Origin of the sequence: Haloarcula quadrata, from assembly GCF_003634715.1 — an archaeon.
GTDB classification, from domain to species: domain Archaea; phylum Halobacteriota; class Halobacteria; order Halobacteriales; family Haloarculaceae; genus Haloarcula; species Haloarcula marismortui.
The window spans coordinates 2,733,401-2,790,316 of sequence record NZ_RBWW01000001.1 but is presented as its reverse complement, the minus strand read 5'-3'; the positions used below and the strand labels follow the sequence as shown (position 1 = coordinate 2,790,316).

At 61.6% G+C, this 56,916-nt stretch carries 55 protein-coding genes and 1 tRNA gene (1 of these 56 running past the window's edge); 24 read left to right on the top strand and 32 right to left on the bottom strand.

Features of this window, described 5'->3' with window-relative positions; genetic code table 11:
- Nucleotides 1-406: 406 nt before the first annotated feature.
- From BDK61_RS14370 to BDK61_RS14355, 4 genes are all read right to left on the bottom strand, one after another.
- Nucleotides 407-1,372 carry a transcription initiation factor IIB gene (locus BDK61_RS14370; RefSeq protein WP_004591241.1) on the bottom strand — a complete coding sequence of 322 codons (966 nt, stop codon included), beginning with the start codon at nt 1,370-1,372 and terminating at the stop codon, nt 407-409.
- Nucleotides 1,373-1,640: 268 nt separating this feature from the next.
- Nucleotides 1,641-2,459 (bottom strand): DUF726 domain-containing protein, encoded by an 819-nt coding sequence (locus BDK61_RS14365; protein ID WP_121303575.1) that lies wholly within the window; start codon nt 2,457-2,459, stop codon nt 1,641-1,643.
- Between the two features lie 317 nt (nt 2,460-2,776).
- Nucleotides 2,777-4,594: a flippase-like domain-containing protein gene (locus BDK61_RS14360; protein WP_121303574.1), complete on the bottom strand. Its 1,818-nt coding sequence runs from the start codon at nt 4,592-4,594 to the stop codon at nt 2,777-2,779.
- A 68-nt stretch (nt 4,595-4,662) separates the two neighbouring features.
- Complete coding sequence (locus BDK61_RS14355; protein ID WP_121303573.1) at nt 4,663-6,381, bottom strand: radical SAM protein; 1,719 nt, start codon at nt 6,379-6,381, stop codon at nt 4,663-4,665.
- A 148-nt stretch (nt 6,382-6,529) separates the two neighbouring features.
- Here BDK61_RS14355 and BDK61_RS14350 point away from each other — a divergent pair, with 148 nt between their 5' ends.
- On the top strand, nt 6,530-6,868 hold the full coding sequence (locus BDK61_RS14350; RefSeq protein WP_049938935.1) for a hypothetical protein: 339 nt from the start codon (nt 6,530-6,532) through the stop codon (nt 6,866-6,868).
- A gap of 59 nt (nt 6,869-6,927) precedes the next feature.
- On the opposite strand, the gene arcD is transcribed toward BDK61_RS14350, so the two are convergent.
- From arcD to BDK61_RS14335, 3 genes are all read right to left on the bottom strand, one after another.
- A complete protein-coding gene (arcD, locus tag BDK61_RS14345; protein WP_004957998.1) occupies nt 6,928-8,382 on the bottom strand; it encodes an arginine/ornithine antiporter ArcD in 1,455 nt (484 codons plus the stop codon).
- A 279-nt stretch (nt 8,383-8,661) separates the two neighbouring features.
- Nucleotides 8,662-10,584, bottom strand: a complete 1,923-nt coding sequence (locus BDK61_RS14340) for an ABC transporter ATP-binding protein (protein WP_121303572.1) — start codon at nt 10,582-10,584, stop codon at nt 8,662-8,664.
- 69 nt (nt 10,585-10,653) lie between these two features.
- Nucleotides 10,654-11,451: a DUF429 domain-containing protein gene (locus BDK61_RS14335; RefSeq protein ID WP_007188785.1), complete on the bottom strand. Its 798-nt coding sequence runs from the start codon at nt 11,449-11,451 to the stop codon at nt 10,654-10,656.
- 104 nt (nt 11,452-11,555) lie between these two features.
- Here BDK61_RS14335 and BDK61_RS23485 point away from each other — a divergent pair, with 104 nt between their 5' ends.
- Both BDK61_RS23485 and BDK61_RS14330 read left to right on the top strand, forming a co-directional pair.
- Nucleotides 11,556-11,714, top strand: coding sequence for a DUF7559 family protein (locus BDK61_RS23485; protein WP_004517194.1), 159 nt, complete (start codon nt 11,556-11,558; stop codon nt 11,712-11,714).
- On the top strand, nt 11,711-12,235 hold the full coding sequence (locus BDK61_RS14330) for an Hsp20/alpha crystallin family protein (RefSeq protein WP_004957992.1): 525 nt from the start codon (nt 11,711-11,713) through the stop codon (nt 12,233-12,235). The genes BDK61_RS23485 and BDK61_RS14330 overlap by 4 nt, the downstream gene beginning before the upstream one ends.
- Before the next feature lie 30 nt (nt 12,236-12,265).
- Here BDK61_RS14330 and BDK61_RS14325 read toward each other — a convergent pair whose 3' ends face one another.
- From BDK61_RS14325 to BDK61_RS14305, 5 genes are all read right to left on the bottom strand, one after another.
- Complete coding sequence (locus tag BDK61_RS14325; RefSeq protein WP_121303571.1) at nt 12,266-13,369, bottom strand: NAD(P)/FAD-dependent oxidoreductase; 1,104 nt, start codon at nt 13,367-13,369, stop codon at nt 12,266-12,268.
- Nucleotides 13,370-14,155 carry a DUF7388 family protein gene (locus tag BDK61_RS14320; RefSeq protein ID WP_121303570.1) on the bottom strand — a complete coding sequence of 262 codons (786 nt, stop codon included), beginning with the start codon at nt 14,153-14,155 and terminating at the stop codon, nt 13,370-13,372. It lies immediately after the preceding gene.
- A 70-nt stretch (nt 14,156-14,225) separates the two neighbouring features.
- Entirely contained in the window at nt 14,226-14,846 is a 621-nt protein-coding gene (locus tag BDK61_RS14315) for an NUDIX hydrolase (protein ID WP_004957985.1), read from the bottom strand.
- Nucleotides 14,847-14,937: 91 nt separating this feature from the next.
- Nucleotides 14,938-15,408, bottom strand: coding sequence for a DUF7109 family protein (locus tag BDK61_RS14310; RefSeq protein WP_121303569.1), 471 nt, complete (start codon nt 15,406-15,408; stop codon nt 14,938-14,940).
- Nucleotides 15,409-15,440: 32 nt separating this feature from the next.
- Nucleotides 15,441-16,577: an MFS transporter gene (locus BDK61_RS14305; RefSeq protein WP_004957982.1), complete on the bottom strand. Its 1,137-nt coding sequence runs from the start codon at nt 16,575-16,577 to the stop codon at nt 15,441-15,443.
- Between the two features lie 119 nt (nt 16,578-16,696).
- Here BDK61_RS14305 and BDK61_RS23480 point away from each other — a divergent pair, with 119 nt between their 5' ends.
- Nucleotides 16,697-16,867 carry an HVO_0758 family zinc finger protein gene (locus tag BDK61_RS23480; RefSeq protein ID WP_004517187.1) on the top strand — a complete coding sequence of 57 codons (171 nt, stop codon included), beginning with the start codon at nt 16,697-16,699 and terminating at the stop codon, nt 16,865-16,867.
- Here BDK61_RS23480 and BDK61_RS14300 read toward each other — a convergent pair whose 3' ends face one another.
- The 13 genes from BDK61_RS14300 to BDK61_RS24225 all read right to left on the bottom strand — a co-directional run bounded on the left by BDK61_RS14300 (nt 16,868) and on the right by BDK61_RS24225 (nt 30,163).
- Entirely contained in the window at nt 16,868-17,953 is a 1,086-nt protein-coding gene (locus BDK61_RS14300; protein WP_121303568.1) for an aldo/keto reductase, read from the bottom strand.
- A 72-nt stretch (nt 17,954-18,025) separates the two neighbouring features.
- Nucleotides 18,026-19,210: a DHH family phosphoesterase gene (locus BDK61_RS14295; RefSeq protein WP_121303567.1), complete on the bottom strand. Its 1,185-nt coding sequence runs from the start codon at nt 19,208-19,210 to the stop codon at nt 18,026-18,028.
- A gap of 48 nt (nt 19,211-19,258) precedes the next feature.
- Nucleotides 19,259-20,149 (bottom strand): SDR family oxidoreductase, encoded by an 891-nt coding sequence (locus BDK61_RS14290; RefSeq protein WP_121303566.1) that lies wholly within the window; start codon nt 20,147-20,149, stop codon nt 19,259-19,261.
- Nucleotides 20,146-20,574, bottom strand: coding sequence for a DUF5791 family protein (locus tag BDK61_RS14285; protein WP_007188794.1), 429 nt, complete (start codon nt 20,572-20,574; stop codon nt 20,146-20,148). The genes BDK61_RS14290 and BDK61_RS14285 overlap by 4 nt, the downstream gene beginning before the upstream one ends.
- A gap of 50 nt (nt 20,575-20,624) precedes the next feature.
- A complete protein-coding gene (locus BDK61_RS14280; RefSeq protein WP_121303565.1) occupies nt 20,625-23,627 on the bottom strand; it encodes a DUF7286 family protein in 3,003 nt (1,000 codons plus the stop codon).
- Nucleotides 23,615-24,475, bottom strand: a complete 861-nt coding sequence (locus BDK61_RS14275; protein ID WP_121303946.1) for a DUF7284 family protein — start codon at nt 24,473-24,475, stop codon at nt 23,615-23,617. Before BDK61_RS14275 ends, BDK61_RS14280 begins: the two co-directional genes overlap by 13 nt.
- A gap of 8 nt (nt 24,476-24,483) precedes the next feature.
- Nucleotides 24,484-24,879 (bottom strand): DUF7285 family protein, encoded by a 396-nt coding sequence (locus tag BDK61_RS14270; protein WP_011223884.1) that lies wholly within the window; start codon nt 24,877-24,879, stop codon nt 24,484-24,486.
- Entirely contained in the window at nt 24,860-25,321 is a 462-nt protein-coding gene (locus tag BDK61_RS14265; protein WP_121303564.1) for a DUF7283 family protein, read from the bottom strand. Before BDK61_RS14265 ends, BDK61_RS14270 begins: the two co-directional genes overlap by 20 nt.
- 34 nt (nt 25,322-25,355) lie before the next feature.
- Nucleotides 25,356-27,101, bottom strand: coding sequence for a type II secretion system F family protein (locus BDK61_RS14260; RefSeq protein ID WP_121303563.1), 1,746 nt, complete (start codon nt 27,099-27,101; stop codon nt 25,356-25,358).
- A complete protein-coding gene (locus BDK61_RS14255) occupies nt 27,098-28,960 on the bottom strand; it encodes an ATPase, T2SS/T4P/T4SS family (RefSeq protein WP_121303562.1) in 1,863 nt (620 codons plus the stop codon). Before BDK61_RS14255 ends, BDK61_RS14260 begins: the two co-directional genes overlap by 4 nt.
- Nucleotides 28,953-29,426 (bottom strand): DUF7311 family protein, encoded by a 474-nt coding sequence (locus BDK61_RS14250; RefSeq protein ID WP_004957958.1) that lies wholly within the window; start codon nt 29,424-29,426, stop codon nt 28,953-28,955. The genes BDK61_RS14255 and BDK61_RS14250 overlap by 8 nt, the downstream gene beginning before the upstream one ends.
- Entirely contained in the window at nt 29,423-29,944 is a 522-nt protein-coding gene (locus BDK61_RS14245; protein WP_004957956.1) for a DUF7310 family coiled-coil domain-containing protein, read from the bottom strand. The genes BDK61_RS14250 and BDK61_RS14245 overlap by 4 nt, the downstream gene beginning before the upstream one ends.
- A gap of 90 nt (nt 29,945-30,034) precedes the next feature.
- Complete coding sequence (locus tag BDK61_RS24225; protein WP_004957955.1) at nt 30,035-30,163, bottom strand: hypothetical protein; 129 nt, start codon at nt 30,161-30,163, stop codon at nt 30,035-30,037.
- A 189-nt stretch (nt 30,164-30,352) separates the two neighbouring features.
- Between BDK61_RS24225 and BDK61_RS14240 the strand changes: the two genes are divergently transcribed.
- From BDK61_RS14240 to rad50, 3 genes are all read left to right on the top strand, one after another.
- Complete coding sequence (locus tag BDK61_RS14240; RefSeq protein ID WP_004957953.1) at nt 30,353-30,718, top strand: hypothetical protein; 366 nt, start codon at nt 30,353-30,355, stop codon at nt 30,716-30,718.
- A gap of 84 nt (nt 30,719-30,802) precedes the next feature.
- The gene (gene mre11, locus BDK61_RS14235) at nt 30,803-32,077 is read left to right on the top strand and encodes a DNA double-strand break repair protein Mre11 (RefSeq protein ID WP_121303561.1); all 1,275 of its coding nucleotides are present in this window, start codon (nt 30,803-30,805) and stop codon (nt 32,075-32,077) included.
- Nucleotides 32,078-32,090: 13 nt separating this feature from the next.
- Entirely contained in the window at nt 32,091-34,766 is a 2,676-nt protein-coding gene (gene rad50 / locus BDK61_RS14230) for a DNA double-strand break repair ATPase Rad50 (protein WP_121303560.1), read from the top strand.
- A 25-nt stretch (nt 34,767-34,791) separates the two neighbouring features.
- On the opposite strand, the gene BDK61_RS14225 is transcribed toward rad50, so the two are convergent.
- The 3 genes from BDK61_RS14225 to BDK61_RS24480 are packed head-to-tail and all read right to left on the bottom strand — an operon-like array spanning nt 34,792 to nt 35,818.
- Nucleotides 34,792-35,214 carry a DUF7346 family protein gene (locus BDK61_RS14225; protein WP_004957946.1) on the bottom strand — a complete coding sequence of 141 codons (423 nt, stop codon included), beginning with the start codon at nt 35,212-35,214 and terminating at the stop codon, nt 34,792-34,794.
- Nucleotides 35,215-35,241: 27 nt separating this feature from the next.
- A complete protein-coding gene (locus BDK61_RS14220; protein WP_011223875.1) occupies nt 35,242-35,643 on the bottom strand; it encodes a DUF7322 domain-containing protein in 402 nt (133 codons plus the stop codon).
- Between the two features lie 40 nt (nt 35,644-35,683).
- Entirely contained in the window at nt 35,684-35,818 is a 135-nt protein-coding gene (locus BDK61_RS24480) for a DUF7331 family protein (protein WP_449404945.1), read from the bottom strand.
- Here BDK61_RS24480 and BDK61_RS14215 point away from each other — a divergent pair.
- Nucleotides 35,786-36,808, top strand: coding sequence for a tyrosine-type recombinase/integrase (locus tag BDK61_RS14215; RefSeq protein ID WP_121303559.1), 1,023 nt, complete (start codon nt 35,786-35,788; stop codon nt 36,806-36,808). The genes BDK61_RS24480 and BDK61_RS14215 overlap by 33 nt on opposite strands.
- 648 nt (nt 36,809-37,456) lie before the next feature.
- Entirely contained in the window at nt 37,457-38,602 is a 1,146-nt protein-coding gene (locus tag BDK61_RS14210) for an ISH3 family transposase (RefSeq protein ID WP_121302812.1), read from the top strand.
- A 655-nt stretch (nt 38,603-39,257) separates the two neighbouring features.
- Here BDK61_RS14210 and BDK61_RS23055 read toward each other — a convergent pair.
- Complete coding sequence (locus BDK61_RS23055; protein WP_148709149.1) at nt 39,258-39,974, bottom strand: hypothetical protein; 717 nt, start codon at nt 39,972-39,974, stop codon at nt 39,258-39,260.
- 819 nt (nt 39,975-40,793) lie between these two features.
- Here BDK61_RS23055 and BDK61_RS23050 point away from each other — a divergent pair.
- From BDK61_RS23050 to BDK61_RS14180, 5 genes are read left to right on the top strand one after another with little or no spacing between them, the layout of a single operon-like run.
- Nucleotides 40,794-40,976, top strand: a complete 183-nt coding sequence (locus tag BDK61_RS23050) for a hypothetical protein (protein ID WP_148709148.1) — start codon at nt 40,794-40,796, stop codon at nt 40,974-40,976.
- A complete protein-coding gene (locus tag BDK61_RS23045; RefSeq protein ID WP_148709147.1) occupies nt 40,969-41,256 on the top strand; it encodes a hypothetical protein in 288 nt (95 codons plus the stop codon). The genes BDK61_RS23050 and BDK61_RS23045 overlap by 8 nt, the downstream gene beginning before the upstream one ends.
- A complete protein-coding gene (locus BDK61_RS14190; protein WP_121303556.1) occupies nt 41,256-41,948 on the top strand; it encodes a hypothetical protein in 693 nt (230 codons plus the stop codon). Before BDK61_RS23045 ends, BDK61_RS14190 begins: the two co-directional genes overlap by 1 nt.
- A gap of 42 nt (nt 41,949-41,990) precedes the next feature.
- Nucleotides 41,991-42,719 (top strand): hypothetical protein, encoded by a 729-nt coding sequence (locus tag BDK61_RS14185; RefSeq protein WP_148709146.1) that lies wholly within the window; start codon nt 41,991-41,993, stop codon nt 42,717-42,719.
- Nucleotides 42,709-43,011 carry a hypothetical protein gene (locus BDK61_RS14180; RefSeq protein ID WP_167467388.1) on the top strand — a complete coding sequence of 101 codons (303 nt, stop codon included), beginning with the start codon at nt 42,709-42,711 and terminating at the stop codon, nt 43,009-43,011. The genes BDK61_RS14185 and BDK61_RS14180 overlap by 11 nt, the downstream gene beginning before the upstream one ends.
- A 783-nt stretch (nt 43,012-43,794) precedes the next feature.
- Here the strand turns inward: BDK61_RS14180 and BDK61_RS14175 are convergent.
- Nucleotides 43,795-43,986 (bottom strand): DUF7331 family protein, encoded by a 192-nt coding sequence (locus BDK61_RS14175; RefSeq protein ID WP_004517169.1) that lies wholly within the window; start codon nt 43,984-43,986, stop codon nt 43,795-43,797.
- Nucleotides 43,987-44,093: 107 nt separating this feature from the next.
- On the opposite strand from BDK61_RS14175, the gene BDK61_RS14170 reads away from it, so the two are divergent.
- From BDK61_RS14170 to BDK61_RS14130, 9 genes are all read left to right on the top strand, one after another.
- Nucleotides 44,094-48,128, top strand: coding sequence for a DNA polymerase domain-containing protein (locus tag BDK61_RS14170; RefSeq protein WP_121303553.1), 4,035 nt, complete (start codon nt 44,094-44,096; stop codon nt 48,126-48,128).
- 125 nt (nt 48,129-48,253) lie between these two features.
- Complete coding sequence (locus BDK61_RS14165) at nt 48,254-49,183, top strand: ABC transporter ATP-binding protein (protein ID WP_011223869.1); 930 nt, start codon at nt 48,254-48,256, stop codon at nt 49,181-49,183.
- 36 nt (nt 49,184-49,219) lie between these two features.
- Nucleotides 49,220-50,650: a Fe-S cluster assembly protein SufB gene (gene sufB / locus BDK61_RS14160; RefSeq protein ID WP_005537802.1), complete on the top strand. Its 1,431-nt coding sequence runs from the start codon at nt 49,220-49,222 to the stop codon at nt 50,648-50,650.
- Nucleotides 50,651-50,652: 2 nt separating this feature from the next.
- On the top strand, nt 50,653-51,864 hold the full coding sequence (gene sufD, locus BDK61_RS14155; RefSeq protein WP_011223868.1) for a Fe-S cluster assembly protein SufD: 1,212 nt from the start codon (nt 50,653-50,655) through the stop codon (nt 51,862-51,864).
- Between the two features lie 224 nt (nt 51,865-52,088).
- Nucleotides 52,089-52,595: a hypothetical protein gene (locus BDK61_RS14150; protein WP_121303552.1), complete on the top strand. Its 507-nt coding sequence runs from the start codon at nt 52,089-52,091 to the stop codon at nt 52,593-52,595.
- 333 nt (nt 52,596-52,928) lie between these two features.
- Complete coding sequence (locus BDK61_RS14145; RefSeq protein WP_004957923.1) at nt 52,929-53,411, top strand: hypothetical protein; 483 nt, start codon at nt 52,929-52,931, stop codon at nt 53,409-53,411.
- A complete protein-coding gene (locus tag BDK61_RS14140; RefSeq protein ID WP_121303551.1) occupies nt 53,408-53,842 on the top strand; it encodes a metal-dependent transcriptional regulator in 435 nt (144 codons plus the stop codon). The genes BDK61_RS14145 and BDK61_RS14140 overlap by 4 nt, the downstream gene beginning before the upstream one ends.
- 194 nt (nt 53,843-54,036) lie before the next feature.
- Nucleotides 54,037-54,109, top strand: a tRNA-Gln gene (locus tag BDK61_RS14135).
- Between the two features lie 284 nt (nt 54,110-54,393).
- The gene (locus tag BDK61_RS14130; protein WP_121303550.1) at nt 54,394-55,122 is read left to right on the top strand and encodes a GNAT family N-acetyltransferase; all 729 of its coding nucleotides are present in this window, start codon (nt 54,394-54,396) and stop codon (nt 55,120-55,122) included.
- A 47-nt stretch (nt 55,123-55,169) separates the two neighbouring features.
- Here BDK61_RS14130 and BDK61_RS14125 read toward each other — a convergent pair whose 3' ends face one another.
- Nucleotides 55,170-55,367, bottom strand: coding sequence for a hypothetical protein (locus BDK61_RS14125; protein ID WP_007188809.1), 198 nt, complete (start codon nt 55,365-55,367; stop codon nt 55,170-55,172).
- Between the two features lie 286 nt (nt 55,368-55,653).
- On the opposite strand from BDK61_RS14125, the gene BDK61_RS14120 reads away from it, so the two are divergent.
- Nucleotides 55,654-56,370, top strand: a complete 717-nt coding sequence (locus BDK61_RS14120; RefSeq protein WP_004957917.1) for an HD domain-containing protein — start codon at nt 55,654-55,656, stop codon at nt 56,368-56,370.
- Here BDK61_RS14120 and BDK61_RS14115 read toward each other — a convergent pair.
- Nucleotides 56,365-56,916 carry the 3' portion of a LysE family translocator gene (locus tag BDK61_RS14115; RefSeq protein WP_007188810.1) on the bottom strand. It continues 147 nt past the right edge of the window, so the window shows 552 of its 699 coding nt (coding positions 148-699); its start codon lies beyond the right edge, outside the window — the gene reads right to left on this strand; it ends in the stop codon at nt 56,365-56,367. The two genes, BDK61_RS14120 and BDK61_RS14115, sit on opposite strands and share 6 nt — an antisense overlap.

The window sequence follows — 56,916 nt, the reverse complement described above, 5'->3', positions numbered from 1 at the left end:
CAGAAAGCCCCCGACACGCTCCGGTCCCGCGGCTCGTTGCGCTCCTCAGTCGTTGCACTCCCCGTGGTGCTTACGTCGCCGGGGTTCCCGGGGCGTGGGTGGTCGGCTCTGTCGACCACCGCATAACGTGGCGGCGATGCCGCCACGCTGTCGACCCCTTTCAGTCCACCCGTTTTCGGATGCCCAATCAGTTATGAGGTGGGACTGAAAGGGGCGGGCGGCTGAACGACGGCGGACGAAGCAAGGACCGCAGTGAGCAAAGCGAACGAGGACCACAGCGAGTCCCCCGAGTTCAGCCGGCCGGGGCTTTCTGGCTGTTCAGACTGTCCGCTGCAGGAGCGGACACTACGCTTGGAAACAGCAGTCAAAACCCGGTTCTCAGAGCAATACCAGACAAGAGTGGAGCTTACGCGACAGGCAGGTCCTGCTCGGCTTCCAGCAGTTCGTGATACCGGTTGCGGATAGTGACCTCGGAGATGTCGGCGACCTCAGACACGGCGGCCTGTGTCGTTTTTTCGTTGGTCAGCAGGGCGGCGGCGTACACTGCGGCGGCAGCGAGGCCGACCGGTGACTTGCCGGAGTGGACGCCCTGTTCCTTGGCGTTCTGGAGGAGCTGGCGGGCGCGGTGTTCGGCCTCGTCGGACAGTTCCAGCGAGGAAGCAAAGCGCGGAACGTAGCTCTCGGGGTCAGCAGGGCGCACTTCGAGCGAGAGTTCGCGGACGACGTAGCGGTACGTGCGGGCGATTTCGCTCTTTTCGACCCGGGAGACCTCCGTGATCTCGTCGAGCGAGCGCGGGACGCCGGCCTGCCGCGCGGCGGCGTAGACGGAAGCTGTCGAGACACCCTCAATGGAGCGGCCGGGCAGCAGGTCCTCGTCGAGCGCGCGGCGGTAGATGACGCTGGCCGTTTCGCGGACGTTTTCGGGGAGGCCGAGCGCAGAGGCCATCCGGTCAATCTCACCGAGGGCCTGCTTGAGGTTGCGTTCCTTGGAGTCTCGCGTTCTAAAGCGCTCGTTCCACTTGCGCAGGCGCTGCATCTTCTGGCGCTGCTTGCCCGACAGGGAGTTGCCGTAGGCGTCCTTGTCGCGCCAGTCGATGTTGGTCGACAGCCCCTTATCGTGCATCATGTTCGTCGTCGGCGCACCGACGCGGGACTTCTCGTCTTTCTCGCTGGAGTCGAACGCGCGCCACTCGGGGCCACGGTCGATTTCGTCGGACTCGACGACCAGGCCACAGTCCTCACAGACCGTTTCGCCGTGTTCGTCGTCGATAACGAGCGAGCCACTACACTCCGGGCACGCTGTGCTCTCCGATTCCGTCGACTCTGTCGTCTGTTCCTCACGTTGCTGTCGCGTCCGTGTGTGTTCACTCATTGGTTGCGAAGGCGGGTGCTCACCGGGTGAGAGACATCACAGAACCCGGAGGCAGTCGGTAACACTGTATTCGAACGAAAGTCATTAAAGCATTCCGGTATTGTAATGGAGACCGCCGATACACGTCACGAAACCCATGTTTGTTCATCAGTCTCATGACCATTCATATAACGACAGTGGCGACTCTTCCCGTCGCCTACCGGAAATCAGGTTACAATAGTGCGTAACAGCCGCTCTCACCACCCCACCTCCGTGGCTCAGAAACAGGTTACTGGAACGTCTCAACCACGGCAGGCATACAGCCCTCCCCTGGTTCGTAGTAGGAGTTGTGGTCCTCGACCGTTGCTGTTACCTCGTGGTCAGTGTAGTTCCCGGGTGCGTCAGATGGATTCTTGATGCCCTCTTCGCCGACCGCTTCGGCCCACTTGGCGGCACTGAAAGCGAGACTCAGAACGAGGTCGTCGTCCTTGTGGAAATTGTCGAAGGACGCCGCGGCGTACTCGATTGCGTCACCGTAGGCTTCGTCTGTTTCGACGGCTGTTTCGCCGATTGCCCCACCAAGCAGCGTCGCGGATGTAACCGCATCATCGCGCTCACGTCCCTTTAGTGACGTCAGGGCTTCGACGACGACCCGCGCGCCCAGCGAGTGGCCAATGAGTCGGACTGGCAGGCCACCGCCGTCAACGTGGTCAATCACCCACTGTGTGAGTTTGGGGCCGTTCTGGGTGGCGATGTCGACTCCCGTCTCCCAGCCGATTCCCTCACCCTGGTCTGCATCCCAGGTAAATCCGACGGTGAACCCCTCGTACTCGTTCTCGTCAAGCCCGACCTCGCAGGTGTAGGCAGCATCCGTGGCGTCAGCCTCGTCGAGACTCCAGCCGTGGACGAAGACGACAATCGCCTGGTCGTCGTCACCGCGACTGGACTCCCAGTCACCGACCGTCTCGTACTCCGTCTCGGAATACTCATCCTTCAGTTCACCGTCGTCGGTGAACTGGTCTCGCGTCGATATTTCGGGAAACGACGGCGGGGCCGTGTAGTCGCCGTCATCACCACCTATGTCGCCAGCCCGGGCGGAATCGCCCATCCCGATGCCAGCCGCTGCGGTTACAATGCCGGTCGAGACTTTCAGAAAACTCCGTCGCGTTCGTCGGTCCGATTCGTCGCAAGATGTGCTACGTTGTAACATAGCGAGCAGCGATAGAACTGTATCTTACAAAATATTAATTATTATTGTTTACACTGTTGTTCGTACTGTCCCTTAAATATAATATTGTAAAATCCAGCGGTGATTTGTAAGGCCTGACACCCTTCGGCCAGACAGGAGACAAAGCGGCCAACACGCCAGACTGCTACAGAGTGCGCGACCCCCGCGCCTGAGATTCACAGAGCGTTAGTCGAAACTCAGTCGTTCGTCTCCGGCTCGATAGCGTCCGTCGACTGGGATTCCTCGACGGCCGTCGTCAGCGAGACGTTGAGCCAGGCCATCGACGCGACGCCACCGATGATAGTAACGACGTTCTTGACTGCGTGGTCGACGATAGCGACGCCGATAGCCGCAGCGACGCCAACCGGCGTTAGCGATGCGACGATGACGGTGAACGCACCCTCGTAGAGACCGACTCCGCCGGGCGTCAGTGGCAGAACTTTCGCGAGGTTTCCGACGCTGACCGCGAAGAAGCCAACAGCCACTAGCGACGGCGTCAGGCCGTAGCCGAACGCTTCGAAGACTATTAGAGCTGTTATGACGTCGAACGTCCAGATGAGAAGGCTTCCCAGACCGACACGGGTGAAGGCCGACCCATCGGCGGCCACCGTCTGTACGTCGCCGATGAACCCCTCGATGATGCCAGCGACGTAGTCAGCATAGGAGTCGCTGCTTAGCCGGCCGATTCCCGCTCGGACGAGGTTCCGGTCGCTCCGCGCACTGGCGACGATGGCCACCACTGCACCAATTGCTGCAAGGCCGACACCGCCTGCCACGGCCACGGCGGTTCGCCCGCTGCTGGCCGCGTCGCCGCCGACGGCATCGCCCGTCAGCGCCGTCAGCAACTGTTCGGCCGACCCAGTCACGGCTAGCCCGATCATGACGACGCCGGCGAGGAGCGTTATCGTCAGCAGGTCGAACACGCGCTCGACGGCCAGCGACGCGAACCCGGAGGGGTATGGAATCGAGCGACGGGCCTTGATAACGTACGCCCGAACCGCGTCACCAGCTCGCGCTGGGAACACGAGGTTCCCGGTCTGGCTGATGAATATCGCGCCCGTCAGGAAGCCCCACCGCTCACGATACCCCATCGAAACGAGGATGTCCCGGTAGCGGATGCCACGGAGCGGCCATGAAACAGCATAAAACACGGCACTCAGCGCGACGATTTCCGGTGCCGCCCCGGCCATCTCCGCGAGGACGCGGTCGGGGTCAAGATACTGTGTCATCAACAGAAGGGCAATAACGACGAGCATCGTGCCCGCGCCGAGCGACACCTCACGGGTAATCCGGGGGCTGACCGACAGTTCCCAGAACGTCCGGAGTATCTGGCTCCCCATGCCAAACACGTCCCGGACGATGTCGACCTTCGAATCGCCCTTGGGCGTCCAGTCGACAGGGAATTCCTGCACCCGGTAGCCGTTGCGCTGAGCCTTGACGAGCAGTTCCGTGTCCCAGAACCAGTGCTCGTCCTGAACGATGGGTAACAGCGTTTCCAGTGCCTGCCGGTCGAACGCCTTGAACCCACACTGATGGTCCTTAAGATCCGAGCGGAGGACTGCTCTGACGAGCGTGTTATAGCCGAAGCTCGGAATGCCACGCTTTGCGGGCCGGTCGGCTCGGTTTTCGGGCATCCACCGTGACCCCGTCGCCACGTCGTAGCCGTCGATTCGGACGGCGTTGACGAGCTCTTCGAGATGCGACATATCCGTCGCCAGGTCCGTATCGAAATACACCAGTATGTCGCCGTCGGCCTGGTCGAAGGCGTACTCTAACGCGCCGCCGCGTCCGAGGCGGTCGTCGCTGTGGACGTGTCGGATCCGGCTGTCCTCGTTCGCGAGTCGCGTCGCGATTTCGGGCGTGCGGTCCGAGCAGCCGTCCTCCGCAACGATGACCTCATACGTGTCGTCGGGGAGAAACGAGGCGAGCGTCTCGAGCGTTGTCGACACTGTCTGCTCGATGGTGTCTGCTTCGTTGTAAGCGGGGAGAACGACGCTCACCTCGACCGCAGTCATACGCTCTTGGTCATCCCCGGAGTGAAAAGTACTTTCCGTTCGGTATGCTTTCGGGACCAAACCGGCTGTTAGTCAGCACCTTCCTGCGACTGGGTGGTTGCGAACCGCTCGATTGACGCGACGTCGATATCTCCGACCGATTCGTAGGGTCTGTTTACCACCACATCGCCGGCGGTGCTCCGGCCGATACCGGGAATCTCGGTGAGTTCGTTCATCGACGCGCTGTTGAGGTCCAGCGGGTAGGGGACGCCGGTGACCGACCGGTAGCCGTGGTCGGTGACCGCGATGTCGACGACACTGCCGAGTTCGCGTTCGCCCGGAATGCCCACAAGGAGCGGGTAGGTCCCCAGCTGCCGGCCGAACGTCTTGCCGTCCTGATGGTACTCTAGATGGACATCGGGCAGCACTGTTCCCGGCGGCGCGACCCGCTGGAGCATCGGGTTATCGATGGTCTCACGGACCTCCTGTTTGTACTGCTTGAACAGTTGTTTGTGGTCCTTAGCGATTTCTGCGCCGGTGTCGGCCATGTCGGTCCCCTCGAAGGCCATCACCTGCCGGATGTTCACCCGCCGGAGCATCAGCCCCTCGTCGTACACCCGCTGGAGGAACCGCTTGTTGTGCTCGAAGGTCTCCCGCGTCTCGCCTTTCAGCCCGTGGACGAGATTGATACCGGGCAGGAGTTTGGGAAGCCGGCGGGCGGCATCGTCGCCGAAGTTGGGAGCAGTGTCTTTATCTCCTCCGGGTCGCCAGCCAGCGACTTCGTTGACGATTTTGACCGCCTCGAAACACTGGTCGGCGGTGACGTTGAGGTTGTTGTCGCTCATCACGTTCGGGTCGGCCGACTCCAGGCCGAACGCGGCGGTGTCGCCGGGCGTGTTGTGCTCGGCGATGATGCGAATCCCCTCGCGAGCCTTCTCGGGCCACTTCACGACCGTGATGGGATTCATATTGTCGAGATGCAGCGTCTCAAGGTCTGGCGCAACGTCGCGGATACCGCCGTAGAGCCGCCGCAGGGCGTCGGGATTCGGTGCTTCACCGTCACCGCCGTAGGCCAGGATGTCGGCCTGCCGGCCCAGTCGGAAGTGCTTCACACCGCGGTCCGAGAGGGCATCGACTTCATCGACAACACTCTCGGGCGGCCGGAAGTCCGGGTTGCCGTACATCGGCTCCGTACAGAAGGAACACCGGTACGGACAGCCCCGGGAAGTCTCCATCTCGCAGATGAGGTAGTCAGGGTGGTTCGGATGCTGTTCGACAACGAACGCGCCGGCGCGGGCCCACCGTGTCTCCTCCTCGATGTCGCGGTAGCGGTCGTTGAACCCCTCCAGGCCGGAGTCCACGAGGTCGAACACTGCGGCCTCGACGTCCGCCATCGCGAGGAAGTCGAAATCGAGGTCGTCGCGGGCCGTCTCGCTCGCTCCCTCGTTTGCCTCGCCGACGCCGAATCGGACCGGACCGCCCATGATGGAAGTCCCGTCGGCTGTCCACGCGAGTTCCCGCACCTCGTCGGGTTCCGCCGGCGTCCCACCGACGTACTTGCCAGGAACGGTCATACCGCCGACGTATACCATGAGGTCGGCGTCCTCAACGTCTCGCCAGACCGCGTTGTCCTCTCGGAGTTCGTCGATGGTGTGATACGTTATCTGCTCGCGGGGGACGCCGGCATCGACGAGCGCGCCGGCGGCGTACCGCGGATACGTCGAGATGTACGGCGGCACCCCGAAGTGCGCGGGCTCGTCGACGTAGCCGTCGACGATGGTCACGTCGAGCGTCTCGGGGTCAGTCATACCCGTCGCTTGACGTTCGATACCTAAAACCGTGTCTGGTCGGCCGTGGAAACAGGAACGGTCATGTGCGAGCTAAAGAGGGCGTAGTCAGCACCACGGCCACCCATGGTACAAAATCACTTTCTCCCAGCCCGTGCCATGGATGTGTATGGAACGGGTCGAATTTACGGTCCGTGGCGAAGGGGCCAGCACGCTGCCCAGCGCGTTCCACGATATCGCCGAAGATTCCCGCGAGCTGTATGACGGCAACGGGTTCGTTGTGGCGGTTACGGAGAACCACTACCGCATGGAACTCACTGAGGTACAGGCGACGACCGTGCTGGAGCTAATAGATGAGACAACTTGCGAGGTGACGATCATCGCTGGCGGCGGTGGATACGGATTGACAGCCGATGCGGGTGGCCGTGAATCCGAGGAGGTTCGAAAGGTCAGGCGTCGACTCGAAACGTTCTGTGAGGACCGCAATCTCACTGTCGAACGGATGTAGGCCAGCAGCACTTCCGGAGGGGATGATGCAGTGACAGAATCACCCGGGGGCAGACCAACTCAGTCGTCGGCGACAGCGGATGACGTAGCTGAATCAGCTTGCTCGGACCCGTCGTACCGTCCGCCAAACAGCGTTGTCGCAAACAGGATCAGGGGCGAGAGGAACGCGAAGAAGTAGTACGGGGCATAGGCAAGCGTTCCGACCCCAAAGACTGCGGACATGTAGACGGCACCGGCGTGCCACGGGAAGAGCGCGCCGGTCGGGGTTCCGGCGGACTCGATAGCCTGTGAGAGGTCGTCGCTGGACAGACCGTACTCGTCATAGAGGTTCCGGAGCGTGAGTCCGGGGACGACGATGCTCATGTACTGCTGGGCCGAGAAGGCGTTGACGAAGATGGCCGAAACGCCGGTCCCGACGACTAAGCTGCGCGGGCCGCGGACAGCGGTCGCGAGATGGTGTGCGAGCACGGCGAGGACGCCGGTCCGCTCAAGGAGCCCACCGAGACTGAGAGCCGCGACGACGACGGCAATCGTCCAGGCCGACCCTGAGATACCACCGCTTGCCAGTAGGTCGTTCACGAGGGCTGTCCCCGTCTCAGGGGCCGTCCCATCGAGAAAGACAGTCCAGGCGGCAGTGAACGACCGGCCCTGCACGAAGATGGTCGTGAAGGCCCCGGCAAAGACTCCGGCGACGAGCGTCGGGAGCGCTGGGATGCCGTACAGTGCCAGCCCGAAGGTGACAATGAGTGGAAGGAGCACCAGCACTGAGAGGTCGTAGCTCCCAGCGAGTGCGCCCTGTATCTCGGCGACACGCCCGGTCGGGATTTCACCGACGGCACGCAGTCCCAGCACAGCGTAGAGCAGGACCGAGAGGCCAAACGCCAGCACAGTCCCGTTGCGCATCGCCCGGATGTGGTCGTAGAGGTCGGTGTTCGTCACGGCGGCCGCGAGGTTTGTCGTGTCTGAGAGGGGTGACTGCTTGTCGCCCGCGTAGGCACCCGAGAGGATGGCACCGGCAGTCATCGGTGTTGGCACGCCGAGACCGGAGCCGATGCCGATGAAGGCCACGCCAAGAGTGCCGGCTGTCGTCCACGACGACCCAATAGAAAAGGCGACGACCATCGCAAGCAGCGCCGTCGCCGGCAGGAACACGTCCGGCGTCAGTATCGAGAGGCCATAGTACATCAGCCCGGGGATAGTTCCCGCGCTCACCCACGTCGCGATGAGTCCGTAGATGATGAACAGGATGAGAATGGCCTGCAGCCCCATCAGCAGACTGTCCGCGAGGCCCTCGTAGAGGTCGTCCCACGAGTACCCTAACCAGTATTTGCCGACTGCGCCAGTCAGCACAATGCTCCAGAGCAGCGGCCCGTGTGGGGCCAGCTTCAGATATCCCGATCCGATGCCGAGGAACAGAACGACACCGAGTACGGGGACCAACGCCTGCAGTACCCCCGGACGGCGCTCCGACGGGATGTCCTCGTACGTCAGCGGTTCGAGAGTGAGTGATGTCACGTCTACGCCGACCTAATAACTTGTGTGTATTAAAACGAGCGACAATATCTCTGTAGCGCATATGTGACACTGTCACTTTCAAGCCTATCGTTACCAAGCATCGATACAGCAGACCGGAAGCGGGGCTAACGTGCACCTGACTGGCGGCCATGCTGGCTGCTATTGAGGGACTCGAATGAGCAAATCAAGTATTTCTCGGCAGCAACTATTTCGAGACAGCGCAGTTGGTCGTGCCACTGGTACTACCTCCCTGCCGGAGACGTTTGGACAGCAGCAGTCTCAGTCGTCGGCGCTGACCGTTCGGTCGTCGGCTTGGGCGTGCCAGAGGTCGGCGTAATCGCCGTCCGCCGCGAGCAGGTCGGTGTGGCTACCGCGTTCGACGATTTCGCCGTCGTCCATCACAACGATACGGTCCGCGTCCTGAATCGTCGAGAGGCGATGGGCGATGACGAAGGCAGTGCGATCCGCGACCAGTTGCTCGATACTCTCCTGAATGCGGTCTTCTGTCTCCGTGTCTACGTCGCTGGTCGCCTCATCGAAAATGATGATTTCGGGGTCGTTCAGCAGGGCCCGGGCGATGGCAACACGCTGGCGCTGGCCGCCGGAGAGTTTGATGCCGCGCTCGCCGATCTGCGTGTCGTACCCATCCGGCAGGTCCTCGATGAACTCGTGGGCCTGTGCGGCTTCCGCCGCGTCGCGGACGCGGTCGCGTGCGGTCTCCCAGCTACTCCCCCGCGCCTCGTCGTCCGACTGCTCAGCGTCAAGGACTTCGCGGTCGCCGTAGGCGATGTTCTCGGCGACGGTCCCCGAGAACAGGTACGGCTGCTGCTCGACGATTGCGATTGCGCCCCTGAGGCTCTGGAGGCCGTATTCGCGCACGTCGACGCCATCCACTCGGACTGCACCGCTATCCACGTCGTGGAACCGCGGCACCAGTTTCAGCAAGGTTGATTTGCCGGCACCGGTCGCGCCAGCCAGCCCGATGGTCGCGCCGTCGGGCACGTCCAGCGACACGTCGCGGACGACTGGCGGTTCGTCGCCGTAGCCGAAGGTCACGTCGTCGAACTCGACTGACCCGTCGATGCTATCGGGTTTGTAGGTGTCCTCGGGGTCGGTGACTTCGGGTTCTTGGCCCAGCAGGCCGAACACGCGCTCGGCGCTGGATTTGGCGAGCTGGTACTTGTTGGCCGACTTGCCGACCCGCCGCATCGGGGAGTAGAGCCGGCGGATGTAGAGGAAGAAAGCGGTAAACGCCCCTGCCGACAGCGCCGTTTCGCCCTGTGGATTCGTGATGAAGTCCATCCCGGCGACGTACAGAATCAGCACGAACACGATGCCGGTCAATAGCCGCAGGCCGGCGAAGAAGGCCCGGCGGATGCGGAGCGCGGCGACCTTCTCATCGTGGTACTCCTGGCTCTGGTCGGTCACTCGCTTGCGCTCGAAGTCGTACCGGTCGAATGCCTTGATGACCGGCGCGCCGCTGAGGTTGTTCTCCAGCCGCGTGTTGAGCCGCGACACCGTCTGGCGAATCGAGCGATACCGCGGCTCAATCCACGTAAGGAAGAAGCCGCTGGCGACGCCGATGATCGGGACCGGTGCGAGCGCGATGAGCGCTAGCTTCGGCGAGTAAGTGTAGAGGATGACGGCGATACCGCCGACGGTCGCCACCACCCGTATCATCTGGCGGAACTCCGTGTTCAGAAACGACTCCAGCCGGTTGATGTCGCTGTTGAGTATCGACATCATCCCGCCGGTCTGGTGGTTCGCAAAGAAAGACAGCGAGAGATGCTGGAGGTGGTCGTACGTCTCGTTTCGGAGGTCCCGCTGTATTTTCTGGGCGCTCGATTGCAAGAGGTATCTCGATGCGAAACGCGCTGCCGACCGGATGAGATACGCGATGGCCGCGATGACAACGAGTCGCTGGAGGAAGGCGATTCGGGCGGCTTCGCCAGTGATTTGACCGGGCGGCAACAGACCGGCGTCGGTCAGCAACCCTGGTTCGCCGCTGTTGAGGACGACGCGGTCAATGGCCGCGGCGACGATTATCGGCGGCACGAGGCGGGCGAACCGGGTACAGAACGCCGCCAGAATGCCGACGAATAGCCGGAGCCAGTAGGGCGTAGCGTAGCCGACGAGGTTGACCATCGGGTGGCCGTCGACGTTCTCACGGACGCCTTCGAAGCCGCCCTGGTCGTCAGGCATAGACGGTAGTTGGGCCGGAAGCTGATATATGCCGGGCTTCGACCCAGAGACACTGCCGCCACTGCGTCGTCAAACGTAGATACAGCCTTCGCTCTGTGGGCCTGCCGCGGGCGGTCTTGCACCGTCGGCCAGTCGGCCCGCAGAGACGACAGCAGCCAGCGAGTCCAGCGCGTCGTGGTTTCCGAGGTAGGTGTCGCGGTGGTCGCCGACGGTGACGCTACAGGCCTCAACCGCCGCGATGTTTGCTTCCCGACGCTGTCGGGGGTCGTCGACGTTCTTGTACCCCTCGCGGTAGCAGCCCAGCCAGCCGAACGTCGCAGCGGGGTACACCTCGGCGACGAGCGTCTCGGCGTCCCAGCCCTCCATCGGTACGACGGCTGTTTCCTCGTCGTCTCGCAGTTTTCCGAGCACGTCCCGGACGCCGTAGAAGGTCATACTGCGCGTCCGATTCGTGTAAGGACACAGCGCGCCGCGTCGGAAGTCCGTCTCCCGGCGCAGGTCACGGCTGCCGGTCGCCATCTCGGCGGTGTGCCGACAGGCCTCCGAAAGCGACCCCGGGTCGGTCGGGCCGCTGCCGCTCGCAAGCCAGTCGACGAAGCCGTCCCAGGTTCCGCCGCATTGTGCGTCAAGTAGCGCCTGTGGTAGACTGAACGGGAAATCCAGCCCGACAGCGCCCACATCATTGTCGGTGATGCGGTCGAGGAGGCCGGCGTGGGCCGCCTCGCGGTCCCGGCCCCACTCGTCGGTCCCGCGGTAGCACCGTTGAATCGTCAGCCCGTCGTCCGTTGGTATCGCCTCGGTAACCCAGAGCGCGTCGCCAGCGCTTGCTGCGCCGCTGAAATCCGCCCCGAGGACGCGTTCACTCATACACCTGAGTACGCTGGTGACGGCATCAATGTTGGGACTGGCAAGACGGGGTAACCCCGGCCCCGTCCGTAAGGGGTTTGTCCCCGACGGACCAACGAAATACTATGCCAGCCACTATGGAGGTCGTCTGCACGGACGACAGCTGCGAACTCGACATGTTCGAGATGCACTACACGTACGATATGCCGGACGATGTCGAACTCGCGGCGTTCTCCTGCCCGTACTGTGGCGGAACGGACTGCCTCGACGAAGTGGAACTATGATGCGAGACATCGGCTCCTCTATCAGCGACGCGATATTCGAGAACATCGGGCGGGCCGCCGGCCGGGTCCAGGAGAACAAGCCGCTGGCCTCGGACCTGCTGGAGTCAGACGATGCCTACCTCGTCGTCTTCGACGCGCCCGGCACGACGGCGTCGGACATCCAGGTCCGGTACGTCGACGACCGCGTGGAGGTCCGTATCGACCGCTTCCGCGATTTCTACGATGGATTCGAAATGCGCTACCCGGGCCGCGGGCTCGCACTCGACGGGAGCGTCACGCTGCCGAGCGATGCCGCTGTCGACCCGGAGACAGCGCAGGCGACGCTCAAGAGTAACGGCACGCTCCACGTCCGCGTCCCGAAAGCCGACACGGACCACGACGAGGACGAAGCAACGGATGTCGGCGTTGCAACCGATGATAGCGGGACTGCTGAGGTGACTGACGCGGATGCAGACAGCGAAACGGCTGATGTTGAAGACGTGACCGACGCAGCTGACGAGGGCGAAGACGACGACGCCTGATCCTTCTGTATACTCCTTCTCACAGCGTATTCACTCGTTCCAGTCACGCGTCGGGCCGTCCAGCGCGGCGAATTCTTCGAAGCCGTCGAACCGTGTCGGGTCGACGCGACCAGGCAAGTGTTCTGAAAGCGGGTTCGGGCGATTGAGAACGTCTGCGGCGAGATAGTTGCCCATCGCCGGCGCGCGCATGAGTCCGTGGCCCTGCCAGCCAGTGGCTACCCAGAGTCCGTCGGCGACCTGCCCGGCCAGCGGCGCGCCGTCGGGTGTCGCCGTACACAGGCCGGCCCAGGCTCGGTCACAGGCTGGCGTGAGCGCCGCCGTCTGCTCGACCCGGTTGAGGCTCCGAGTGACGAACTCGGCGTCCGCGTCCGGGTTCCAGTCCGTCGGGTCGACCTCGTGTGCGCCGTTGCCGACCAGCAGTGCGTCGGCTTTCGGCCGCCAGTAGAACTCTCGTGTCGCGTCGTAGAACGACGGCAGTGTGGCATCGACCGGTTCGGTCACGAGGGCCTGCGCTCGGTAGGCTTTCAGCGCGAGCGAGACGCCGACATCGGCGACGAGCGGCTTCGTTTGCGGGCCGGCCGCGACGACCACCGCGTCGAACGCCCGAGCCTCGTTCGCTGTTTCGACGGTCGCCGGCGAATCGAGGGAGACCGGGGTGCCAGTCTCGATGGTCGCACCCGCTTCGCGGGCTGTTTCGGCGAGCGTCGCCACCACCTCGTCTGGGTCGAGTACGCCGGCGTCGCGGGCGAGGCCAGCCACCTCGATGCCGCTGGTCTCGAGTGCGGGGTAGCGGTCGCCGAGTGCCGCCGGTGTGAGCGCCTCGACCCTGACGCCGTTTTCCTGCATCTGCGTGATCTGCTCGCGGACGGCCGTGGCGTCGCTTTCCGTGCGCGCGACCCAGACGTAGGGCTGGGCCTCGAACAGGCCCATGTCACGGTAGCGAGCGAGTGCGTCCGCGGCCACGGCGGCGTCCACGTCATCAGCGAACGCGTCGTAACAGAGGCCGGCCGCCCGGCCGCTCGCGCCGCTCCCGAGCGTATCACGTTCAAATACCGTGACCGATGCACCGCGGCGAACCAGTGCTAGCGCGGTCGACAGGCCAACGGCCCCACCGCCAACGACGGCGACGTTCATTTACGAGAGGAAGGGGTCGAGTCCACGCGCCGGGTAGCCGACAATCGTGTCGACACCGATGTCGTGGAGTCGCTTGGTTCGCTCGGCGACTGTCTCGACGGAGCCGACGAGCGCGTAATCGCGGATAGCCTGTTTGAGTACGTCTCTAGCCCGACCCGTCGCTCGGCTGTCCGTCGGCGCGCCGTCGGGCAGTGCGTTCCGAACCGGGCCGCGCCGGGCCGTGTAGTCGCCGACGGCGTCCAGCATCGCGTCCTCGCTGTTCGAGAGCACCAGCGGGGCGTACACGGCAATCGAACCGTCGAAGCCCGCCGTCCGGAGCGTCCGAACATCGCGGGCGGTCGTCCGCGAGAGAAGTTCGTACTGTGTGCCTCCGACTGCCAGCGCGAGTCGCTCGATGCCCTCGGTACCGACCCACGGATTGCTGGTATCGTCGACGGCCGCCCGTAACCGCGGTGCGACGGCCCGTGCGGCCTCATCATCTGAGAGATACGCGCTGTGGCCGGCAACCAGCACGTGTCCCGCATCTGCCGGCAGCGTGTCGAACCCGCTGTCATCGCCCAGCGGGTCGAAGCCGTTGGCCCGGACCGGCGTGGTGACGCGTACGTTGGCAGTCGATGCAAGTCGCTCGATAACGTCCGTCTCTGGGACGTGGGCCGCTCCCTCGTAGTCGATTGCGAGCGTCTCAACATCGAGGGCTGTCGCCTGCGACACGTCCACTTCTGTCGGCTTGAGTGCCACCGCGTCGATGCCGGCGGCCGCCAGTGTCGCACCGGTAAGCGTGGTCATCCAGTACGCCACCAATGCCTCGGGGTTGGAAAATTCTGTCGCTCTCGGCCCCGCTCCAGCCGGCTCTGTGTTACTCAGCTTCGTCGCGCACGCTCGGCGGCAAATCGTCGTCCGGCTCCATGTACCGGTCCGGTTCGGGCGGCACCCGCCAGTCGGTCGCGAGTTCGAGCAACTGGACGAGCATCCGTGCCGTCGCACCCCAGACAGTGTAGCCGTCGACGTAGAAGAAGTGGAGCCGAATCTCGCCGTAGTGGGGGTGGTCGCGGTGCTCTGACTCGTAGTTGTCCAGATCAGTCAGCTCCGACACCGGGAGGGTGACTATTTCCGCAACTTCCTCGTCCGAGGGTAGGTAGTCGCGGTCTGGAATCCGCCCGACGAATGGACGCACGGAGTAGCGCGTGATGGTCCGGATATCGTCCAGTCGGCCGAGGACATTGACCGCCAGCGGGTCGAGCCCGATCTCCTCGTTTGCTTCCCGAAGTGCAGTCCGAAGCAAATCATCATCTTCAGGTTCGCGACCGCCGCCGGGGAACGACATCTGTCCGGGGTGGTCCGACAGGTGGTCAGCGCGTTTCGTGAACAGTATCGCCTCGCCCGCAGGTCGCGTGACGACCGGAGCGATGACGGCCGCCTCCTGTGGCTCGTCGTCCACGACGACTGGCTCGTGGGCCGCGACCCGGTCAAACTGCATAGCTTGTAATAGGTGATGGACTGTATTAATTCGGGTGGCTCACTCGTGTGAACTAACTGATTTAATTATGTGGGATTTTGGAGCGTCGGGCTCACACGTCGTCCAGACGGTCGCGGAGGCCGTCCATTTCGACATTCTCCCAGGCTTCGATGTCGTAGCTCACGTCAAGCAGTGTCTCGACGCGGTCCTCGTCGCCGTTCTTGACGGCCATCACCGCATCCTCTCGGAAGCGGGTCTTGACGGCCTCAATGACGGCGTCGCGTGCGAGGTCGCGGGCCGGCACGTCCATAATGTGGGGGAGATCAGCCGCCCCGTCGGGCAGGGCCGGGAACGCGACCGGACCGACGACCAGCAGCGTCTCGTCGGTATCGGCGGCGTGGTCGTCAACGGCGACGAGGTGGTACGAGTCGATAGCGCCGTCGATGGCCGCAGCAACCGCGTCCGGGTCGGCGTCGATGCCCTGCTTGAATGCGAGTTCGCCGCAGGCATCGACGAGCTCCGCGCTGGTGAGCGAACCGAAGAGGTCGACGACGCCAGCCAGCTCGTCCGGTGGCAGGTCCATACAGGTGACGCGGCACCGAGTGGCTTCAGCCTTTAGGCTCGGGCGGCACTCGGCAGCCGGCCATTGAGGTGTAGCGACACCATCGCGACGAGGACGACGAGCAACGCGACGCCCATGCCGCGAAGCAGCGTCGGAAACGTGACGCCGGCGTCAAGTAGCCGTCCGACAAGCGCACTCCCGGGGGCCTGCATCACCATCATCCCCGCGCCGTATGTGGCGTAGGCGCTTGCGCGGTGACGGTCCGGGAGCGAGCCGAGCAGGTACGCGTCCACCGCCGGGAAGATGCTGTGGATGACGTAGCCGACGATAACGCTGAACGCGGCCAGCGACCAGAACCCGGTCAGCGACGGCAACACCAGCACGCAGCCGGTAAATGCCGCAAGTATCGTCAGCAGGTACGGAATCGACGGGAGCCGGTCGGCCAGCCGACCACTGACGTAGAAGGCCGGCACGCCGGCACCGAACGCGAGCAACAGGAGCGTCCGACCCGACCCCGCGGACAGGCCGACGCTCGTGGCGTATGTGACATAGAAATTGAACAGCCCGTTCCAGACCAATCCCGCGACGCCGATGGTAGCGACGCTGGTGACAATGATGTGCCACTGGGCACGCGCCGCGCCGAGGAGGTCGCGGTCTTTGCTCCCGGCGTCTGGAAGCTGGGCGCGTCTCGCGATGATAGTGAACGCGACGGTTACCACTCCCGCGGCGACAGCTATCCCTTGCAGCGCGGTTCGCCATGTCCCGACGACGAGCACGAAAGAGATCAGCGCCGGCGCGCCGACGGCGGCGAGCTGGGCGGCGACGCCGTGTTGCCCGAGCGCGCGACCGGGCCGCTCCGGGAACAGCTCACTGACCAGCGTGTTCGCTGCGGTCAGGTAGACGCCGCTTGCAAGCCCCATAGTGAACGCGCCGACGAGCAACAACGTCGGGTCGAACGCGAACGCGGTGAACGTCGTTCCAAGCGTCAACACGACCCCGGAGCCGAAGATGACCTTCGCCCGCGATATCCGGGTCAGCAGGACGCCGGTGGGGAGCCGTGGGAGGGCGCTCCCGGCCCAGGCCATCGTTGCGAGCAGTCCGAGTGTCGCATCGGATGCTCCCGTTGTCGCCCGAATCGGCTCGATAAGCGGTGCAAAGACGACTCTGCCGAGGTTGATGCAGAACACCATCCCAAGCAGCGAGCCAAAGATGCGGCGACGTGACACGACCGGCGATAGAGCGGAAAACCTGAACAACGTTCCGGAACGCCGCCACGGGGTTTTTACACGCGGGTAGCACACTGGCAGGTATGGACTCAGTGAGGAAGGCCCTCCGGGCCGGCGATGTCGAGAAGGACAACTACGGACGGCTCTCCTGTACCAGCTGTGACGAGCCGCTTGCGACGGAGAACGACCCGGACGAGGTCGGGAAAGTGCGCGTCTGCCCCGAGTGCGACGGCAAGTGGAAGGAACTCAGCTAGCTACTCAAAGACGGCGTCGAACGCGTCAGCACCGAGTGGCTCGTATCGGCCCGCATCGACGTTCTCCCGGGCGTGTTCGACCGACCCCGTGCCGACCAGCGAGCAGGTCACGCCCGGCGCACTGCGTGCGAAGTTAATCGCGCGCTGCGCGCTCGTTTCACCCGAGAGCTTCGCCGCTACGTCGTCCGGGAGTTCCGCGGCTAGCTGTCCCTGCATGATGGAGGCGCTGGTGAACACGTCTAACCCGGCCTCGTGCGCGAACCAGAGCGCCGACTGTGGCCCCTCCGCGCCGTCGTGAGACTCGACCGTGAACGCGTCGGCCATCGCAACGTTGAACGGCAACTGAATCGCGCGGAGATGCGTCGCCGCGTTGCCGACCGTCTCTGCCGCGGCGCGGGCGCGCTCAACGATCTCTGGAAGCGAGAGGTGGCTGTCGTGGTCGGCGGGCACGCGGAACGCCTCCCACGTCGCGACGCCGTACTGGTTGATATCGCCGGCCGCCGCCCGTTCCTCCAACTGTTCGAAGGTCGCCTCCAGCTGGTCGTACACCGCTTCACGGGAGTTCACTTTCAGTTGCGTCTCCGGATTGTGGACGTAGTAGAGGTCGATGGTATCCAGTCCGAGATTCGTCAGCGACCGGTCGATCTGATCGTCAATGTAGTCGGGCGCAATGCAGTGCTGGCCGGCAACGAGGTCGTCGCGGTCGACGATGCCGGTGTCGAGGTACTCCGACCGGACGAACGCGCCGGGGTCAGTCGGGCGCGCCCCGTCAAATGGGATGAACCCCCCTTTCGTCGCAACAGCGATTGCCTTACGGTCCACGTCGGCGTCCGCGACGGCGTCGCCAACGACACGCTCGGAGCGCTGGTGGCGGTAGTTTATTGCTGTGTCGACGACGTTGATGCCGGATTCGAGCGCCGTGACGATGGCGTCGTGGTAGCTCGCGTCCCGCTCGTCGGTCGGGTCGCCGAGGTACGTGCCGATGCCGATGCTGGAGACGACGCCGTCGCCGAACCGGCGGTAGAACGTGCGTGCGAACTCGTCGTGGTCGTCCCGGTACGCCCAGGTCGCCTCCCGTGTAGCCATACCGGCTGTTGGTCGGGTAGTAACAAAAGGGCAGAGATTCATCCCGGTCGGCGACCGCGCACAGGTCGCCTGTTACAGTTCGCCGCTCATCGCATCGAACACCCGTTCGCGGAAGTCGTCACGGGAGACGCCATCGCTGGGACCGAGGCCGGCCATGTGCTTGACCGGGACTTTCCCGCCGCCCATCCGCGCGTGACCGCCGCCTTCGGCCATCGGGATATCGTCGACGACAGCCTCTATCGCCCGGCCGATGTGGACGCGGTCGTCCCGGGAGCGCCCGGCGATGCGCATGGTTCCCTCCTTCTCGCCGACGATGACGACTGCCGAGACGCCCTCTAACGTCTCCAGCTCGTCCGCCGCCTGTGGAATCGCATCCGTGTTTGACACCTCGCCCACATCGCTGAACGCGTAGGGCGCTCGCACCTCCCGTTTCCCGATGGCCCGGGATTTCACGTCGAGGACTTCGGCATCGACCTGGGGGTTTGCGATGCGGTTGAGGAGGTCGCTGTCCATCCCATCGTAGAGGAACGCGGCAGCCGCGAAGTCCTCAGACTGACACCCGTTTGTCAGCGACCGGGTGTCCGACTGAATCCCGTACATCAGCCCCGTTGCCAGCGCACAGGGGACGGTTTCTGCCGGTGCTGCGTCGATATCGATACTCCCGGTCCCCTGTGTGTCGCTGAACTCAAATTCTAGCTGATTGAAGTAGCTTGCGAAGATGGTCGCACAGGCCCCGTAGTCGGACCGGATGTCGGTGAACTCGTCGCCGCTGCCGTTGCCGGGGTGATGGTCGATGACGGCGACCGGTTCGACCTCCTCGGCACCGGGGAAGCCGCGTGCCGTGTTGTGGTCGACGAGGACGACGGCCTCTCCGTCGATGTCTTCGACAGTTTCGATGTGGCCGAAATCAAGATCCAGCACCGTCTGGAAGGCCCGGTTCTCCGGGCGGCGTATCTCCCCGGGGTACAGCAGCGACGCTGACGTATCGGTGCCGGCGACGAGCTGGCTGACGGCCAGAGCCGAGGCCATCGCGTCCGGGTCCGGGTTCGGGTGCATCAACACTGCGATCCGGTCGTAGCCGGTCAGCGTCCGACGCAGTCGCTCGCCGGGCGTTCGGCTGAGATACCGACGCACCCAGATACCGGCACCGAGGAGGGCGAGGAGGACCACAGCGACACCAGCGATCAGCAGGGGGTTCTCGCTAGCGACCGCCGCGGCGGCGTCAACCTGGAGTCCGCCGACGGCAACGCGTGTCATACCACGCTGTTCGCCAGCCTATCAGTAATAAAGTTCGCCCCGATAGGGCTAATTTTGCCGGTATTCTCGGACGGCGTCGCGGTACCCTTCCCGGAATGTCGGGTACTCGAATTCATATCCCAGTTCGTGGAGTCGGTCGTTCGAGCATCGCTTGCTCGTCTGAATACGGCGCTTTGCGGTCTCTGAGAGGCTCTCGTCGGCGAGTCGTTCTTCGGTCGTCTGTTTCGGCGGGAACGAGACATCACACTGCTCGGCCAGCCAGTCGGCAAAGGCCCACTTTTCGACTGGTTTGTCGTCGACGACCAGCACGACTTCGTCACGGTGGTTCTCGGTCAGGAGGTGGCGCACGGCACCGGCTGCGTCGGCCCGGTGGACCATGTTCAGGTAGCCGGCCGTCACCGGCCCTTCCAGATACCGATCCAGTCGGTAGCGGTCCGGGCCATACAGGCCGGCGAAGCGAGCGACCGAGCCGTGGCCGCCGTATTCCACGGGACGCTCGCGGGCGACCCGCTCCGCTTCGGCCAGCACTTCGGTCTTCTCGGTCTGTGGGTCCAGCGGCGTCTCCTCATCGACCCACGCGCCGCCGTGGTCGCCGTAGACACCGGTACTGGAAGTGTACACCAGTCGCTCGGGCGGGTCGGCCCGCGACCAGAAGTGGTCGATAGCTGTCCGGAGGCCCTCGACGTACACCTCGCGGGCGGCCTCGGCACCCCTGCCGCCGGAGCTTGCGGCGAAGACGAGCCAGTCGGCATCCGGCACCGCCGACAGCGACTCGGGATCGGTTACGTCGGCCCGGACCGCCTCGAAGCCGGCGTCCTCGATAGCCGCGATGCCGCCATCGGACCGGCGAACGCCAACGACCTCGTAGTCGTCTTGCAACTGCCGCCCGAGTTCGAGGCCGACGTAGCCACAACCCAGAATGGCGACGCGCTCCGTCACCGCTTTTCCCCCTCGATGTGACTGTGCAAGAGGGCATACTCGGCCAGTGTCACCGGGTAGCGGCCCTCGATTTTCTGCTGGATTTCCTTTGGCTCCAGTTCGTCGTCGATACCGGAGGCGAGAGACTCAACGTCCATGACAGCCGTCGTCATCCCCATAAGGAGGATATCCTGTGCTTCGGCCTGTAGTGCGTCCGCGTCCGGCCGGTTCGGCCCGGTCGCCAGCACAGCGACCGCCTCATCAAGCGTCCGGTCGGCGATATCGCCGTCGGCGAACGCTGTCACTGTCGCTTGGTCGAGACCGGTCTCGGCGACGATTTCCTCAACGCCGACTGTCTCGACTGTCTCGGCCAGCACGGTGCCGTAGGCCGTCAGTAACTCCTCGGGGGACTGCTCGCCAGCGTCCGGAAACTCGCCTCGAAGCATGGGCATCGGTATGGCCCCGGGGTATTTTACTTCGGTTATGCGGCCCGGGGTCAGGAGCCTGCGTCCGGCCACCCACTCGATTCTTCCACACCGTTGCCGCCCTTGTCACCGACCCCGCGCGGTTTGGGTGGCACGACGACGACAACGCCCGTCTCGGCTCGGAACGAGACGCGGTCGGCGGTTCCCAATCGCTCGCCTGTGCCGTCGCCGTCCACGTCGAGCGTGACGTTGTGCCCGTCACGCGCATAGGTGGTCCGTGCGCCTGGCTCGCTCGGCGGACCATGACTCGCGGAGACGGCGAACCGTGCGTACTCGCCCTCCACAGTCACCCACCAGATGTTCGCCGTCGCGTACCAGGGGGTAACTGGCGGTGCCAGCGGGAGGCCCGCTGGGAGCCTGTCCGTTCCGAGCCGCTTCTTCGCGAGCTGCTGGACCTTCTGTTCGCCGGCATTCGCCAGAGCGCTGCTCAGTTCGTCTTTCGCAACGGACCGCACCGCCGAGGCCGTCCCGTTCGTCGACTCCAGCGTCGGTCTGGTCGCCGGCGTATCGACCGAAAGCAGTTGCAGGCGGAGGCGGTCGCGTTCGACCCGCGTGAGGTTCAGTCGGGCACCGGCGACGCGGGCGACCCGTTCCTGAGCGGAGCCGTTGGTCAGCGCCAGTGCTCTGGCCGCTGATGTTTCCCACGGCGACATCGCTTCAGTGACAATCGCCTTGCTCTCGTCCTGTTCAGCCTCAGTGTGCTGGGAGACTGCCAGCCAGAGTGTCGTCGTCATCTCCGTGTTGGCCGCCGCAACCTCCCGCTGGAGTGCGTCGCGTTCCGCGGTGAGCGTGGCGTTCGACCCGTTTTTGAGTGTCTCGTTTGCGGCTGCGAGTGTGTTCGCCGCCGTTGCGAGGCGTACTCTGTCACCACTCTCGAATGCACCGCCAACGATGGCGTCGGCGGCGTCGCCGTAGGGGACCGTGAACACGTTCGCGTTCCGCGCCACCAGCGGATGCTCGCTTCCGTCCAGCGCGCGATACCGGCGCTCGTCCAGTTCGGCCAGCGTCAGATATGGCGTCTGCGTATCGACCCGTGTCCTGACGGGACCGGCCGGGCCGACTGGCACTGGGCGTGACCGGGGGACGCGCGTCTCACGGGCGGCCAACCCTTTCCGGAGGGCACGCAGCGACCCCTCGGTGCGGTCCGTTAGCTGTGCGTCGACTCGCTTCCGGTTACTGTCCCGAGCCGAGGCCTGCCTATCTAGCTCCGCCAACACTGCATTCAGATAGGTCAGCCGGGCCGCGACGCGGGCCTTCTGGGCCGCGCTGTCGTAGGTGTCCGGCACGGCCGCAAGGGTAGCACGACGCTGTCCGACCCGTTCTCGGAGTTCCTGCGGAGGATTCGTCTCGAAGGTCCCGACACGTCCGCGCTCAACGGTGACGGTCGTGTTACGGACTGACGCCCGCAGACTCATCAGGTCCCGATACACCCAGTTCCGCAGCTCTGGCGGTTGGTCAGCCGTCACTGTCGCCTCTGTCCGGCTGAGGCTGTCGTCGACGACTCGCTCGGCCACTCCGTCCCGACCCCCGGCGTGACTGACGAGCACGTCCATTGCTTTCGGCTCCACGTCGGCAAGGTTCGACCCGTTCAGCGGACTCGGGCTGGCGTCGTGTGCGGTCCGAATCGAGCGGTTCGGTGCCGGTGAACGGCCGTGATGGCGGCCGACGACGGCGACGGTCACGCGATAGCGCATGGTGCTTGACGTCGTTGTGCGCTGGCGAACGGACCCGTTCTGCCAGACGGCGGTCCGTGTGTACTGGCGCTCGACAGTCCGGCTGAACGTCTCCAAAGTATGCCAACTGTCCGGCGTTGCAACGCGACCGCTGGCGTTCCCGACTGTCTTTGTAGCGGTGGTCGTCCGGTCGGCGACCAGTGTCCAGTCGGTGCCCGGCGACGACGGCGTCCCCGGCGGCCCCCCGCCCAGTCGATGTTTGTCGGTTTCCAGCGCTACCTCGACCGTGTATGCGTCTTCGAGCGTCTCGTTGAGCGCTGACGGCTTGGTGACGGACCGGAACGCGGTGTCGGCCGTCTCGTTGACGCCAACGGTCATCGAATCGGTCGAGCTTGGACCCGTTGTGGATTTCGAACGCGGCGGTGTCTCACTGATCGGCTTGTACTGGGCTTGGCCGACCACATCGCTGGAGACAGCGGTTCCCCTGCTGCCCCGAATTATGTCTTTGATTCCGGTCACCGCTGTTGCCTCTTTCAGCGCACGGCGACCCGCCGGGTCACTCCGGCCGAAGGTCGACCGCTGGACGCCGAGCAGTGCGCCGTTCGCCGCCAGCGAGACGTGCCGGTTTGCGACGACGTTTTCGATGCCAGCGCCGCCGTATTGCGCGTACCCCCTCGCCCACGCCATCGGGTACAGCCGCGCTGTCATCCGCTGGCTCAGGCCTGGCTTGTCCAGACCGTTGTTCAACCGCGTCTGGTAGGTTGACACCTGGTCGTGGAGCATGACCGCCTGGTTCGGAACGACGACGGTCGGCGACACGCGCCGCGTCGAAACCACTGCGCCGTTGCGCCGAACCGTCAGGACGACATCCTCGACCGTCGCCCGCATCGCGGTTTTGTTCGGCCCAGCACGTTCGACCGAGACGCGGCGTTTCGCCGCTCGGAGACCGCGCATGTTAGAAACCGCCGGCAGGCTGGCGGTCACGGTCACGTCACCGCTTCGGCCGGAGACGCGCTCCAGTTGGTCCGCGACCCGGAGATAGGCGCGGATTCTGAGCGCGTCCCGAAACGCTGTCGAGTCGTTCAGGACCCGACCAGCGGGTGTGTTGGCCGGCGTGATGACTGGGTTCGCCGCTGCCTGCTGGCCAGCCGTCGAGACGCCGTCCCGCACGGCGACCTGTGTCTCCGCCGTGGCCTCGTCAAGTGCCCGCTCAACGGCTGTTTCGCTTGGAGCCGGTTCGCTGACGAACGTTGGGGCCAGCGTGAGACTGCTCACCAGCAGGAGAACGCCGAGCAACGCGAAGGGGACGCGGCCGCGAGTGTCGTCTCTCACGGTGACCACGTCCTGACAGTCACGCGGACACGACTCGTTCGGACGGCGCTGGCGGCGTCTGCTGGCGAGTCGTACCGCGACCGCATATCGGTCCGAAGCCGAGCGGCGAGGGCCGCGGTCAGGTCGCGGTTCATCTCGACTGTCGACTGTCGCTTAACGGCAACGTTCGTCCCTGTCAGGTCGGCCATGCGCTCGTACCGCGTGGCCATCAGCACGTCTGCGGGGTAATCGCCGCGGAGGGCGTACCGCGACTGTGTCGGCGGGAACAGGCCGTCGACAACACTCCGGGCCACGACCGTCGCCACACCGTCGTAACCACCAGTCTTCGCCGCTTCCCGGGCCGGCTCCGAGACGTTCTCCATCCCGCTCGGGACGGTCACCGTCGCCGCTCGAACGTCTACAGTATCCGGCGGCCGGTTGCCGACGCGGTACTCCCCGCTGACTGGCGCACCGGGATACGGTGCCCAAGTGACGCGGGCGGACGTTCGATGCCCGCGGCTGTGGAGTCTGTCACGCGTCGCCGCAGCGACTCGTGACTCAAAGTCCGTGCCGGCGCTCGATACTCGCTCGCCCCCCACGGTGACGCTGCTCATCGCCGCCTCACCGAGCAGTTCCGCGACGGTCCCGTGGCTCGTCCGTTGCCGTCGCGTGGCGTGGTCGGGTGGCCTGCGGTGCTCTGACGGTGGGACGAGCAAATCATACTCGACGCTCGCGGTGCTCGTCGCCAGCGTCGACGCTTGCTCGGCCGCAGGGTTTGTGGTCGTCGCCGGGTTCTCGACCCCGACACCGCTCACAAGGGTCCCCGCGGCCGCACCGATGAGCAGGAGGAACACCGTCACGTCGGCGACGGCACTCATTGCTCGGGTCATCGCCACACTCGCACGGTGAGCGTTCCACGACGGACTGTCCCCGGCCCGACTTGTACGCTCACTGTTCTGGTTTCGGTGTCGGCGCTGGTCGGTGGCTCCCGGCCACCACTCCATCGCTCGCCGGTCATCGCCGTGATGGTCGCGTTCCCGTGGTAGTTCGCTGGCACCGCATCGAGCGCGTTGTCGAGCCCTTTGGGCCGAACGACACCGGCCGATGAGAGCCGTTGTTCCACAGCATCCGCGGTCGGCGTGGCGATGTTGCGGTCGTCGTCCAACGTTCCGAACGCATCGTCCAGCACGCCGGCATACAGCGATACGCCAAGCGTGACGGCGAAAACGGCAACGAGCACGGCGACAGGTTCGGTCGTCCCGCTATCCGACGATGGTGACATCGGTCCCTCCCCAGGCGACGTGCCTGATGGTCAGCCGGTCTGGAGCTGGTCGCCACCCGTCGTGCTTAGTCCGAGCCCGGCGGGTGTCCCGACGGAAAGCGTCGGGCGAATCGTACACCGCCTGTGGCCGCCCCCCGTTCACCACAGCCTGTAGCCGGTCGGTTCGCGCTGGGACAGCCGTTTGAATCAGTCGCGCGGTGGCTGTCCCGCCGTCGTTGCGAAGACGGACTTCACGGCCGTCGAACGCCCACTCCGTAGCGATGAGTCGTCGATGTGTGACGGACCCGGGCGGGCTAGTCGTGACTTCATCGATAGTTGCGGCCGCCGCCGTCGCGTCCGGCGGTGCGGTCGTCGGCAGGCTGGCGACGACCCCAAGAACGGCCACGCTCACTGTTCCCAACCCGACCCAGAGGTACAGCGTATCGACGTGCGTCTCGAACATGGAACGGCTTGGCCGCGTTCTCCGATTTAAACACTCAGACCAGCAGCCCGGTGGCGACGACGGCGACGAAGAAAGTGGCCGTGGCCGACAGGAGCGCCAGGCCGGTTCGGTAGCCAACGAGCGCGCGGTCGAGACCCCGATGCAGGCCCGTCGATAGCGCCGTCAACAAAACAGCCAAAACGAGCACGTACCAGCCGATAACCGGGCCCAGCAACGCACTCGGAACGATGGCGAACTGCTCGCCGCCGCCCATCGACCCAGCCAGCGCGACGGTCGCGCCGCCGACCAGTGGCCCGAACAACGCGGCGGTGTTCGACAGCGTCTCGGTAATCTGCGAAAGGTCGCGGCGCGTCTCACGCTCGATGGTCCGGAGTGCGTCCAGATGCTCACCCATCGTCGTCACGGACGCTCCCGCTGGTGGCCCGATTGCTGCGGCTGTATCCAGCAGCGTCGCCACCCGACGAGCCCGATGGCTCGGAACATCAGCGAGCGCGCCGCCGGGACCCAGAAACGCCCCCTCGACGCTGGTGCCGAGACGCTCCTGACGCGCGACGGCGGCTTCGATGACGGCGCTGGTCGGTTTTGAAGTCTCGTCGACAGCCTCGACGAGCGCGGCTTCGACCGACTGGCCGCGGTCCAGCCGTCGACCGACAGCCGACAGCGCGTTCGGGAGGCCCGCTTCGATGTCGGTAATTCGATCACGGACCTCGGCGACGGGTCGGTAGTAGCTGACGAGCGCGCTCCCGACGCCGGCCCCGAGTGCCCCGATGGGAGACGCCCACGCAGCGACGAGCGCGCCGGCAAGGAGCCATCCCCCGATTCCGGCGACGATGCCGCCCGCGATTGACGGGAGCACCGATGCCGGCACGTCCGGATGGCTCCGCGGGATTGTCGCCGGCGGGAACGCGACTGGTCGCTGTCCCAGGAGCCAGCAGCAAGCGACCAGCAGCGCGGCGGGCAAAATAACGCCGTAGGTCCCGACCAGCACGGGGGCGGTCACAGGCACACCCGCGGCAGCGGCGGCGGGCAACAGTGACGCCATCGCCAGCGGCAAGAGAACACCAAACGCGTACAGGCCAGTCGCCGGACCACGGAGTGAGGCCGCAAAGGCCGCCATCTCATCGCGCGTCCCATCAAGGATGCATCGTCGTGCGCGTTCGAGCACTTCGGGCCGCTCCTTGGCTGGAGCCGCTGTCGCGTTTTCGACCAGCCCGACCGAACGTTCCAGCGCCGGGAACCGGTCGCTCCATGACGCCGCGAACGTTCCCAGACCACTCTGTGGCGTACCTGCGGCTCGCTGTCGGTGGTAGTGCAGCCGTCTGGCAAGCAGGCTGTCTCCGGTCCGTCCAGCGAACGCCGCCGCCCGCTCAGCGCTGGGCCACAGCGTCGCGCCGAGCACTAAGGTCGTGACGAGCGACGGTGCGGCCCCCAGCGTTCGGATGCGCTTCGCCTCCGCGGCAAAGGGGACACCGTACCGTCCCAGCGCTCCGACACCCAGGGACAGGGCGAGGAACCCGAGACTGACAGTCGTCGCCAGCGGTCCGGTCACCGCCACAGCGACGAGCAATGCGAGCAGGGAGCCACACACCGCAACGGCGTAGCTCGCCGTCAGCAGTGTCTCAGGCGGAGCCGAAACCGAGAGCAACTGATACGCTCGTCGGTAGTCATCTGGCACCTCAACAGTGCCCGGGCAGGCCGCAACGAGCGCGGTTGTGAGCCGTGTGGCTGATGCCGTGTTCGCGTCATCATGGGCGTCGTCTGAACCGCTGGCGTGGCTCACGGCTGGACCTCGTCTGTGTGTGGTTCGTTCCCACGCGTCTTGACAGCCACCGACTCCTCGAATTGTTCGGTTCGCGTCTCGATAGCGTCGAGGACCTCTGCGTAGGACTCACCGGGCGCGGCGAGTGACTCCACCAGACGGCTGTTACCCCGCTCCAGACGACCAGTTGCTGTTGCTGTCGACCCGTTACGCTCGTAGAGCATCTCAAAAGTGACATCGTCACTGTGAGAGACGATTTCCGCGATAGAAGCGATACCGCGGCCGTGTTCCGACGTGGGCGGAGCCAGCGTCACGACGAGGTCCGTCACGGCAAACGACTGGACAGGGACACCGAGGTCCGACACCAGTCGTTCCTGAACGGCGTCGGGGCCGTTGCCGTGAATCGTTCCGAGGACGGCCCCGTCGCCGCCACCGACACGCATCGCCTCGTAGAGAACGCTGGCCTCCTCACCGCGGACCTCCCCAACGGCGAGCGCGCCTTCGCCGAGTCGGAGCGCGGTCCGCAGGGCCTCTGTCGCATTGACTGACGGGCCGTCCCCGCTGGCGGTCCGAAGTGCCTGCACGTCCCGTCCGTCGGACTGCAGTGACGCCGCCGGAAGTTCGGGCGTGTCTTCGATCAGGATGGTCCGGACCTCGTGGGGAAGCTCCCAGAGCAACGCCCCGAGTGTCGTCGTCTTGCCCGCGCCGCGAGGGCCGGCGACGAGGCAAGCCCCGCCCCGCTCCGCGACGACAGAGAGCAATCCAGCGACGGCGGCTGGCATCGTCCCGTTGTCGACGAAGTCGGCCAGCCGCCATACGTCGCTGTCGTGGGCGCGAAAGGCGAAGGCAAGGCCGTTACTGACCGGTTCGCTCACACCGGCGACGCGAATCTGCCGGTCAGCCACCGTTGCTGTCGCATCGAGCGTCGGATTCGCTCGCGAGAATGCCCGGCCGCTCGACCGTCTGAACGTCGACGCCAGTGTGTTCGCGCCCGACGGCGTCAGGCGGATATTCGTTCGCATGGTTTCACCGTCACAGCGCACTTGGAGCCGGGTGTCGCTCACCGGGGCAGTCGCGAACACGTCTGACACCCGCTGATCGGCGAAAATATCTTCGAGAATCCCGAGCCCGCCCGTGTGTTTCTCCAGTACTGCCCCGACAACGGTTGCCGACGATGGCTCGACGGCAACCGCGTTCGCTGCACTGTACGGGTGACAGCCGCCGTCGGCGGCAGCGGTCGCGACTCGCTCGTACGCCCTGACAAGCGTCTCCATCGTGTCCGCGTCGAACCGCTGTTCGCGGGGCTCGATATGATACATCGATAGTTGGTCACCGCCCGTGTTGTATCTCCGAACGACGGCCTCTGTCGGGAGCGTTTGCTGGTCCCGGAGAGTCGCATCGGCCGGCGGCGCTGCACCGACACGGGCGTCGCTAACCGTTGGCCCAGTGTAGGCAGTGAGTGCCTGTTCGCTGGTGTCGAAGCTTTCTGTGGCGACCGCCAACCCGGTCTCCGCTGCCAGGTCAGCGACCGGTCCCGCTCGGCCGACTGCCTCCGCGGCGGCAGCGACGGGGTCCCGGCGAGCGCGGTCTGCGAGGCGGTCGTCCAGCGAGGCAACTCTGGTTGCAAACCGGCCAGCCGCGGTGAGCACCGCCGCCGCCCGGTCGCTGTACATCCGTTCCTGTCCGGCTTGCTCCGTAACGACGGTATCGACACTAGCCGAAGAGAGCGAACCGATGACTGTCGCCCGGCAGTCAGCCGACGCGGCGAGGTCGCCACCGCCCGGACACTCGCCCGCTGTCATCACCAGCCGCCCGCCCTCGATAGCCGTTTCACAACGACACTCGGGCGCTGTCGATGATCCAAAGAGCCACTCACGCATGGCCACTCCTCGCCGCGGCTTCGGACTTAAACCGATGGACCATTACCACTCGCTGGCCATCCGACCGCGTCAGCACGAACACCAGCTGATGTGTGCCGGGTTCTTCTAGCCGGTCGGTCCCCGCTGTCGTTCGGATCGGGATGCCGACCAGCTGTTCGGTCTGTTTCCGGGACTCAACTGTCCAGGTCGCGACGCCGACACCGGCCCGCTCTGTGAACTGCAGCCGCCTGACACCGGCGTTCGTGTAGGTACGTGCGGGGAGTCGTAACTCCACCGCGCGTCGGGCGTCGCCGTTCGGCGTCGCGTCGTCAGTCTCGACCAGCATCGTCAATTCGGCTCCTAGTTCGTCCAGTTGTCGCTCCATCGTACCGCTGGCTGCGTCCGCTCGGGCCGTCGACAGTGCCGGCGCTGTTGCACCGATAAGTGCTGTCATGACCGCGACAGCGAGGACCAGCCGGTATATCACAGCAGCGCACGGATACGTCCGATAACGCCCGCGTCCAAGTCCTCACTTTCGTCCGAGTCGCCGCCGTCAGTGATGGCAGAGAAATCAGTCTGTGCCTCCGCCGTGAGGCCAGTTGTGGCGCTCGTCTCTGTGTGGTCGTCGGCCGGCGAACTCGAAAGGGCCTGTGTGCTCCCCGTCCGTCGCTGGTCGGTCCCCGCCGCCGGGTCAGATACCGACGGCGATGCCAGTTCCTCGTCGAGTCGGACCTCCAGTCGGTCGGTCGCCGCCAGCGCCGCGTCAGCGCGCTGTTCGACATCTTCGTTGACCGAACGGATGTTCCCCACGTACCCGCGGAGGGCCTGCGTGGCTGCTTCGAGTTCCGCCGTCCGCTCGTCGATGTCGGCGAGACGCCCCTCGACGGTGTCCATGCGGTTCTCCAGTTCTGCGAGTTCCGTTACCTCCGGGAACTCCGTCGTTCCGTCCGTGACCGCGCGTTCGACCGTACGGAGCCGCTCCGCCAGCGTTTCGATATCTGTCATGCCCGGCGCTGGTCCCGTACTAGTATTTGAACGCTCGGACAGGGCACTACGGGAAACGCGTCGGCCACTGACTGACGGTACTCTTCCGCCTCACCCGCTCATGCCGAGGATGAACAGCGCGAGGACGACGGAGATGAGCAGGGTTGCAAGGATAAGCAACGCGACGACTGTGACTGACGAGAGCGCTTCCTCGTCGGAGCGGAATTTGCGCAGTGGCATGGTGGTGAAATCCGATAGTGGCTTTTCCTCAACTAGCACCGGCGCTGGGTCGGTAGCTGTATCAAACCAATCAGATTACTAAACTGTATGCGTTTTTACTCGGTTCGACTGAGTTGTGGTCTCGAACGCGCCAGTACCTGACCCGGAGCCAGCGAACGTTTATGTTGGATGCCGTGCCCACGCCGTCCTATGGCCGATAGCGACCAGGTGAAAGCGGCACTCTCGGCGCTCGCTGATGGAAATGGTGACAGCGACGACGGGGACAAGTCGATCCGAGCGGCTGACCGAGAGGACGATAGTAGCACAGGTCGGATAGGAGCCCACGAGACGGGCGGTAACGCTGACTACCGGACGGTCATTGAGCGAGCGACTCGGGCAACCGACGATCTAGACGAAGCGGTCGCCTTCGTCGAGACGCTCGGCGTCGGTCAACTCGAAGCGGCCGTCGCGCAGGCCGAACACGAGGTGAGCGGGTTGGCAGACGAGGGACGGGCGGCTTTGCGAGCGTTCCGGCGGTACCGGGACGCTGCGGCGGGACCCAGTGATGGGTCGTAGCCAGCGGATCGAACACAGCACAGTCAACCACTTTCACTCCGCTCACGATACCCCTTTAGGTGGCGCTGGCTTACGAGTGGGCAAATGACTCGGGTGATACACACCGGCGATACTCACGTCGGGTATCAGCAGTACAACGTCCCCGACCGACGGGACGACTTCCTCGATGCGTTCCGGCAGGTGGTCCGGGACGCTATCGCGGACGACGCTGACGCCGTCGTCCACGCCGGTGACCTGTTCCACGACCGCCGCCCGGCCCTGACTGACATCATGGGTACGCTGACCGTTCTCGAAGAACTCTCTGAAGCCGGTATTCCATTCCTTGCTGTCGTGGGTAACCACGAAGCCAAGCGGGACGCCCAGTGGCTCGACCTGTACGAGTCACTCGGCCTGGCGACGCGACTCGACGACGAACCGACCGTCATCGGCGATACTGCCTTCTACGGCCTCGACTTCGTCCCGCGCTCGCAACGCGACGACCTCGACTACGACTTCGGCCCCCACGATGCCGACAGCGCTGCGCTGGTCACTCACGGCCTGTTCCAGCCCTTCGACTACGGCGACTGGGATGCCGAAGAAATTCTGACCGAGTCGTCGGTCGAATTCGACGCGATGTTGCTCGGCGACAACCACGACCCCGGTAAACAGCAGGTCGAGGACGCCTGGGTCACCTACTGCGGGTCGACCGAGCGCGCGAGTGCAAGCGAGCGCGCGGACCGCGGCTACAACATCGTCACCTTCGACGACGAGGTCCGTATCACCCGTCGCGGTCTCGACACTCGCGAGTTCGTCTTTGTCGACGTAGACCTCGGGCCCAAGGAAGGTGTCGAGCGTGTCCGGAGCCGCGTCGGCCAGCACGACCTGGAGGATGCCGTCGTCATCGTCTCTATCAGCGGCGACGGCGACCCGGTCACCCCGGCCAGCGTCGAATCGTTCGCGCTCGATCGGGGGGCGCTCGTGGCTCGCGTCACTGACCACCGGGAAATCACGGCCGAGGAGCGAGAAACCGATATCAGCTTCGCCGACCCGGACGACGCCGTCACCGAACGTGTCCGCGACCTCGGACTGAGCGAGGCCGCCCACGACATCGACGAGACGATCCGGGCCTCGAAGGTCGCTGACGCGAACGTCAAAGACGAGGTCGAACGGCACGTTCGTGAGCTGCTCAGTGAGGATTCGGATGCGCTTGAAGCCGACACGGATGCGGCTGCGAGCGGCGGGACGGCCGATGCGGAAGCGAACACAGACACGGCTGAGGACGACACCGACGACGGAGCGGCAGTGAACGAGGCCGACGACAAGGCACCGGTAGACGGGGCCGATGACGACGGCCAGGCGAGCGTCGAGGAGTTCCTGTAATGGAGGGTCAACAATGAAATTCCAGCGCGTCAAGCTATCCAATTTCAAGTGTTACGACGATGCCGACCTGCGACTTGACAACGGCGTGACCGTCATCCACGGACTCAACGGGAGCGGGAAATCATCTTTGCTTGAAGCCTGCTTCTTCGCGCTGTACGGCTCGAAGGCACTGGATGAGAATCTCGGCGACGTGGTTACCATCGGAGCCGACGACTGTACCGTCGAACTGTGGTTCTCCCACGCCGGTGGCGACTATCATCTCACGCGCCGGGTCCGCGCGACCGGAGCACAACCGACGACGGCGAAGTGTGTGCTGGAGACACCTGAAGGAAACTATGAGGGGGCGCGCGACGTGCGCCGACGCATTACCGAACTCTTGCGGATGGACAGCGAGGCGTTCGTCAACTGCGCCTACGTCCGTCAGGGCGAGGTGAACAAGCTCATCAACGCCTCCCCCGGCGACCGTCAGGATATGCTCGACGACCTCCTGCAACTGGGGAAACTGGAGGCGTACCGCGAGCGGGCCAGCGACGCCCGCGTCGGCGTCGGTCGGGTACGCGACGACAAGCAGGGGGCACTCTCACAACTCGACGAGCAGATTCAGGAGAAAGAAGAAAAGGACCTCCACGAGCGCCTGAACGGCCTCGAAACGAAGGAATCAGAGCTGCAAGACGAGATCGAACACATTGAGGACCAGAAGGCCACCGCCGAGGAGACGCTCACGCAGGCCGAGTCCGTCCTCGAAGAGTACGAAGAGAAACGCGACGAACTGTCGACCCTCGAAGCCGACATCGAGGATCTGGAAGCGACTATCACCGAGACGGAGACGGAACGAACCGAGCTCAAAGAGCAGGTCAGCGACCTACAGGACCAGCGCGAGTCGTTGCGAGAGGACCTCTCGGAAACAGTGGCCGAAACCGACCTCGACAGTTCGGAGCCGGACCCCGAAACCGTCGATGCGCGGCTTGACGAACTGCAGTCCCGCGATGACGAACTGCAGAGCCGCATCGAGGACCAGCGGGTCGATGCGAAGGATCACAGCAGCACCGCCGACGCGCTGGCCGAGAGCGCTGCCGACCTCGAATCCCGGGCCGAGGACAAGCGTGAAGAAGCCGCCGAACTGGAAACAGACATCGAAGCTGCGCGGGAGACTATCGCCGAGCGCCGGGAGCAGATCAGCGACATCGACGACCAGATCGCCGATCTCGAAGCCAGGTTCGAGAACGCGCCGACCGACCGTGACGGGTCGCAGTCGTACAAAGAATCCGTCGCCAGTGACCTCGATAACACCCGACAGCAGGTGACCGAACTGGAGACGAAACTGGAGAGCGAGCGCGAGTCGCTCGCGGAAGCCGAGGCGCTGCTGGAGGCCGGCAAGTGCCCCGAGTGCGGGCAGGACGTGGCCGAGTCACCGCACGTCGACTCTATTGAGGACGACCGTGATCGGATTGCCGAGCTAGAGGAGTTGCTCGCGGACGCTCGTGAGGATGTCTCGGACCTGAAGTCTGAGCACGAGACCGCGACGGAACTGGTCGAGACAGCGGACGAGCTATCGACGCTTGAGAACAACCGTTCGAACATCGTCCAGCTCGTCGAAGAGAAAGAAGCGGGGCTGGATGCGGACCAGGAGCGCATCCAGACGCTCCGCGAAGAAGCAACAGCACATGAGTCCGAGGCTGAGACGAAACGCGAGAAAGCCGCCGAAGCCCGCGAGCAGGCCGAGGACTGTCGCTCGGTCGTCGCCGAGTGTAATCAGGAGCGCCAGCAGGTCAAACAATCGATAGAGAACCTAGAGCGGGTCGAAGACCTGCTTGCGAAGATCGATGACTGCGACGACGACATCGAACGCCTGCGAGAGAAGCGCAGTCAGCAGGCCGAACTGAACGACCAGCGCCGCGACCAGCTCGCGGAGAAGCGCGAGCGCAAGCAGGATCTGGCTGAGTCGTTCGACGAGGACCGCATCGAAGCGGCTCGAAGCGAGAAGCAGCGGGCGAAAAAGTACATCGAACAGGCAGCGGAGGCACTGACGGAGAAACGCGAGAAACGCGACGAACTCCAGAACGCTATCGGTGGCGTCACGAACGAAATCGAGGAACTGGAGTCGCTGCGAGACCGGCGCGAAGACCTCGAAGCGACACTGGAGAGACTCGAAACGCTATACGAGGAAACCGAGGAGCTACAGGAGATGTACGGGACGCTCCGGGCAGAGCTGCGCCAGCGCAACGTCGAGACACTCGAACGGATGCTCAACCAGACGTTCGACCTGGTGTACCAGAACGACTCGTACTCCCACATCGAACTCGACGGGCAGTATCAGCTGACGGTGTACCAGAAGGACGGCGAGCCGCTGGAGCCCGAACAGCTCTCCGGCGGCGAACGGGCGCTATTCAACCTCAGCCTGCGGTGTGCCATCTACCGACTACTCGCCGAAGGCATCGAAGGGGCCGCGCCGATGCCGCCGCTCATCCTCGACGAACCGACAGTGTTCCTCGATTCAGGCCACGTCACGCAACTCCTTGACCTCGTTGAGTACATGCGCGATGAGGTCGGCGTTGAGCAGATTCTCGTGGTCAGTCACGACGAGGAACTGGTCGGTGCGGCGGACGACCTCGTCCGCGTCGAGAAAGACGCCACGACCAATCGCTCGCGGGTCGAACGGGTCGAAGCGACGGTCGCGGAACTGGCCTGACCGCAGTCACGACGCTGAACTGGCCTCAGTCGCGGAGATGTGCCAGTCCATCGCTGGCCGTTTCGGTCGTGTCGTAGCCTCGCTGGCCGTGGACCGTCGCCTCGGCGAGCAGGCCGGCGGCACGAAACTCGGCCAGCAGGCCGTGCAGGTCGCTCTCACAGAGGTCGTAGGCGGAAAGCAGCTCCGCCACGGAGAGCGGCCCGCGGTCGTCGAGTTCGACGAGCAGGCCCAGCGCACGCTCATCGTGAGCTGCTGTAATGACTTGGCGGGCGGCGTCAGGAACGCCCTCAGCGGCCGTGGCAAGCGGCGATTCGCCATCAACGGGTTCGAGATCAGCGTTTGGGAGGTGTTGCTGTTCGCCGGTTTCGGGGTCACGGACCAGACTCGACTCGGTGGACTCCTTCAGCAATAAGTATCGCGTGCCGTCGTCGTCCCGCACAGTACGCATATGGCTGTTTGTAGCCGACCGGGCCGGTTAGCCGTTGTGGTCGCTTGCCTCCGCGCCGTCTGGCTGGGTATCTGTTGTTTCGGTTGGTTCGTCCTCGTCGTCCGATTTGCGCTCCCGTTCGAACTGGACGTACCGAAACGTTCCGTAGCCGAAAGCGATGACGCCGACGAGGAAGATCCGGACCCCGAGGTCGACCTGTCCCTCGAAGTAGGCCAGCATCGGTCCGAGCGAGAGCGCCAGCAGCGCAACGTTGAAGACGATGACGAGTTTGACGAACAGTCCCGTGGCGTCACCGTCGTAAGCGCCGTCCGACGGCGATGGCACGTCCGGCCCGAGACTCTCCGGGTCGAACTCCTCGGGCTCGTACTCGCTCTTTTCGGAGAGGACGCCGCCGCTCTCGTTGGGGTCGTCCTCGCCGGGAATATCCATCACACTAGCTACGACGTGTGGACGCTAAAAGTACTTCCTGTCAGGCGATCTCCTGTAAGGTGAGTGCCGTATCAGTCTGTAGCCACGCGAGAGGGTTCTCTGCATCGTAGATGCGACCGCTTGCTGGTGGTTCGGACCAACGATGAAAGCAAACACCAATCCGACCGACCTGCAAGCTATCACCCCCGTAGAGGCACTACGACTGTATCTCGAAAGCAAGGTAGACGAATGGGCTACAGCGACTAAAGAACTACAACAGTTCCATCTCAATGAATTTGTTGAGTGGTTGGCTGAAGAAGATATAGACGATATGCGGAATATCTCTGCCCGCACCGTTCATAGATTCCGCTTGAACATTAAAGGTGATATAGCACAATCAACACTTGCGCAGCGGGTTAGCTCGGTTCGGCGGTTCTTACAGTTCTGTACGACGATAGACGCAGTGAGTCCGTCTGTACCTGAGCGGGTAGAAATTCCGAACCGAGATACGGAGGCTCGAACAGAGACGCTTGAAGCCGACCATGCAGAAGCAGCATTAGACTATCTGGAACGGTTCGCCTATGCATCAAGAGAACACGCCCTATTGGCGCTCACATGGCATACAGGGATTCGAACGGGTACGTTAGTCGCCTTGGATGTAGACGACGTGGAACCCGCCCAGAACCGCCTACGGATTCGACATCGGCCCGATAGTGATACCCCGCTAAAGAATGGTGAGAAAGCGGAACGGTACTGTGCGCTCTCAGAAGATGTAGCCGAGGTGTTAGAAGACTACATCAATCACAAGCGTATGGATATTGAAGACGACTACGAGAGAGTGCCATTATTCGCTACTGAAAACGGTCGGGCACCAGTGAAAACACTACGGCGGTGGTTTCAGGCAATTACTCGACCGTGCATATACGGAAATAGATGCCCCCATGGTCGTGATAAAAACGAGTGTGCGGCTGCCCAATCAATGTCTAATGCGAGTGACTGCCCATCAAGTGTAAGCGGGCATCCTATTCGACGTGGTGCTATCACGCACTTCCTCCGCAAAGACGTGCCTGAGAAAGTCGTCTCAGATAGAATGAACGTCTCGACTGATGTGCTGGAACAACACTACGACCGTCGTACTGAAGACGAGAAGGCGGAACAAAGGCGTGAATACTTAGACGGCGTGTAGACGCACCACACTTCGTCCCGAGTCGTAGAGTCGGGACTCAATGGTGCGGAGTTATCCGCACAACAGCACCGCTGGGGAGAGCCAAAGAACCGCCTCTTCCCCCAACTACCGCCCCACTCCGCACCCCACTTTCGTGCGCACACACACAACGCGTCTAATCTGAATTGTGGCCTGTAGGAAAACATCTCCTACATGGCCATGCAAGACTCGTCTTGCGGGCTATTCTCAGTGAGTGGCTGAATGGGGTGTTTCTATACCCCTATATTTGCTGTAGAACGTTCCTATCACAGATGTAACGTACAGAGACGGAATATTGTACGTAGCAACCTGCTACCACGAACATACCACCAGTAGCGACGTTCGGGTATTGCTGTAGGGCCGTGCAACCCGTTTGCACCACTCCAACCCCCACAGTCTATGGGGTACAAACAGTACTCCACGGGGTTGTTCGGAGTTATCCGAACTATAGGTTTCGTGCTATCGCACTCAGCGATAGACGAAGCCGAATATGGCTTCGCCCTAAAGAGTGCAAATGTATAAGCCGTACAACCGCTACCGCTGCGGGAGGCCAGAGAACCGCCCCAACTACCGCACTCCAATTCTCAGTCGATCACATCGGGTTAGAGGAAGCGTCTACTTGGGAAGAGTGTGGAAGCCACCCAAGCAGACAGCGAGATAGAAGAAGAGCACCTGCTTAATTTTGTCGTCAATAGTCTTGACGAGGAACTTTCATTAGATCTCGGCGAGAATGTCAAGGTCACGGCAGAGACGCTCTATGAGGTCCTCGCCGGCGCCAGCGCCGGCGGGACCTCGATCAATCACGTCTGCGAAACGACTGACGACTCACCACACGCTAATACCGTCCGTGGACATCTCACCGATCAGTTTGAACTGGATTCGGTTGAATCGGTTGGAGACACGCTGCTTCAACGAGATACGCTTGAGACACTTCCAGATCGACCGGTGGAGGTCTGCGCAGACCTCCACCTCGATCCCTACTACGGTGATGAGGACGAAACCGAGGCTCTGTACTCCTCACAGGCCAAGCGTGGAACAACGACGTTTCACGCCTATGCAACGCTCTACGTGCGCGTACGCAACAAGCGATACACGCTGGCGGTTCGCCAGCTCGTTGCTGGCGAAACCACCAGCGATGTCCTCGGTGAGTTTCTTGAACTCCTTGACGGCCTTGACCTCGGCGTCAAGGCCGTCTACCTTGATCGAGGTTTCTACAACAGCACCTGTCTCAAGCTGCTGTACGCGCACAATTACGCCTATGTGATGCCGATCGTCAAGTGGGGTGAGACGATTCAAAACAAACTCAGCAAAGGCTGGAGCCGCGAGATCGAACACGATCTCGCTGGCGAGGTGGAGTTCCCTGTGTTCATCGACTGCGTGTACCAGCAGGGACGGTACGACGAACACGGGGTGGCGCGTCACGGCTACGCCGCTGACGCGCCCTTTATCGACACGCCACGAGATGCACGAGATCACTACAGCAAGCGCTTCGGCATCGAATCAAGCTACCGATTAGCCAAGCAGAGCCTCGCTTTCACTAGTTCTCAGGATGCTGGACTACGGTTGGTAATGTTTGTAGTGAGCCTACTGCTTCAGAACAGCTGGCGATATCTCCACTGGAGGTACGTGGCGGCGCCCCGCCGTGGGGGGCGCCGCCTCTTGCAGTGGTCGTTCACGGAGTTTTGCGAAATGACGCTTCGCGCAGCTTGGACAGCACTTGGTGTCCGCAGGTCTGTTCCAGCGAATCAACCACTTGACGGCCGGTTCTTCCGGTAGCTGTCCATCGGGCCGGACGGCGGTCGTCAGTGGTGACACTGTCGCGTCGGCGGCAGTCCGCCGCCGACAGCGACGGTCCATCCCGAAAATCATGCTCACCAGCGGTTCGAAGATGCTCCACAGCTAGTTCGGTTTAGTTCACCGTAATCAAACGGGGTTACGCGGCTGTCGATGTGATCGACTGATTCTGTACGATTGCGATTCAGCGGTGGTGGTGGGGTGGTAGTGCTTCTATATTACTTAAGTAGTATCTGCACAGATACATACATAGAGGGAGTGCGGTGGCAGTGACTAATGTTGTTGAATTGCTGTGCGGTGGCTAAGGCTGTGTTCTGAAGGGAGTTTTTGTAGATTACATCAGCGTGCCAACAGTTCTACGCTCCTGCTGTAGATGAGCGTTGGTAATACTCATGCTGATTGAATACTCTACGATTCAGATTAGTGTTGGTGCTGTAGCCGTTGCATTTAGGTAGCTGTAGAATGTATACCTACATACACCCTATCCCACCGCGGTGGGGCGGACTACTCACGTTTCTTGCTGGCTGAGGCGGTTACTAAAACCGTGTTCTAAAGGGCGGTTTGCTGTGGTTTCACCAGCGTGCCAACATACCACACACACTCTTTTGTAGATGAGTGTGGATAATATCCACGCTAATTATATCGGTTCGGCTACAGTTTCGAGAGATAGGTCTATTTCATCCAGCAGATTCATCGCATCGTAGTGTTCTAAAACCAACACATCGTCTGAATAATGGTAGCGGTGCGTGTGGTTATCAGATGCATAGCCGTCACCGTCGTAGGAAATTGTATCGTACCCTATCTCAGCCAGCATATCAGCGAATCTATCGCTATCTACGTCCCAGCCCCGCAGGTCGATTTGTAGGCTACCAAACAAGTCACCTATAAAAGTACTGGCAGTTATGATTGTGGCCTTCAAACAGTCGTTGCTGAGGGATTCCACGGACGTGCTACCCCCCGTATAATTCTCAAATTCAGGATGTGGAATCGTAGAAAGGGCATATACGTCGTTGCAATCTTCAGCAGTAACATCGCCACCGAGACGGTCGTTTAATCCATCAGCCACAGTATCAGAATCTTGATATAATCGCACGGGATTGCTCAGCCAGCCGAGTAGGTCGGAATATGCCTGTAAAAGCTCTCTATCAGCACTTAATACCATTATAGAGGGGTGAGATGTTCTATCAGATATTGTGACTCCACGCAGTATCAAAAATTCTATAATTCCCTGCTGTAGCTTAGAGAGAGTAGGTCGGTGCGATGGAGAGTAACTAAAATGTGTACCTAACCGTTTATACTTGTTACCGCATTTTGGACACGTCGACGTATCTTTGGCTGTTTCGAATGTATCCATACAAATTACCACTATATTTCCACCCTTTTAGGGGATAAATTCATCTTTTCAGTTCTATGCCTACCCATCTGACCGATTCCATCTATGTCCCACGCAATTGGTGGGCACAATATTTCGAGTTGAATCATATGTATTTATCAGCGTGTGGCTTATTATCATGCTCATCTACAGAACGAGCATAGTACTGCTGGCACGCTGGTGAATCCACAAAAACTCCCTTTAGAACCGCACTAAGTCACCGCACAGCCACTTAGCAACAGTAGTCACCACCACCGCCCTTCTTACTAATTTATCTGTGCGGATACTATATAAACGTATATTGCGCACACTTCCCACCACCACTGTTGTGTGTTGCAGCAGCAGTTGGGGAGCGGTCTTTGGCTCTCCCGCAGCGGTAGCAGTAGCTGTAACCGTCTACACGGCTTCTCAAGCGGTCGGTATTCTATTCCAATGGATACTACTCGCAACTGAATAAGATTGCACACAGCGTATTCTGTGGCTTCTGAGAGTGATTGTAACACTCAGCGTTACGCAAATATCTAAAAACGGATATTGGTAGTAGACCGTCTCTACCTTTGAGATTTATCCGTCAGTACGTATTAAACGAGGCGAAGTGGGACGCTATGTTTCACTTCAAATATTTTCAACAATGACTACAGATAAGCGAACTGATAGAATTCGAGTGAACAGTCGAGATAAAGAACTTCTGCGCGAAGCCAAGTCTTGCTTCGATGTCCCTGTGCCTCTTGGATTTGTTGCACGAAAAGGCGCGCTAAAACTGATTGAAGAATCTGAAGACGATTCGGAGGTTGGCTTTTAATGGTGGTTGATGAGACTTGCGGCGAATGCGGATGTAGAATTGTACTCCCACCATTTCCTGATAAAAATGGGCTATACTGGTGTAAAGAACACTACCCAGAGCCAAACGACGGTGAATTCACCCATATTCCCGACGAATTTGCTGATTACCGTGATGAGCGGAGGGAAATGTACAATGACTGAGGTTTTTAGCATCGTTTTCACCCCCTCCGCTGGGACGACCATAGAGCTACCAAGTGAAATCGGACGGAAGGACTGCGGCCATTATGATGGAGGTCAGCGAGGAGATGGCACCTTTAAAATCAGTGTTGTTGGCCGTGGCAAAAAGTCCGAATACGTCGTTCTGAGCAATGATGTAGGTCATACAGAGGTAGAGGGAGATTCTGAAATTCTCGGTACTGATGTGGCCGATGAGACGCTGTGGTATGCGGTACCGCGGTCGGCCTACGGGGGTGGCGAGTAATGTTGGATAGCGAACAACTCGAAGAAGCACAAGAGCGAGATGGTAGTACGGCTGAAGATAGGCCCGATGAATGTGATGCAGCATTTGAACGAGATTATCCCGCTGTTGGCTTCGGTAATGGTTCACCGATACTCGATAAAAAATACGACGAATATCCGAGCGGTGATGATATTCTCTCACCAGACGCCAGCGGGGTTCTGGAAACTCTCGCAGAACACCCGCTTATCGGGAGCGTCCGTGATATCTCTGATGAACTGAGAGCCGATGTAACGGTTGTGAGTAAGGCGCTTGAATTGCATGATGTAGACCGCATAGAACCAGTTGAAGACGATGCACAGCCATCTGAGAGCGAATTAGAGCTACCTGATGGCACGGTCGTGGATACGGAACAGTTCCGTACCCCTATCTATAGAGACGCCCGTCTACTCGAATATCTCTACGTAGATTGCGGTTACTCTATTGCCGAGATGCGGGAGTTTCTGGAATCCGAACGGAATCACGGGCGGGGGGCAGAGAAACCACGTTGGACGGTGGATAATACAGATATTCGCACAGAACTGGAAATGGTCGGACTTCTCATCGGTGACGGTGACGACGGTGAGCGCGACGATATTCGATTGGGTGGGGCGAGTCTATCGGAATCTGAGACTTCGGGCACAGATGGGCTAACAGTTAGCACATCCGATTTCTGAATAGTTAGCAAACTGAAACAGACGGCAGCAATAATTATCAATATGACTACACAGACAGCAGCAACAGGTAACAGCAGCAGCGATATCCAGTGGAATAGTAGCGATAATCTTAGCCGAGAGATAGGCGATACATCACATAACCCTAAAACCGTAGTGCGAGAGCGAGATGCCTACGAAATTAGTGAGTATAGCGGTCAAAGGGACTACGACGGCGATGCATCTCACGGCAGCAGATTCGACCGTGGCGATATTCCACAGCAGAAACAAGAAAAGTGGCGAAGGTTGTGGATGTTGAATGAAGGGGCCAATCCATCGTATGAAGACGGTGATGGGCTTGAGTCTCAGATTTCTAATCCATCTGATACGACGGGGCGTAGAGCGCATCAAGATAAGTTGGAAACAGTCGAGCGTATCGGTGCTAAATTCGAGGTACCTTCAGCTACAATAAACGAGGCGAGAACCTTAGCCTCTGCTGTAGACGCTACGGGCCACAGTCTGGAGAAGGTCGCTATTGGGGCTATCGTCGTCGCCAATGATAGGCACATCGCTGAGAAAGTGCGACGTTCTGATGTAGATAGCGCCGTCGCAGATGTGTTTGAGGGCAGTTTAAGCGATGCAGAAACAAATACCGCCTTAAACCTACTCGAAGACGCTGAGACGCTACCTAAACTGTTTCAGCGACGGCTGAAAGGTAGGAGCGACGTTCAATCCTACGTTGAAGACTGCGATTTTACTGTTCAATCAGCGATGGGGGTGTTCTATGATGACTGAATATCCCTACGATATTTCCGTCGATAATGAAGAAGTTTCCAGACTCCTATCTGAGAAACAAAAGCCGTGGTGGGATGCAAGAGTATTAGATTGCCTACATAACGAATTACATCTTAGCTTAGCTGAAATAGGTCAGTTATTTAATATAAGCCGCCAATCTGTTCGGCATGCTGCGAAGGAGCTTGATGTGTCTATAGAGAGGAAAGAGAGTAGTTACTCGAAGATTATTGATAAGGAACAAAAGCGGTTAGATGATTTTGAGAATCAAAACGGGTTATCTGATTTTATGTAGACGAATCTATCAGCGATAGTGATAGGTCGTGGCCGAAAATAGTAGCCACGACGAGAAACAGACAGCAGCAGGCGGGTGACTAACCCCGCCACATGGACAACACTTCAAACTTCCACAGGTAGCAGCAAGCTAATTGAAGTTGAAACGGAATCCCACCGCTTCACTACTGTTTCTGAGCGCATGGTATAAAAAGGGACTTAAAAGGCCAGTATATTGGATTATTTTCTATCTGATAGAAAAAATTAAGTTTAAATCATATTGTTGATTTTGCTATATATGCGCCGTAAGGAATCAAAGATTCCGTTACATCTGTGATAGCGAACTGATGCAGAGTGGACATTCATGCACCCCGCTCCCCGATAAAAAAGATGTTACCTTCCCAACCTAATTACGACGGGTAGGTTGCACGGTTCACACCGTGCGTACCCACGACCTAAGAGCTTAGGTAGGGGTAACAGCAGTGTTGTCCCCCTTGGCTCTCCCGCGCTGTGCTGAAATCACACCGACATTGAACCACTCACCCCCATAAGATGAGAACGACTGTAGAAAGGCGGCAAATATTGCTGTTCCGTATCTCTCTCCATAGGGTAGAGCGATACACTCATTTAGGAATTGGCGTCTTATCCCGCGTGCGACGCGTCTAATCGGATTTGTGGCCTTGAACGGTCGAAAGAACTAGGTGTATTGGCACCTACTATACACTCGAACCGCCAGCAGGCAAGAGCATACCCTACTGCGTGGGGCTATACAAAGCGGCAAGTTGCGTAACCCCTGAAAACGGGCTTATGCAATCTCCTGTAAGGTGAGTGCCGTATCAGTCTGTAGCCACGCGAGAGGGTTCTCTGCATCGTAAAACACTGTCCCCTCCTCGGTCTCGTAGGTCTCGGTCGTCTGGATGGCGTCCGGGAGCGCCGGCTCCGACCGCAGTTCTTCGGACCTATCCGCCTCGCCGTGGGGGGATGCGTGGTGCGACATTGGCCGTCAAACTTGGGTATGTTACTCGATGGCATATACTTTCTGCCTGTGGCAATACCCCGTCGACCGCCGGTGTTTTTATGCGGCATCTCGAAACAAGGCCAAGAATGAGTGACGGGACCCAGGGCACGCTGGGGGACTTCGAGCAAGATGCGGATGAGGATCGCCCGGTCGCCGACGAAGCGGCGGCCATCGCGGGCAACGGTGGGAGCGACGACGGTGACACGAGCGTCGTCGACCTCGACGAGCGCCAGTTCCCGCCGGTCGAGGAGACCGTCGAGTTCGTCGTCACGCAGGTCGACTACACCATCGAGGGGCAGGGCGATGATGAGTCACCGGTCGTCCACGTTTTCGGGCGCACTGACGACAATGAGTCGGTCCACGCGCGAGTCTTCGACTTCCAGCCCTACTTCTACGCACCGACTGACAGCGTCACCGAGGACGGACTCCGCCAGTACGACAGCATCGCCGGCTGGGAAGAAGCCGACGCGGACGGCGACCCCTACGAATCGATTCGCGGCGAGCGTCTGACGAAGATATTCGGCCAGACGCCACGCGATGTGGGACAGATCCGTGACGACTTCGACCACTACGAGGCGGACATCCTCTTTCCCAACCGCCTGCTCATCGACAAGGACATCACGAGTGGTGTTCGCGTCCCCGCCCGCGAACTCGACGACGGGAGTCTGAAGGTCCATCACGAGGAAATAACGCCGGTTGAAGCTCACGCTGACCCGCGGGTCAACACCTTCGACATCGAGGTCGACGACAGACAGGGGTTCCCCGAGGACGGCGAGGAACCGATCATTTGTCTCACTTCCCACGACTCCTACCGCGACGAGTACGTTGTCTGGCTGTACGAGTCCCCCGACGGCATCGACGGCCCCGAGGCGCTGGCCGGCTACGACCCGATTCGAGAAGAGTTCGAGGCCGACGTGCGCGTCTTCGACGAGGAGGAGGCCATGCTGGAGGCGTTCGTCGACTACATCGTCGACACCGACCCAGACGTGCTGACTGGCTGGAATTTCGACGACTTCGACGCGCCGTACTTCCTTGACCGTCTGGAGGAACTCCAGAGTTACAACCACGACTTCGATCTCCAGATCGACCGACTCTCGCGGGTCGACGAGGTCTGGCGTTCGGGCTGGGGTGGCCCCGATATCAAAGGCCGTGTCGTCTTCGACCTCCTCTATGCCTACAAGCGAACGCAGTTCACTGAACTCGAATCCTACCGGCTTGACGCCGTCGGCGAGCAGGAACTCGGCGTTGGCAAGGAACGCTACACTGGCGACATCGGTGACCTCTGGGAGCAGGACCCCGAGCAGTTGCTGGAGTACAACCTCCGGGACGTGGAGCTCTGTGTCGAACTCGACCGCGAGCAGGACATCATCGACTTCTGGGACGAGGTCCGCACCTTCGTCGGGTGCAAACTGGAGGACGCGACGACGCCCGGCGACGCCGTCGATATGTACGTCCTCCACAAGCTCCACGGGGAGTTCGCACTGCCGTCGAAGGGTCAACAGGAGAGCGAGGACTACGAAGGCGGAGCCGTTTTCGACCCTATCACCGGCGTCCGTGAGAACGTCACCGTGCTGGACCTGAAGTCGCTCTACCCGATGTGTATGGTGACGACCAACGCCAGCCCGGAGACGAAGGTCGACCCGGAGACCTACGACGGCGACACCTACCGCGCACCTAATGGCACCCACTTCCGGAAGGAACCGGACGGCGTCATCCGGGAGATGGTCGACGAACTCCTCTCAGAACGCGAAGAAAAGAAAGCCGAGCGAAACAGCTTCGACCCGGACAACCCCGAGTACGAGCGTTTTGACAGGCAGCAGGCCGCCGTCAAGGTTATCATGAACTGCTTCACGCCGGATACCGACGTGCTGACACCGGAAGGCGTTCAGAACATTCGCGACCTTGATATCGGCGACGAGGTGTATTCGCTGGACCCCGAGACGGAGGAGATGGAGGTCAAACCGGTGGTCGAGACACAGTCGTATCCGGACTACCGCGGCGACCTCGTGGATATAGAGACGAGCAAGATGGACTTCCGTGTGACGCCGAACCACCGGATGCTCGTCCGAAAGAACGAGACCAACGGAATCACTGAAGACGGGTACAGTTTCGTCGAAGCTGGTGACCTCGACGATGCCACGAACTACGAACTCCCCCACGACTGGGACGGACCGGACGGCGACCCGCTGGACACGGTGGATCTGACCGAGTACGTCGACGACTACGAGGTGTGGGTCCGGCCGTCGGTCTACGGCCACACGTTCGCCGCCGAGATTGGCCACTATCCGGACACAGTGTTGAAAAACGATATCGGCGAGGAAGGGTACGTCTTCGGCCCCAAGGAGTTCGAGGCCAACCGCGAGTATATCGAATCCGTCGCCGAACGGACGTATATCCACGCCGAATCGGGCCGGAAGTGGATACCGCGAACCTTCGACAGCGACGACTTCCTCGAACTGCTCGCGTGGTACATCACCGAAGGGAACGTCTACACCTCCGAGACGAAACAGTTCGGGGAGAAGACCCGCGGGGCATCGACCACGGTCAAAATCGCTCAGCAAGCCATCGCGGACGGCGGCGAGTCCGACCACGCAGCAATTGGTGACCTCCTCGACCGACTGGGGTTCGACTACTACGTCGACGACCGGAGTTACCAGTTCACGTCGGCGCTGCTGGGCGACCTGCTCTGTAACATCTGCGGCGAGGACAGTTTCGAGAAGCGGATTCCCGAGTTCGTCTTCGACCTGAGCCACCGACAGAAGCGGCGCTTCCTCGACACGCTTATCGCCGGTGACGGAGACCGACAGAAGAACTCTTGGCGGTACACCACATCCAGTGACCAACTCCGCGACGACGTGCTCCGGCTCTGTGCGCATCTCGGACTGACTGCGAACTACAACCGTGACAGCGGCTCCTGGCGAATCTACGTCACGGAAGACAACAAGAACACGCTCCGGATGCATCGCAGCGGGTCACGGAGTACGGCCGACGACGGTGTCTACTGTGTCACTGTTGCGGACAACCACACGCTCATGGCCGGCCGCAACGGGAAATTCCAGTTCGTCGGTCAGTCGTTATACGGCGTTCTGGGGTGGGACCGGTTCCGTCTCTACGACAAGGAAATGGGCGCAGCGGTCACCGCCACCGGTCGGGAGGTCATCGACTACACGGACGAGGTCGTCGCAAACGAGGGGTACGAGGTCGTCTACGGGGACACCGACTCCGTTATGCTACAACTTGGCAATGTCGGTCCAGATGACGTCGAAGGCGACGTCAAAATCACCGACCAGATGCGCGAGAAACACCCCGAGATGGACGACGACGAGCTCGAACTCATCGCGACGACCATCCAGAAAGGGTTCGAACTGGAGGAGACGATTAACGCCTCCTACGACGAGTTCGCGATGGAGCGGCTTAACGCCCAGTTCCACCGCTTCGAAATCGAGTTCGAGAAGCTCTACCGCCGGTTCTTCCAGGCGGGCAAAAAGAAGCGCTACGCGGGCAACATCGTCTGGAAAGAGGGCAAGCACGTCGACGACATCGATATCACCGGGTTCGAATACCAGCGGTCAGACATCGCGCCGATCACGAAGCGGGTCCAGAAGGAGGTCATCGACCGCATCGTCCGCGGAGAGGACGCAGAGTCCATCAAGCAGTACGTCAGCGATGTCATCGAGGACTATCAGGACGGCAACGTCAACTACGACGACGTAGGTATTCCCGGTGGCATCGGGAAGAAACTCGACAACTACGACACCGACACTGCGCAGGTCCGGGGCGCGAAGTACGCCAACATGCTTCTGGGAACGAACTTCCAGAGCGGGTCCAAGCCCAAGCGACTGTATCTCGACCGGGTCCACTCGGACTTCTTCCAGCGTATCGAGGAGGAAGAAGGACTGGACCCCCAGCGGGACCCGCTGTACGGCGAGTTCCGGCGGGACCCTGACGTAATCTGTTTCGAGTACGCAGACCAGATCCCCGAGGAGTTCGAGATCGACTGGGACAAGATGCTCGATAAGACGCTGAAAGGGCCGATTGCCCGCATTCTGGAGGCAATGGACATCTCCTGGGAAGAGGTCAAATCCGGGCAGGAACAAACAGGACTCGGGAGTTTCATGTAACCAACAGAAGGCGGGCGCTTACTGCTGTGGGAAATATTATTTCTATATACTGAATTTGAGTTCACGGCAATGCGAAAGCTTCATGGGTGAAACGTACCTTCTTTCGGTTGACCTAAGAGATACCTATGGCGAAACTCGAAATCAACAATCTCCACGCAGAAGTCGCAGAAGAGGACGGTGAAACGATTCTTCGCGGTGTCGACCTCGAAGTCGAGTCCGGTGAAATCCACGCGCTGATGGGTCCCAACGGCTCGGGTAAGTCCACAACGGCGAAGATAATTGCCGGCCATCCCGCCTACGAAGTAACTGACGGGGAAGTACTCATCCACCTCGAAGAGGACGAGTTCGGTGACGAGGAGATCCCGGAGGACCTCCGCACCTGGAACCTGCTCGACCTCGAACCGAACGAGCGCGCCGCGCTCGGCATCTTCCTCGGCTTCCAGTACCCGGCCGAGATCGAAGGTGTCACGATGGTGAACTTCCTCCGCACCGCGCTCAACGCCAAGCTCGAAGAGCGCGAGGAACTCTTCGAGGACGACGAGGAAGAAGAAGCCGAGACAGAGGGCGGCGACACCAACGAGGACGCCGCCGGCTACGACACCTCCCCGATGGAGGGCAACGTCGAAGAAGGCGAAATCGGCGTCGCCGAGTTCCAGGAAATCCTCCAGGAAAAGATGGAGCAACTGGACATGGACGAGAAGTTCGCGTCCCGGTATCTCAACGCTGGCTTCTCCGGCGGCGAGAAGAAGCAAAACGAAGTCCTCCAGGCCGCGATCCTCGAGCCCTCCGTTGCCGTGCTCGACGAGATCGACTCCGGGCTGGACATCGACCGACTGCAGGATGTCTCTAACGGCATCAACGCGCTCCGTGACGAGCAGGGCGCGGGTATCCTTCAGATCACGCACTACCAGCGCATCCTCGACTACGTCGAACCCGACCACGTCCACGTGATGCTTGACGGCCAGATCGCCACCTCCGGTGGCGCTGAGCTCGCCGAAAAGCTCGAGGACGAAGGGTACGACTGGGTCCGAGAGGAAGCCTACGAGGCCGCGTAACGCCCTTCCGTATACAGCGATAACATAACACACACTATGAGTTCAGATCAAGACCACCTCAAGGAAACCGACACGGAGAAGCGCTTCGAGTTCAAGAAAGAGGAGAAGTCCGCCTTCGAAGCCGAGAAGGGCCTCACGGAGGAGACCATCCGGGTCATCTCCGAAGACAAGGACGAGCCGGAATGGATGCTCGAACGCCGCCTTCGCGCACTCGAGCAATTCCACGAAATGCCGATGCCGGACGGCTGGCCGGGCGCACCCGACCTCTCCGAGGTCGACGTCGACGAGATCGTCCCGTACATCCGTCCCGACATCGAGACCCGCGGCGGGGTCGACGACTGGAACGACCTCCCCGAGGAGATTCAGGACACCTTCGACAAGCTCGGCATCCCGGAAGCCGAGAAGAACGCCCTCTCGGGCGTTGGCGCGCAGTACGAGTCCGAGATTGTCTACCAGAACATGCAGGAGCGCTGGGAAGACAAGGGTGTCATCTTCTGTGACATGGACAAGGCTGTCCAAGAACACGAAGACATCCTCAAGGAGTACTTCATGACCAAGGCCGTGCCGCCGAGCGACAACAAGTTCGCGGCGCTGCACGGCGCTATCTGGTCTGGCGGGTCATTCGTTTACGTCCCCGAGGACACTACGGTCGACATGCCAGTCCAGGCGTACTTCCGCATGAACTCCGACGGCATGGGCCAGTTCGAGCACACGCTCATCATCGCCGAGGAGAACTCCGAAGTCCACTACATCGAGGGCTGTTCCGCCCCGAAGTACTCCGAGTTCAATCTCCACTCCGGCGGCGTCGAAGTGTTCGTCAAGGAGAACGCTCACGTCCAGTACTCGACCGTCCAGAACTGGTCGAAGAACACGTACAACCTCAACACCAAGCGCGCCATCTGCGAGGCCGACGGCACGATGGAGTGGGTTTCAGGATCGATGGGCTCGAAGGCCACGATGCTGTACCCCTCGACCGTTCTCAAGGGGCCGGGCGCGACGGACAACCACATCACCATCGCCTTCGCCGGCGAGGGGCAGGACATCGACACGGGCGCGAAGGTCTATCATAACGCCCCCGAAACGAAGTCCACCATCGAATCCAAGTCCATCAGCAAGGACGGCGGCCGCACGAACTACCGTGGCCTCGTCCACATCGCTGACGGAGCCGAGGACTCCTCGACTTCTGTCGAGTGTGACGCTCTGATGTTCGACAACGAGTCGACGTCGGACACGATGCCGTACATGGAGATTCAGGAGTCCAAGGTCGACGTTGCCCACGAGGCGACCGTCGGCAAGATCGGCGACGAGGACGTCTTCTACCTCCAGTCCCGTGGACTGGACGACGACGATGCAAAGCAGATGATCGTCGCCGGCTTCATCGAGCCGATCACGGAGGAACTGCCGATTGAGTACGCCGTTGAGCTGAACCGCCTCATTGAGCTTGAGATGGAGGGGTCGCTCGGATAACCATGAGTACGCAGGTACACGCCAATCTCACAGAGGCGCAGGTAGAACAGATTTCAGACGACCTCGGCGAGCCCGAGTGGCTGCTCGAGACGCGAAAGGACGCGCTCGCAGCGCTCGAAGAGCTCGACATGCCGGACGTCATCCGGACGCCGGGTCGCACCTGGACGAACCTCGACGCGCTCGAATACGAGTCGCTGGTCGACCCGCTCGACTACGCACAGGACAAGGACCGCGTCGATGCGGAGGGCGTCGAGGTCCTCTCTTGGAGCGAAGCGCTTGCGGACCACGAGGACCTCGTCAAGGAGCACTTCGGCAGTACCGTTGACCCGCAGCGGGACTACCTCACTGCGCTGTCGACGGCCCTGTTCTCTGCCGGAACGGTCGTCTACGTCCCCGAGGGCGTCGACGCCGAGGACGTGAAGATCCGGACGACGATGAACAGCCAGTCGCTGTTCAACTACACGCTCGTCCTCGCCGAGGAGTCCTCCTCGGTCACGATTCTGGAGCGCCAGCAGACGGGCGAGACGACCGACGCTGACCAGTACTACTCCGGCATCGTCGAGGTCGTCGCCGAAGAGAACGCCTACGTCCAGTACGGCGCGCTCCAGAACCTCTCGGAGGAGACCTACAACTTCCAGGTCAAGCGCGGCCACGCCGACACTTACGCCACGGTCAACTGGATCGACGGCAACATCGGCTCCCGCCTGACCAAGTCCAACGTCGAAACCCGACTGCTGGGTGACTCCTCCGAGTCACAGATTCTGGGGGCCTTCTTCGGCCACGAGGACCAGCACTTCGACATCGCGTCGCGTGTCTGGCACGAGGCCGAACACACCATCGCCGACCTCGTCACCCGTGGCGTCCTCGACGACGACGCCCGCTCGGTGTACGAAGGCGTTCAGGACGTCGGCCGCGAGGCCTGGGACACGTCGTCGTACCAGCGTGAGAACACGCTCATGCTCTCCGACGATTCCGAGGCCGATGCGTCGCCGAAGCTCATCATCAACAACCACGACACCGAGGCCTCCCACTCTGCGACGGTCGGGCAGGTCGACGCAGAGGATATGTTCTACATGACCTCTCGCGGTGTCGACCCCGAGAGCGCGAAGAATATGCTCGTCGAGGGCTTCTTCGTGCCAGTGCTGGAGGAGGTTGAGGTGGACGAACTCCGCGAGGACCTCGACCAGCTGATCTACGAGCGGCTCAGGCAGTAACCGCCCCCGTCCGCAGCCTTTCCCGTCTACTGCTTCTTGCTACCGGCTCGTTTTCACCAGACAGCCGCTGTGAAGCGTCTCACCGTCCATCAGGGTCAAACCGGACAAGACCGAAGAAGTCGCTGAGTTCCTCGAATCCGCACTTCCACAGGCTGAGGTCGAAGACCGACACGACGGCCACAGCCAATCGCAACAACAATGTCCGTATCGTGTGTTTCGGGGGTATGCCCTTCGAGACGCCGGACCTGCTCGGGCCGTCCGAACCCGTTCCAGACCGACTGTCAGCCAACGAATTCCTGCTCCGGCCGCTGACGCCCACCGACGCGGAAATAGATTACGAGGCCGTGACCGAGAGCGGTGACCGCCTCCACGGGATCTTCGGACCCGACGACGAGTGGCCGACGGGACTGACCCCCGAGCAGAACCGGATCGACGTGTGCTGGCACTATAAGGAACACCAGCGGCGTGACGCGTTCACATACGGTGTATTCGACCCCGCCGAGACAACCGAACTGGGGTGTCTGTACGTCCAGCCGACACGGATAGAGGGGTACGACGCTGCGGTATATTACTGGACGGCGGCGGCCGCAGTCGAGCGTGGCCTTGCCGACGAGATCGAGACGGCCTGCAGGGAGTGGGTTGCGACCGAGTGGCCGTTCGGGCGGGTCGCCTATCCGGGGCGGGACGTGTCTTGGCAGGCGGTACCGGCGGCGGGGACCGAAGGCGACTGATAGTGACCTCTGTACGGTATCGACCGCAGTACGTCGGGCGGTCGTCTCGGGACGCAGGCACAGCAATCACGATACGTCGGAGCCGTCGGGTCGTTTCATACTGTCGGCTGTCCGCCCTGCAAGGCGCTTGCCATCACGGGGTGTATCGTGTCGCAGTGACAGCCAACAGTCTCAGTCCCAGTGGGGAAGCTGTCGCCGCGAAGCCAGACGCAGTCACACGGGTCCAACAGGAACGTGACGCCGCCGCTAGGGCGGCGACAGGGAACCGCTTAAGTCCGGCCCTCCCCGAACTACGTGTATGACTGCAGCACAGCGCCGAGTGGGGGTGTTACCGTGAGTCTTACACAGCCGGTGGCGTCTGACCATCAGCTCGCCCGGCTGCTACAGATCGGCATCGTCCTCGAAGAGGTCGTCGAGGCACGGTCGGCCAAGCACGCCGAAGAAACGAGCGGAGAGCACGAGCAGGCGGTCCTTGACCTCCTTGAGCACGCCGAGACAGAGTCTGCTGAGCACCGCCGGCAACTGGAGTCGCTCATCGACGACCTCGAAGCGGACACCGTCCCGTTCGAAGAAATCGAGATGCTGGTCGAAGCCCAGTACGAAGCCGACAAAGACTTCGATGGCGTGCTGTACGACCAGCTCTGTAACGAGGAGACGGCGTACAAGTTCTACGACGACCTCATCGAAGCGATCGAGGCGTCGGACGTGACATTCACAATCGACCGCGAGCGGTTGCTTGCCGTGCTATCGGACATCCGTGAGGACGAGGCGGAGGGCGTCGAAGACGTAACCGACCTGATGGAGGACTATCAATGAACACGCAGGCCCAGTATCTGAAAGCGATCTATCTCACGCAACAGCAAGAGGACGGTCCGGCATCTACCGGTGACGTGGCCGATATGCTCGATGTCAGCCCGGCGAGCGCAAACGAGATGATCGGGAAGCTCGAAAGCCGAGGACTGCTGAACCACGAGAAGTACAAAGGCGTCGACCTCACTGACGACGGCATCACACAGGCTCGCGAGGCACTCCAGAACTACTGTATTATCGAGCGGTTCCTCATCGAAGTGCTCGAGGTCGAGGAGTTTCGGGCCGAGGCAAAGCAACTGGAGGGCGTTATCGACGAAACAGTCGCTGATCGCCTCGACACTATCATCAATCGCAAACCACAGTGTCCCGATTGTTTCGACTCCGAAGGAGATGTCTGTGGCCTGCTCGAAGTCGAGGCCGAAGTCACCAGCGACTGACCGCCCGCTCTCGAAGCGTTCAAGTGCGTTCCGTCGATTATTCCGAATACAGTGAGTGCAGTCCCGTGGTGGTGAGCAATTCCTTCGGAATTGCGACTCTCACGGGTCAAGCGAACAGAGTGAGCGTAGTCCCGTGGTGGTGAGCAAATCCTGTGGATTTGCGAGGTACACGGGATGAACGAACAAATGAGTGAAGTCCCGTGGTGTAGTGGCCAATCATAAGGGCCTTTGGAGCCCTTGACGGCGGTTCGAATCCGCCCGGGACTATTTTCGCGCCAACAAGTTCGTGAGCGAGAGATATCGCTGCGGATTCGAAGCAGGGAGTGGAGCAACGCGGAGCGACCGCGGTTCGAATCCGTCCGAAGTATGCTGTGACAGAGTCTGAACAGCGACTGCACTTCTATAGGGGAGCAACGATAGCAGTGGGTAGCGAGCAGACACGTCCCAGTCGAGGCCACAAATCGTACGTCCGCACATGAATAGCTCAACGAGTGTCCCAAATTCTGACACCGAACTGTAGATTTATGATGTTCCGTGCCAACTAGTGGCATATGGAAATCAGGGAGGCAGTGCTGTCGGACCGGCCGGCTATCCGTGACGTGGCGCGTCGCTCGCTCGAGGCGTCGTACTCGCTGGGGCCGAAGGCGATTACAAGCGCTATCGAGAAGTGGTACGACGAAGCGCGTATTAACGAAATACTCAGTGAAGAGAGTAATCGGTTGCTTCTCGTCGGCGAGCAGGACGGGCAGGTGGTCGGTCTCTCAGAGAGTGTCCTGTCAGGTGATAGTATCGGGACGATTCTCTGGCTACACGTCGACCCGGCATACCGCGGCGAGGGGATCGGGTCAGCGTTGTTTGACGAGACCCACGGAGAACTCCATGACCGCGGTGCCGAGACGCTTCAGGGACGCGTGCTGGCCGATAACGTCGAAGGCAACAGCTTCTACGAGGACCGCGGCTTCGAACGCGCCGGCACGGGTGAAGTCGATATCGCTGGACGGACCTACGTCGAGAACCTCTACACCGATGCTGACGAACTCGGCCGCGAACGGATAACTGACGACGGTCGGACAGTCTATGTCGATCACAACAACCACGAGTCCGGGTCAATGGCGCCGTTCCATGTGGTCCACGTCACAGAGGAGGGAAGCGATCGTTATGGCTACTACTGCAGTAACTGTGAAACGCTGGCGAACGCGATGGACTCAATGGGCCGCATCGAATGTGACAACTGCGGCAACGTTCGCAAGCCGATGCGCTGGGACGCCGCCTACCTTTGACATCTCCTCCGCCCTGAAGGGCGGGCTTTCTGTTTGTATCTTCGTAATTACGGCGGCGACTGGCCCCCCGTGCGCTGTGACGATTCCTGTCTGTTCGCCGGGAGTAGTATCAGTTTGTAGTACAGTCCGAACAGACACAGGGCAATACCGACGCCAACGAGGACGTCAGTCACCGGGTGTTCGTTCATCGCGTGGGTAACGATCGACACGTCGCCGACGGGCGTATGCAGTGGCTGGAGAGACATATGTACCGATTTATCTATTAGATGTAAAAAGCCGGACTAATGTTCCCAGCCGCTGAGAACCAGTCTCGGCTGTCGCCCGATAGAGACCTCGCCTGACACGGAATCGGGGACAGCGATGGCGGTTGTCCGCTGCTCGGACAACTGCTCCGAAGACCGGTTTTGTGACGCTGTTTGCATCCAGAAACGCCGGGTGTGGCAGCCGTTCTCCCTGTCGTAACGCTAAAGAGTCGAACGTACGTCTATATGTGTAAGATGAATATCGAAATCCGTCTCCGGAGGTGGTGCTGTGGGCGTCGAGATTAGGGAGTCACCTGTCTCAGCCGACGCGTTTGAGGAAATGAAGGAATTCGTCCACGACTACCTCGCGGCGAGCGTCGAAAACGAAGAAGAGGGCGGTCGTATGCGCTGGTACCCGTGGCACTCCGCAGAGTACCGCTTCAACCACATCCTCAACGTCGTCGACATCGCGACAAAAATCGCCCGCAAGGAGGGGGCAAACGTAGACGTGACTCGCGTGGCAGCGTTGTTTCACGACATCGCAAAACTGGAAGCCGAGCAGGATCTTCACGCGGAAGCCGGCGCTCGGATCGCACGCGAGTATCTGCGGGCACACGGTGACTACCCCGAATCGTTTATCGAACAGGTCTGCTCTGCCGTCGAGGTCCACTCATACCAGGGGTCACTGGACGACCTGCCCCTCGAAGTCCAGTGTCTCATCGAGGCGGACATTCTGGATAAAGTCGGCGCGAACGGGACCGCCCTGATGCTGTTGCGTATGGGCTATGAGTCCCGGACGCACATGGACGCGGCCGAGATGGTCGACCGTGTCATCGAGCGCGGCGAGGACGCGCGCGAGCGTGTTCAGAGCGACACCGCCGAGTCTCTCGTCCACCAGCGGCTCAAGCGGACCCGCTGGTTTCAGGAGTGGCTGACGATGGAGGTCGCCGAAATGGCTGTCGAGGACGACCTCGACGACGTGGCGACCGGGATGGGCGACTCATAGCGCTCGCAGCAGGAACAGGACGCCAGTCCCGGCGAGAACAGCGGCACTGACCCACGCGATTAGCGGTGCGAGCCGTTCGATACGCGCTCTTGCGGCGACAATCGCCGCCGGGAACCCTGTAATCCAGAGACCGATACCGCCGAAAAACCCACCTAGCAGGACCGGATGCCCGGTCTGTACGGTTAGCGCGTCAGTCCCGACCGCGGGCACGTACGACGCCACGTCGACCACGCCGGGTTCAAGGAGGCCCACGCCGACGGTGAGCCAGAAGGCGACCTGATAGGGGTTTGTCAGCGCCAGAACGAGGGCCTTGCGGAAGCCGCGGCTGTCTCCAGACGTGACTGACGAGTCTCCCTCTGTAACTGCTGTATTGGCCTCCCGGACTGCTCCGTACGCGAACCAGAGCATCAGGAGCCCGCCGGCGCCGACCATTATGCGGCGGACTCCCGGCGTTTCGGTGATTACTGTGGCGGCGCCGAGTACGGCGAGCACGAGGAAACAGGCGTCAGCGGTCATCGCGCCGAGGCCGGCAAAGAAGCCGGCCCG

Coding starts and splice junctions, on each gene's coding strand:
- BDK61_RS14370 (WP_004591241.1), bottom strand. CDS start 1,372: ATGAGTGAACACACACGGACGCGACAGCAACGTGAGGAACAGACGACA.
- BDK61_RS14365 (WP_121303575.1), bottom strand. CDS start 2,459: ATGGGCGATTCCGCCCGGGCTGGCGACATAGGTGGTGATGACGGCGAC.
- BDK61_RS14360 (WP_121303574.1), bottom strand. CDS start 4,594: ATGACTGCGGTCGAGGTGAGCGTCGTTCTCCCCGCTTACAACGAAGCA.
- BDK61_RS14355 (WP_121303573.1), bottom strand. CDS start 6,381: ATGACTGACCCCGAGACGCTCGACGTGACCATCGTCGACGGCTACGTC.
- BDK61_RS14350 (WP_049938935.1), top strand. CDS start 6,530: ATGGAACGGGTCGAATTTACGGTCCGTGGCGAAGGGGCCAGCACGCTG.
- BDK61_RS14340 (WP_121303572.1), bottom strand. CDS start 10,584: ATGCCTGACGACCAGGGCGGCTTCGAAGGCGTCCGTGAGAACGTCGAC.
- BDK61_RS14335 (WP_007188785.1), bottom strand. CDS start 11,451: ATGAGTGAACGCGTCCTCGGGGCGGATTTCAGCGGCGCAGCAAGCGCT.
- BDK61_RS23485 (WP_004517194.1), top strand. CDS start 11,556: ATGCCAGCCACTATGGAGGTCGTCTGCACGGACGACAGCTGCGAACTC.
- BDK61_RS14330 (WP_004957992.1), top strand. CDS start 11,711: ATGATGCGAGACATCGGCTCCTCTATCAGCGACGCGATATTCGAGAAC.
- BDK61_RS14325 (WP_121303571.1), bottom strand. CDS start 13,369: ATGAACGTCGCCGTCGTTGGCGGTGGGGCCGTTGGCCTGTCGACCGCG.
- BDK61_RS14320 (WP_121303570.1), bottom strand. CDS start 14,155: ATGACCACGCTTACCGGTGCGACACTGGCGGCCGCCGGCATCGACGCG.
- BDK61_RS14315 (WP_004957985.1), bottom strand. CDS start 14,846: ATGCAGTTTGACCGGGTCGCGGCCCACGAGCCAGTCGTCGTGGACGAC.
- BDK61_RS14310 (WP_121303569.1), bottom strand. CDS start 15,408: ATGGACCTGCCACCGGACGAGCTGGCTGGCGTCGTCGACCTCTTCGGT.
- BDK61_RS14305 (WP_004957982.1), bottom strand. CDS start 16,577: ATGGTGTTCTGCATCAACCTCGGCAGAGTCGTCTTTGCACCGCTTATC.
- BDK61_RS23480 (WP_004517187.1), top strand. CDS start 16,697: ATGGACTCAGTGAGGAAGGCCCTCCGGGCCGGCGATGTCGAGAAGGAC.
- BDK61_RS14300 (WP_121303568.1), bottom strand. CDS start 17,953: ATGGCTACACGGGAGGCGACCTGGGCGTACCGGGACGACCACGACGAG.
- BDK61_RS14295 (WP_121303567.1), bottom strand. CDS start 19,210: ATGACACGCGTTGCCGTCGGCGGACTCCAGGTTGACGCCGCCGCGGCG.
- BDK61_RS14285 (WP_007188794.1), bottom strand. CDS start 20,574: ATGCTTCGAGGCGAGTTTCCGGACGCTGGCGAGCAGTCCCCCGAGGAG.
- BDK61_RS14275 (WP_121303946.1), bottom strand. CDS start 24,475: ATGAGTGCCGTCGCCGACGTGACGGTGTTCCTCCTGCTCATCGGTGCG.
- BDK61_RS14270 (WP_011223884.1), bottom strand. CDS start 24,879: ATGTCACCATCGTCGGATAGCGGGACGACCGAACCTGTCGCCGTGCTC.
- BDK61_RS14265 (WP_121303564.1), bottom strand. CDS start 25,321: ATGTTCGAGACGCACGTCGATACGCTGTACCTCTGGGTCGGGTTGGGA.
- BDK61_RS14255 (WP_121303562.1), bottom strand. CDS start 28,960: ATGCGTGAGTGGCTCTTTGGATCATCGACAGCGCCCGAGTGTCGTTGT.
- BDK61_RS14245 (WP_004957956.1), bottom strand. CDS start 29,944: ATGACAGATATCGAAACGCTGGCGGAGCGGCTCCGTACGGTCGAACGC.
- BDK61_RS24225 (WP_004957955.1), bottom strand. CDS start 30,163: ATGCCACTGCGCAAATTCCGCTCCGACGAGGAAGCGCTCTCGTCAGTC.
- BDK61_RS14240 (WP_004957953.1), top strand. CDS start 30,353: ATGGCCGATAGCGACCAGGTGAAAGCGGCACTCTCGGCGCTCGCTGAT.
- mre11 (WP_121303561.1), top strand. CDS start 30,803: ATGACTCGGGTGATACACACCGGCGATACTCACGTCGGGTATCAGCAG.
- rad50 (WP_121303560.1), top strand. CDS start 32,091: ATGAAATTCCAGCGCGTCAAGCTATCCAATTTCAAGTGTTACGACGAT.
- BDK61_RS14225 (WP_004957946.1), bottom strand. CDS start 35,214: ATGCGTACTGTGCGGGACGACGACGGCACGCGATACTTATTGCTGAAG.
- BDK61_RS14220 (WP_011223875.1), bottom strand. CDS start 35,643: ATGGATATTCCCGGCGAGGACGACCCCAACGAGAGCGGCGGCGTCCTC.
- BDK61_RS14215 (WP_121303559.1), top strand. CDS start 35,786: ATGAAAGCAAACACCAATCCGACCGACCTGCAAGCTATCACCCCCGTA.
- BDK61_RS23055 (WP_148709149.1), bottom strand. CDS start 39,974: ATGGATACATTCGAAACAGCCAAAGATACGTCGACGTGTCCAAAATGC.
- BDK61_RS23050 (WP_148709148.1), top strand. CDS start 40,794: ATGGTGGTTGATGAGACTTGCGGCGAATGCGGATGTAGAATTGTACTC.
- BDK61_RS23045 (WP_148709147.1), top strand. CDS start 40,969: ATGACTGAGGTTTTTAGCATCGTTTTCACCCCCTCCGCTGGGACGACC.
- BDK61_RS14190 (WP_121303556.1), top strand. CDS start 41,256: ATGTTGGATAGCGAACAACTCGAAGAAGCACAAGAGCGAGATGGTAGT.
- BDK61_RS14185 (WP_148709146.1), top strand. CDS start 41,991: ATGACTACACAGACAGCAGCAACAGGTAACAGCAGCAGCGATATCCAG.
- BDK61_RS14180 (WP_167467388.1), top strand. CDS start 42,709: ATGATGACTGAATATCCCTACGATATTTCCGTCGATAATGAAGAAGTT.
- BDK61_RS14175 (WP_004517169.1), bottom strand. CDS start 43,986: ATGTCGCACCACGCATCCCCCCACGGCGAGGCGGATAGGTCCGAAGAA.
- BDK61_RS14170 (WP_121303553.1), top strand. CDS start 44,094: ATGAGTGACGGGACCCAGGGCACGCTGGGGGACTTCGAGCAAGATGCG.
- BDK61_RS14165 (WP_011223869.1), top strand. CDS start 48,254: ATGGCGAAACTCGAAATCAACAATCTCCACGCAGAAGTCGCAGAAGAG.
- sufB (WP_005537802.1), top strand. CDS start 49,220: ATGAGTTCAGATCAAGACCACCTCAAGGAAACCGACACGGAGAAGCGC.
- sufD (WP_011223868.1), top strand. CDS start 50,653: ATGAGTACGCAGGTACACGCCAATCTCACAGAGGCGCAGGTAGAACAG.
- BDK61_RS14150 (WP_121303552.1), top strand. CDS start 52,089: ATGCCCTTCGAGACGCCGGACCTGCTCGGGCCGTCCGAACCCGTTCCA.
- BDK61_RS14140 (WP_121303551.1), top strand. CDS start 53,408: ATGAACACGCAGGCCCAGTATCTGAAAGCGATCTATCTCACGCAACAG.
- BDK61_RS14130 (WP_121303550.1), top strand. CDS start 54,394: ATGGAAATCAGGGAGGCAGTGCTGTCGGACCGGCCGGCTATCCGTGAC.
- BDK61_RS14125 (WP_007188809.1), bottom strand. CDS start 55,367: ATGTCTCTCCAGCCACTGCATACGCCCGTCGGCGACGTGTCGATCGTT.